The organism is Pararhizobium sp. P1_E7 (assembly GCF_056405855.1).
Map to the genome: position 1 here is coordinate 171469 of NZ_JBFUBH010000007.1, position 47592 is coordinate 219060.

Annotated in this window: 58 protein-coding genes and 1 pseudogene; 35 read left to right on the top strand and 24 right to left on the bottom strand. The window is 59.5% G+C overall.

Going from position 1 to position 47592, the window contains the following annotated elements; translation table 11 throughout:
• The first annotated feature begins 234 nt into the window (after positions 1-234).
• The gene (gene gndA, locus AC1D17_RS10820; protein ID WP_477565408.1) at positions 235-1665 is read left to right on the top strand and encodes an NADP-dependent phosphogluconate dehydrogenase; all 1431 of its coding nucleotides are present in this window, start codon (positions 235-237) and stop codon (positions 1663-1665) included.
• 76 nt (positions 1666-1741) lie between these two features.
• Here gndA and AC1D17_RS10825 read toward each other — a convergent pair whose 3' ends face one another.
• Positions 1742-2779 (bottom strand): LacI family transcriptional regulator, encoded by a 1038-nt coding sequence (locus tag AC1D17_RS10825; RefSeq protein WP_477565409.1) that lies wholly within the window; start codon positions 2777-2779, stop codon positions 1742-1744.
• A 489-nt stretch (positions 2780-3268) separates the two neighbouring features.
• Here AC1D17_RS10825 and AC1D17_RS10830 point away from each other — a divergent pair, with 489 nt between their 5' ends.
• The 10 genes from AC1D17_RS10830 (at position 3269) to AC1D17_RS10875 (ending at position 15081) form a co-directional block, all read left to right on the top strand.
• Entirely contained in the window at positions 3269-4501 is a 1233-nt protein-coding gene (locus AC1D17_RS10830; RefSeq protein ID WP_477565410.1) for an ABC transporter substrate-binding protein, read from the top strand.
• A 124-nt stretch (positions 4502-4625) separates the two neighbouring features.
• On the top strand, positions 4626-5528 hold the full coding sequence (locus tag AC1D17_RS10835) for a carbohydrate ABC transporter permease (RefSeq protein ID WP_477565411.1): 903 nt from the start codon (positions 4626-4628) through the stop codon (positions 5526-5528).
• An 82-nt stretch (positions 5529-5610) separates the two neighbouring features.
• Entirely contained in the window at positions 5611-6459 is an 849-nt protein-coding gene (locus AC1D17_RS10840) for a carbohydrate ABC transporter permease (RefSeq protein WP_264219034.1), read from the top strand.
• 4 nt (positions 6460-6463) lie between these two features.
• On the top strand, positions 6464-7549 hold the full coding sequence (locus tag AC1D17_RS10845; protein ID WP_264218498.1) for an ABC transporter ATP-binding protein: 1086 nt from the start codon (positions 6464-6466) through the stop codon (positions 7547-7549).
• 194 nt (positions 7550-7743) lie between these two features.
• Positions 7744-10212, top strand: coding sequence for a beta-mannosidase (locus tag AC1D17_RS10850; protein ID WP_477565412.1), 2469 nt, complete (start codon positions 7744-7746; stop codon positions 10210-10212).
• Between the two features lie 9 nt (positions 10213-10221).
• On the top strand, positions 10222-10401 hold the full coding sequence (locus AC1D17_RS10855) for a D-lyxose/D-mannose family sugar isomerase (RefSeq protein WP_477565413.1): 180 nt from the start codon (positions 10222-10224) through the stop codon (positions 10399-10401).
• 19 nt (positions 10402-10420) lie between these two features.
• Entirely contained in the window at positions 10421-11182 is a 762-nt protein-coding gene (locus AC1D17_RS10860) for a sugar phosphate isomerase/epimerase family protein (RefSeq protein WP_477565414.1), read from the top strand.
• Between the two features lie 30 nt (positions 11183-11212).
• A complete protein-coding gene (locus AC1D17_RS10865) occupies positions 11213-12346 on the top strand; it encodes a Gfo/Idh/MocA family protein (protein WP_477565470.1) in 1134 nt (377 codons plus the stop codon).
• A gap of 133 nt (positions 12347-12479) precedes the next feature.
• Positions 12480-13511: an L-glyceraldehyde 3-phosphate reductase gene (gene mgrA / locus AC1D17_RS10870; protein ID WP_477565415.1), complete on the top strand. Its 1032-nt coding sequence runs from the start codon at positions 12480-12482 to the stop codon at positions 13509-13511.
• 463 nt (positions 13512-13974) lie between these two features.
• Positions 13975-15081 carry a TRAP transporter substrate-binding protein gene (locus tag AC1D17_RS10875; RefSeq protein ID WP_477565416.1) on the top strand — a complete coding sequence of 369 codons (1107 nt, stop codon included), beginning with the start codon at positions 13975-13977 and terminating at the stop codon, positions 15079-15081.
• 140 nt (positions 15082-15221) lie between these two features.
• Here AC1D17_RS10875 and AC1D17_RS10880 read toward each other — a convergent pair whose 3' ends face one another.
• Together AC1D17_RS10880 and AC1D17_RS10885 are read right to left on the bottom strand one after the other, a co-directional pair.
• Positions 15222-17018, bottom strand: coding sequence for a TRAP transporter large permease (locus AC1D17_RS10880; protein ID WP_477565417.1), 1797 nt, complete (start codon positions 17016-17018; stop codon positions 15222-15224).
• Entirely contained in the window at positions 17015-17590 is a 576-nt protein-coding gene (locus tag AC1D17_RS10885; protein ID WP_477565418.1) for a TRAP transporter small permease subunit, read from the bottom strand. The genes AC1D17_RS10880 and AC1D17_RS10885 overlap by 4 nt, the downstream gene beginning before the upstream one ends.
• A gap of 355 nt (positions 17591-17945) precedes the next feature.
• Here AC1D17_RS10885 and AC1D17_RS10890 point away from each other — a divergent pair, with 355 nt between their 5' ends.
• Together AC1D17_RS10890 and AC1D17_RS10895 are read left to right on the top strand one after the other, a co-directional pair.
• Positions 17946-19556, top strand: coding sequence for a glycoside hydrolase family 43 protein (locus AC1D17_RS10890; RefSeq protein WP_477565471.1), 1611 nt, complete (start codon positions 17946-17948; stop codon positions 19554-19556).
• Positions 19557-19696: 140 nt separating this feature from the next.
• Positions 19697-20050: an RcnB family protein gene (locus AC1D17_RS10895; protein WP_477565419.1), complete on the top strand. Its 354-nt coding sequence runs from the start codon at positions 19697-19699 to the stop codon at positions 20048-20050.
• Positions 20051-20130: 80 nt separating this feature from the next.
• Here AC1D17_RS10895 and AC1D17_RS10900 read toward each other — a convergent pair whose 3' ends face one another.
• Positions 20131-21336 (bottom strand): GTP-binding protein, encoded by a 1206-nt coding sequence (locus AC1D17_RS10900; RefSeq protein ID WP_477565420.1) that lies wholly within the window; start codon positions 21334-21336, stop codon positions 20131-20133.
• Between the two features lie 91 nt (positions 21337-21427).
• Complete coding sequence (locus AC1D17_RS10905) at positions 21428-22423, bottom strand: zinc ABC transporter substrate-binding protein (protein WP_477565421.1); 996 nt, start codon at positions 22421-22423, stop codon at positions 21428-21430.
• 104 nt (positions 22424-22527) lie between these two features.
• Here AC1D17_RS10905 and AC1D17_RS10910 point away from each other — a divergent pair, with 104 nt between their 5' ends.
• Genes AC1D17_RS10910 through AC1D17_RS10920 form a run of 3 tightly spaced genes read left to right on the top strand, consistent with a single transcriptional unit; the run spans position 22528 to position 24699 of the window.
• Entirely contained in the window at positions 22528-23472 is a 945-nt protein-coding gene (locus AC1D17_RS10910) for an ATP-binding cassette domain-containing protein (protein WP_477565422.1), read from the top strand.
• Positions 23465-24298, top strand: a complete 834-nt coding sequence (gene znuB / locus AC1D17_RS10915; RefSeq protein WP_477565423.1) for a zinc ABC transporter permease subunit ZnuB — start codon at positions 23465-23467, stop codon at positions 24296-24298. The genes AC1D17_RS10910 and znuB overlap by 8 nt, the downstream gene beginning before the upstream one ends.
• Complete coding sequence (locus AC1D17_RS10920) at positions 24298-24699, top strand: Fur family transcriptional regulator (protein WP_477565424.1); 402 nt, start codon at positions 24298-24300, stop codon at positions 24697-24699. The genes znuB and AC1D17_RS10920 overlap by 1 nt, the downstream gene beginning before the upstream one ends.
• A gap of 67 nt (positions 24700-24766) precedes the next feature.
• On the opposite strand, the gene AC1D17_RS10925 is transcribed toward AC1D17_RS10920, so the two are convergent.
• The 3 genes from AC1D17_RS10925 to AC1D17_RS10935 form a co-directional block, all read right to left on the bottom strand.
• On the bottom strand, positions 24767-25297 hold the full coding sequence (locus AC1D17_RS10925) for a gamma carbonic anhydrase family protein (RefSeq protein WP_477565425.1): 531 nt from the start codon (positions 25295-25297) through the stop codon (positions 24767-24769).
• 16 nt (positions 25298-25313) lie between these two features.
• Positions 25314-25997, bottom strand: a complete 684-nt coding sequence (locus AC1D17_RS10930; protein WP_477565426.1) for a fumarylacetoacetate hydrolase family protein — start codon at positions 25995-25997, stop codon at positions 25314-25316.
• Positions 25998-26064: 67 nt separating this feature from the next.
• Positions 26065-26268 carry a hypothetical protein gene (locus AC1D17_RS10935; protein ID WP_477565427.1) on the bottom strand — a complete coding sequence of 68 codons (204 nt, stop codon included), beginning with the start codon at positions 26266-26268 and terminating at the stop codon, positions 26065-26067.
• Positions 26269-26553: 285 nt separating this feature from the next.
• Here AC1D17_RS10935 and AC1D17_RS10940 point away from each other — a divergent pair, with 285 nt between their 5' ends.
• Together AC1D17_RS10940 and AC1D17_RS10945 are read left to right on the top strand one after the other, a co-directional pair.
• Positions 26554-26802: a hypothetical protein gene (locus AC1D17_RS10940; RefSeq protein WP_477565428.1), complete on the top strand. Its 249-nt coding sequence runs from the start codon at positions 26554-26556 to the stop codon at positions 26800-26802.
• A 251-nt stretch (positions 26803-27053) separates the two neighbouring features.
• Complete coding sequence (locus tag AC1D17_RS10945) at positions 27054-27296, top strand: DUF982 domain-containing protein (RefSeq protein ID WP_477565429.1); 243 nt, start codon at positions 27054-27056, stop codon at positions 27294-27296.
• 561 nt (positions 27297-27857) lie between these two features.
• Here the strand turns inward: AC1D17_RS10945 and AC1D17_RS10950 are convergent.
• Genes AC1D17_RS10950 through AC1D17_RS10995 form a run of 10 tightly spaced genes read right to left on the bottom strand, consistent with a single transcriptional unit; the run spans position 27858 to position 32950 of the window.
• Entirely contained in the window at positions 27858-28151 is a 294-nt protein-coding gene (locus AC1D17_RS10950; RefSeq protein ID WP_477565430.1) for a pyocin activator PrtN family protein, read from the bottom strand.
• A gap of 1 nt (position 28152) precedes the next feature.
• The gene (locus AC1D17_RS10955) at positions 28153-29148 is read right to left on the bottom strand and encodes a hypothetical protein (RefSeq protein ID WP_477565431.1); all 996 of its coding nucleotides are present in this window, start codon (positions 29146-29148) and stop codon (positions 28153-28155) included.
• Complete coding sequence (locus tag AC1D17_RS10960; RefSeq protein WP_477565432.1) at positions 29145-29564, bottom strand: DUF968 domain-containing protein; 420 nt, start codon at positions 29562-29564, stop codon at positions 29145-29147. Before AC1D17_RS10960 ends, AC1D17_RS10955 begins: the two co-directional genes overlap by 4 nt.
• A 52-nt stretch (positions 29565-29616) precedes the next feature.
• On the bottom strand, positions 29617-30030 hold the full coding sequence (locus tag AC1D17_RS10965; RefSeq protein ID WP_477565433.1) for a recombination protein NinB: 414 nt from the start codon (positions 30028-30030) through the stop codon (positions 29617-29619).
• A 5-nt stretch (positions 30031-30035) separates the two neighbouring features.
• Complete coding sequence (locus AC1D17_RS10970) at positions 30036-30992, bottom strand: recombinase family protein (RefSeq protein WP_477565434.1); 957 nt, start codon at positions 30990-30992, stop codon at positions 30036-30038.
• A gap of 9 nt (positions 30993-31001) precedes the next feature.
• Positions 31002-31352 carry a primosomal protein N' family DNA-binding protein gene (locus AC1D17_RS10975; protein WP_477565435.1) on the bottom strand — a complete coding sequence of 117 codons (351 nt, stop codon included), beginning with the start codon at positions 31350-31352 and terminating at the stop codon, positions 31002-31004.
• The gene (locus tag AC1D17_RS10980; protein ID WP_477565436.1) at positions 31349-32368 is read right to left on the bottom strand and encodes a hypothetical protein; all 1020 of its coding nucleotides are present in this window, start codon (positions 32366-32368) and stop codon (positions 31349-31351) included. Before AC1D17_RS10980 ends, AC1D17_RS10975 begins: the two co-directional genes overlap by 4 nt.
• 18 nt (positions 32369-32386) lie before the next feature.
• On the bottom strand, positions 32387-32527 hold the full coding sequence (locus AC1D17_RS10985; RefSeq protein WP_477565437.1) for a hypothetical protein: 141 nt from the start codon (positions 32525-32527) through the stop codon (positions 32387-32389).
• A gap of 4 nt (positions 32528-32531) precedes the next feature.
• Positions 32532-32723 carry a hypothetical protein gene (locus AC1D17_RS10990; protein WP_477565438.1) on the bottom strand — a complete coding sequence of 64 codons (192 nt, stop codon included), beginning with the start codon at positions 32721-32723 and terminating at the stop codon, positions 32532-32534.
• Positions 32720-32950 (bottom strand): hypothetical protein, encoded by a 231-nt coding sequence (locus AC1D17_RS10995; protein WP_477565439.1) that lies wholly within the window; start codon positions 32948-32950, stop codon positions 32720-32722. Before AC1D17_RS10995 ends, AC1D17_RS10990 begins: the two co-directional genes overlap by 4 nt.
• 167 nt (positions 32951-33117) lie before the next feature.
• On the opposite strand from AC1D17_RS10995, the gene AC1D17_RS11000 reads away from it, so the two are divergent.
• The 3 genes from AC1D17_RS11000 (at position 33118) to AC1D17_RS11010 (ending at position 34236) form a co-directional block, all read left to right on the top strand.
• Positions 33118-33357: a hypothetical protein gene (locus tag AC1D17_RS11000; protein WP_477565440.1), complete on the top strand. Its 240-nt coding sequence runs from the start codon at positions 33118-33120 to the stop codon at positions 33355-33357.
• Complete coding sequence (locus tag AC1D17_RS11005) at positions 33347-33655, top strand: hypothetical protein (RefSeq protein ID WP_477565441.1); 309 nt, start codon at positions 33347-33349, stop codon at positions 33653-33655. The genes AC1D17_RS11000 and AC1D17_RS11005 overlap by 11 nt, the downstream gene beginning before the upstream one ends.
• 71 nt (positions 33656-33726) lie before the next feature.
• Positions 33727-34236, top strand: coding sequence for a thermonuclease family protein (locus AC1D17_RS11010; RefSeq protein ID WP_477565442.1), 510 nt, complete (start codon positions 33727-33729; stop codon positions 34234-34236).
• 64 nt (positions 34237-34300) lie between these two features.
• Here the strand turns inward: AC1D17_RS11010 and AC1D17_RS11015 are convergent, their stop codons facing one another.
• Positions 34301-35002 carry a LexA family protein gene (locus AC1D17_RS11015; protein ID WP_477565443.1) on the bottom strand — a complete coding sequence of 234 codons (702 nt, stop codon included), beginning with the start codon at positions 35000-35002 and terminating at the stop codon, positions 34301-34303.
• 92 nt (positions 35003-35094) lie between these two features.
• On the opposite strand from AC1D17_RS11015, the gene AC1D17_RS11020 reads away from it, so the two are divergent.
• The 5 genes and pseudogenes from AC1D17_RS11020 to AC1D17_RS11040 all read left to right on the top strand — a co-directional run bounded on the left by AC1D17_RS11020 (position 35095) and on the right by AC1D17_RS11040 (position 38519).
• Positions 35095-35352: a hypothetical protein gene (locus AC1D17_RS11020; protein ID WP_477565444.1), complete on the top strand. Its 258-nt coding sequence runs from the start codon at positions 35095-35097 to the stop codon at positions 35350-35352.
• A pseudogene (locus AC1D17_RS11025) lies at positions 35349-35600 on the top strand (DUF2312 domain-containing protein); the annotation flags it as partial. The gene AC1D17_RS11020 and the pseudogene AC1D17_RS11025, both read left to right, overlap by 4 nt.
• A 566-nt stretch (positions 35601-36166) precedes the next feature.
• The gene (locus AC1D17_RS11030) at positions 36167-36547 is read left to right on the top strand and encodes a hypothetical protein (RefSeq protein ID WP_477565445.1); all 381 of its coding nucleotides are present in this window, start codon (positions 36167-36169) and stop codon (positions 36545-36547) included.
• A 71-nt stretch (positions 36548-36618) separates the two neighbouring features.
• Positions 36619-38337: a DNA cytosine methyltransferase gene (locus AC1D17_RS11035; protein WP_477565446.1), complete on the top strand. Its 1719-nt coding sequence runs from the start codon at positions 36619-36621 to the stop codon at positions 38335-38337.
• Complete coding sequence (locus tag AC1D17_RS11040; RefSeq protein ID WP_477565447.1) at positions 38334-38519, top strand: hypothetical protein; 186 nt, start codon at positions 38334-38336, stop codon at positions 38517-38519. The genes AC1D17_RS11035 and AC1D17_RS11040 overlap by 4 nt, the downstream gene beginning before the upstream one ends.
• 5 nt (positions 38520-38524) lie before the next feature.
• Here the strand turns inward: AC1D17_RS11040 and AC1D17_RS11045 are convergent, their stop codons facing one another.
• Complete coding sequence (locus AC1D17_RS11045) at positions 38525-38692, bottom strand: hypothetical protein (protein WP_477565448.1); 168 nt, start codon at positions 38690-38692, stop codon at positions 38525-38527.
• 68 nt (positions 38693-38760) lie between these two features.
• On the opposite strand from AC1D17_RS11045, the gene AC1D17_RS11050 reads away from it, so the two are divergent.
• Positions 38761-39339: an MT-A70 family methyltransferase gene (locus AC1D17_RS11050; RefSeq protein WP_477565449.1), complete on the top strand. Its 579-nt coding sequence runs from the start codon at positions 38761-38763 to the stop codon at positions 39337-39339.
• A gap of 2 nt (positions 39340-39341) precedes the next feature.
• On the opposite strand, the gene AC1D17_RS11055 is transcribed toward AC1D17_RS11050, so the two are convergent.
• A complete protein-coding gene (locus tag AC1D17_RS11055; RefSeq protein WP_477565450.1) occupies positions 39342-39605 on the bottom strand; it encodes a DUF982 domain-containing protein in 264 nt (87 codons plus the stop codon).
• Positions 39606-39694: 89 nt separating this feature from the next.
• Between AC1D17_RS11055 and AC1D17_RS11060 the strand changes: the two genes are divergently transcribed.
• Genes AC1D17_RS11060 through nusG form a run of 3 tightly spaced genes read left to right on the top strand, consistent with a single transcriptional unit; the run spans position 39695 to position 41658 of the window.
• Positions 39695-40069 (top strand): DUF1064 domain-containing protein, encoded by a 375-nt coding sequence (locus tag AC1D17_RS11060; RefSeq protein ID WP_477565451.1) that lies wholly within the window; start codon positions 39695-39697, stop codon positions 40067-40069.
• Positions 40066-41001 (top strand): hypothetical protein, encoded by a 936-nt coding sequence (locus AC1D17_RS11065; RefSeq protein WP_477565452.1) that lies wholly within the window; start codon positions 40066-40068, stop codon positions 40999-41001. Before AC1D17_RS11060 ends, AC1D17_RS11065 begins: the two co-directional genes overlap by 4 nt.
• 42 nt (positions 41002-41043) lie before the next feature.
• Positions 41044-41658: a transcription termination/antitermination protein NusG gene (gene nusG / locus AC1D17_RS11070; protein WP_477565453.1), complete on the top strand. Its 615-nt coding sequence runs from the start codon at positions 41044-41046 to the stop codon at positions 41656-41658.
• A 501-nt stretch (positions 41659-42159) separates the two neighbouring features.
• On the opposite strand, the gene AC1D17_RS11075 is transcribed toward nusG, so the two are convergent.
• Positions 42160-42330, bottom strand: coding sequence for a hypothetical protein (locus tag AC1D17_RS11075; protein ID WP_477565454.1), 171 nt, complete (start codon positions 42328-42330; stop codon positions 42160-42162).
• 396 nt (positions 42331-42726) lie between these two features.
• Entirely contained in the window at positions 42727-42894 is a 168-nt protein-coding gene (locus AC1D17_RS11080; RefSeq protein ID WP_477565455.1) for a hypothetical protein, read from the bottom strand.
• 517 nt (positions 42895-43411) lie between these two features.
• Between AC1D17_RS11080 and AC1D17_RS11085 the strand changes: the two genes are divergently transcribed.
• Positions 43412-43708, top strand: coding sequence for a hypothetical protein (locus AC1D17_RS11085; protein ID WP_477565456.1), 297 nt, complete (start codon positions 43412-43414; stop codon positions 43706-43708).
• A 223-nt stretch (positions 43709-43931) separates the two neighbouring features.
• Here AC1D17_RS11085 and AC1D17_RS11090 read toward each other — a convergent pair whose 3' ends face one another.
• Positions 43932-44168, bottom strand: a complete 237-nt coding sequence (locus AC1D17_RS11090) for a hypothetical protein (protein WP_477565457.1) — start codon at positions 44166-44168, stop codon at positions 43932-43934.
• Positions 44169-44258: 90 nt separating this feature from the next.
• On the opposite strand from AC1D17_RS11090, the gene AC1D17_RS11095 reads away from it, so the two are divergent.
• The 4 genes from AC1D17_RS11095 to AC1D17_RS11110 form a co-directional block, all read left to right on the top strand.
• Positions 44259-44819 carry a hypothetical protein gene (locus tag AC1D17_RS11095; RefSeq protein ID WP_477565458.1) on the top strand — a complete coding sequence of 187 codons (561 nt, stop codon included), beginning with the start codon at positions 44259-44261 and terminating at the stop codon, positions 44817-44819.
• Complete coding sequence (locus AC1D17_RS11100) at positions 44791-45843, top strand: PBSX family phage terminase large subunit (RefSeq protein ID WP_477565459.1); 1053 nt, start codon at positions 44791-44793, stop codon at positions 45841-45843. Before AC1D17_RS11095 ends, AC1D17_RS11100 begins: the two co-directional genes overlap by 29 nt.
• On the top strand, positions 45806-46900 hold the full coding sequence (locus tag AC1D17_RS11105; RefSeq protein ID WP_477565472.1) for a DUF1073 domain-containing protein: 1095 nt from the start codon (positions 45806-45808) through the stop codon (positions 46898-46900). Before AC1D17_RS11100 ends, AC1D17_RS11105 begins: the two co-directional genes overlap by 38 nt.
• A gap of 222 nt (positions 46901-47122) precedes the next feature.
• Positions 47123-47592, top strand: a 470-nt coding sequence (locus tag AC1D17_RS11110) for a DUF2213 domain-containing protein (protein WP_477565460.1), incomplete at its 3' end; no start/stop codon positions are given.

A 47592-nucleotide genomic window follows, 5' to 3' on the forward strand; every position in this document is an offset into this window, starting at 1 on the left:
TTTCCGCATGCAACACTTGAGGTTCCAAAGCTTACCGCGCCGCGCCGGAAAAGTCTCACTTTTGACAACAATCACTTGTCCTTAATCGATTTGAATGCCAAAACTCCCACAGCATCCGCAAGGCGTGTTCGGGGATCCGAGGCTGCATAAAATCGCCCTGCAAGTTCAATCTGGTGGAATGTGCGCGCGCCCAGCCGGGCCTTGGCACCTTCACTGTCCAACGGAGGCACATACGTGGCACAGGCAGAAATCGGCCTTATCGGTCTTGGCGTTATGGGATCGAACCTGGCGCTCAATATTGCCGAAAAGGGCAATAAGATCGCCGTCTTCAACCGCACCGTTGAAGCGACGCGGAAGTTCTATGCCGAAGCCGGCGCATTGCAGAGCCAGATCGTGCCGTGTGAGACCATCGAGGAATTCGTCGCGGCGATCCGCCCGCCGCGGCCGATCATCATCATGATCAAGGCCGGTGAGCCAGTCGACCAGCAGATGGAGCTGCTCAAGCCCTATCTGGAGAAGAACGACATCATGATCGATGCCGGCAACGCCAATTTTCGCGACACGATGCGCCGCTTCGACAATCTCAAGGACAGCGGCCTGACCTTTATCGGCATGGGCGTTTCCGGTGGCGAGGAGGGTGCGCGCCACGGCCCGTCCATCATGGTCGGCGGCAAGGAAGAGTCCTGGAAGCGCGTCGAGAAAGTGCTGACCTCGATTGCAGCGAAATACAACGAAGACCCCTGCGTTGCCTGGCTCGGAGAGAACGGTGCTGGTCATTTCGTCAAGACCATCCACAATGGCATCGAATATGCCGATATGCAGATGATCGCTGAAATCTACGGCATCCTGCGTGACGGCCTGAAGATGAGCGCCACCGAAATCGGCGAGGTTTTCGGCGAATGGAACAAGGGACGGCTCAATTCCTACCTGATCGAAATCACCGAGAAGGTTTTGAAGGCGGCCGACCCGATCACCGGCAAGCCGATCGTCGATCTCATCCTCGACAAGGCCGGCCAGAAGGGCACCGGCAAATGGTCGGTGATCGAGGCGCAGAACATGGGCATCCCGGCAACCGCGATCGAAGCGGCTGTTGCTGCCCGCAGCATTTCGTCGGTCAAGGGCGAGCGCGAGGCCGCTGAAAAAGTGCTCGGCCTGCCCAATGTCGGCGAATTCAGGATTGCCGATAAGGCTGCCTTCATCAAGGATCTCGAAAGCGCGCTTCTGGCTGCCAAGATCGGCGCCTATGCGCAAGGGTTCGCCGTCATGGCGGAGGCCTCGCGCGAATTCGGCTGGAACCTGCCGATGCCGACGATTGCCCGCATCTGGCGCGCCGGCTGCATCATCCGCTCGGCGTTCCTTGATGAAATCACCACCGCCTTCACCAAGGACCCGAATGTTGCCAACCTGATTGTCACCCCGGCATTTTCCGGCATGGTCAAGGAAACCGACGGCGCCCTTCGGCGGGTCGTTTCGGCGGCTGTCCTCGGCGGCCTGCCGGTTCCAGCCCTTGCCTCGGCCCTTGGCTATTTCGACAGCTATCGCCGCGGCCGCGGCACGGCCAACGTCATCCAGGCGCAGCGCGACTTTTTTGGCGCCCATGGTTTCGACCGCGTCGATGGCGCGGATTCGCATCACGGCCCGTGGGGCAGTGGTCTCAACGCCTGATTAGCCGGCTGATTGCCGTAGAGACCTGGTATAAGAACGGCCGCTGATCGATCAGCGGCCGTTTCGTTTGTGCCATTCAGTTTTGAAGAACCGGAAAGCTCAATGTCTGCAGTTCGCTTGCTGGCCGGCCTTCGATGCGGGCGATCACCGCTTTTGCCAGTTCGCGCCCGGCAAGCCTGAAATCCTCCCTGAGGGTGATAACCTCTGGCCTCAGCCACTGCAGGAAGTCGTTCGACTGCTTTGAGACGATGTCGATGTCGTGTCCGAGCTTCAGTCCCGCGGCTTCAATGCCGGCAACCAGAGCTACCGCACCGCCACCGCTGCCGGAGATCGCGCCGTCGGGCGCGTCCGGCGCGCGCATCGTTGCCTCGCAGGCGGCGCGGATATCGGCCAGGCTGTTGTCGAGATCGACCGTGTTGAACGGAACGGATGTCGCTCCGAAATCCCGCAGTCCACGCTCGAAACCGGTCCGCATGTGGATATGATAGGTCAGCGAGCGGGGTGGGTGCAGCAGCATGATCCGGCGCCGGCCGCGTTCCACCAGCATGCGCACGGCATCGTAGGCAAAGCGCTCATTGTCGAAGTCATGGTAGGGATGGACGAGGCCCATTTCCGTGCGGCCATGTGTGCCGAAGGGAAAGTTGCGCTCCATCATCAGGGCGACGCGCGGATCCTTCGGCTCGGTTCGCGAAATGATGACCCCGTCTGCAGCGCCGGTATCCAGCACGTAACGCACCGGATCGAGCGGATCGCTGTGGCCGCTGTAGGGCGTGATGACCAGATGATACTGTGTCGTTGCCAGGATCTCCGAGACGCCGATGACCATCGGGCTCGTCAGGCCGATGAATTCCTCCTCCAGGTTGAGGATCAGGCTGATGACGTTCGTCTTGCCCGTGCGCAGACGCACGCCGGCACGATTGGGATGGTATCCGACCTGGGCGGCGATCAGCCGGACACGCTCCTTGGTCTCCGCGCCGATGTCGGGCGCATCCTTCAGGGCCCGCGACACCGTGGTGATGCCAAGGCCGGTCATGAAGGCAATTGTCTTCAAGGTCGGGCGTTCGTTCGGTGAGGGCGGTAGTGCTGCCTGCCGGCTCTTGTGTTTTTCGTCCATGCTCCGCCCACCACCTTCCCGTATGCAGGCTGCACGTCGCAAGGACAGCGTTTTCCTGCTTCAGCCCAGAGGGCCTGCCCGCTTTATATACGATTCATGACATAGCGGTAGCTGCGGCCCGCGCTCCCCCTAAAGTCAAAATCTGTAACGATACAGTTCACTTGTCGAGCGGTTTTTTCCGTTCCGCCGCGGCAACTCTTCGTAGAGTTGAATCTTGCGATGCATTATGGAAACTTTGCACCTGCGAAGTGTCGCTCGGGAGGTTGCCGATGAAAATGGCCGATTTAATGCCAAAACTGGTTCATTTATCTCAATTTCGGCTGATTTTGCATCGCAGCAAACCGGGGGCATAGGTCGGTAGTGGCGTCGATGATAGCACCTATAGGTTGTCTTTAACTTTTTCTGAGGAATTATGGGCTGCGGCGGTTGCGTCTGCTAATCGATTGAACTAAGTTTTTCCGGTAACGTTACAGTGAGGGAGGAAAACTCATGAAATTGCGTTTGTTGGCTGCTGCATTGGCGGCGACTGTAGTGCTTCCATTCGGCATCGCTAACGCGGCCGATCTGGAAGTGACGCATTGGTGGACGTCCGGCGGCGAAGCCGCGGCCGTTGCGGAGCTTGCCAAGGCATTCGATGCCACCGGCAATCATTGGGTCGATGGTGCGATCGCCGGATCCGGCGGCACCGCGCGGCCGATCATGGTCAGCCGCATCACCGGCGGTGACCCGATGGGCGCGACCCAGTTCAACCATGGCCGTCAGGCCGAAGAGCTGGTGCAGGCCGGCCTGATGCGCGATCTGACCGATGTCGCAACGAAGGAACACTGGAAGGATATCATCAAGCCTTCGAGCCTGCTCGACAGCTGCACGATCGACGGCAAGATTTATTGCGCCCCGGTCAACATCCATTCCTGGCAGTGGCTGTGGCTTTCGAATGCGGCCTTCAAGACGGCCGGCGTCGCTGTGCCGAAGAACTGGGATGAATTCGTCGCTGCCGCTCCGGCACTCGAAAAGGCCGGTATCGTTCCGCTTGCAGTCGGTGGCCAGCCCTGGCAGTCGGCCGGTGCGTTCGACGTGCTGATGGTGGCAATCGCCGGCAAGGACGTCTTCAACAAGGTGTTCGGCGACAAGGATGAGGAAGTCGCCGCAGGTCCCGAAATCGCCAAGGTCTTCAAGGCTGCCGACGATGCCCGTAAGATGTCGAAGGGCAGCAACGTGCAGGATTGGAACCAGGCGACCAACCTGGTCATCACCGGCAAGGCTGGCGGTCAGATCATGGGTGACTGGGCACAGGGCGAGTTCCAGCTGGCCGGCCAGAAGGCCGGTACAGACTACACCTKCCTGCCGGGTCTGGGCGTCAACGAGATCATCTCGACCGGTGGCGACGCGTTCTACTTCCCGCTTTTGAAGGATGAAGAGAAGTCCAAGGCGCAGGAAGTGCTCGCCTCGACGCTCCTCAATCCGGCGACCCAGGTTGCCTTCAATCTGAAGAAGGGCTCGTTGCCGGTTCGTGGTGACGTCGATCTGGCTGCTGCCAACGACTGCATGAAGAAGGGTCTCGAAATCCTTGCCAAGGGCAATGTGATCCAGGGTACCGACCAGCTTCTGTCTGCCGACAGCCAGAAACAGAAGGAAGATCTCTTTTCCGAGTTCTTCGCATCGTCGATGACGCCGGAAGATGCGCAGAAGCGCTTCGCCGAAATCATCGCTTCGGCCGACTGACGGGCCAGTCTCCGTGGAAGACCGGTTCCGCATTTGCGGGGTCGGTCTGAGGCTCCCGGTGGATATCATGCCGGGGCTTCAGCCACATCCTGAAGAAAACCACCATCCAGGGGAGGGTTGACCTATGACGGGCCACGTGAACGCCGGCCGGCCAAACCAGTTGCTGCGCAATCTGCATTCAAAGATTGCCTCAATTCCGATGATACTCACCGCCATCGTCATCTTTCTTGGCGGTACGCTTTGGACGGTGTTTTATTCCTTCACCAATTCCAAGCTGCTGCCGCGCCTTTCCTTCGTCGGGCTTGATCAGTACGAGCGCTTGTGGGCAGCTCCCCGCTGGCTCATTTCCATCCAGAACCTTGCGATTTATGGTGTGTTTTCGCTGATTTTCAGCCTCGTCATCGGCTTTCTTCTCGCCGCGCTGATGGATCAGAAGATCCGCTTCGAAAATACCTTCCGCACGATCTTCCTCTATCCTTTTGCGCTATCCTTCATCGTCACCGGCCTTGTCTGGCAATGGATACTCAATCCGGAGTTTGGTATCCAATCCGTCGTCCGCTCGCTGGGTTGGAGCAGCTTCACATTTGATCCGCTCTACAATTCCAGCATCGTCATCTACGGCATCCTGATCGCCGCGCTGTGGCAGGGCACCGGCCTTGTCATGTGCCTGATGCTGGCTGGCCTGCGCGGGATCGACGAGGATATCTGGAAGGCTGCGCGCGTCGATGGCATCCCGATGTGGAAGACCTATGTCCTGATCATCATCCCGATGATGCGGGCGGTGTTCATCACCACACTCGTGATCATCGCCAGCGGCATCGTCCGCGTCTACGACCTCGTCGTGGCGCAGACCAGCGGCGGCCCGGGTATCTCCTCGGAAGTGCCTGCAAAATATGTCTACGACTATATGTTTCAGGCGCAGAACCTTGGTCAGGGCTTTGCCGCCTCGACCATGATGCTGATCACGGTCGCCATCATCATCGTGCCCTGGGCCTATCTGGAATTCGGAGGACGCAAGCGTGGCTGATACCATAACCCTCAACAAGCAGGCCGCCCACGCCGCGACCTCCCGACTGGCCCCCGGGCCACAGGGCAAAAAGCCCCGCCCGATGTTTTCGCCGCGAAACATCATGGTCTATGGCGCGCTGATCTTCGCTGCGGCCTACTATCTGCTGCCGCTCTATGTGATGGTCGTCACCTCGCTCAAGGGCATGCCGGAAATCCGGCTCGGCAACATCTTCTCGCCACCGCTCGAAATCACGTTCGAACCCTGGGTCAAGGCCTGGTCCAGTGCCTGCACGGGTCTCAACTGCGACGGTCTTTCGCGCGGTTTCTGGAACTCGGTGCGCATCACCATTCCCTCAACAATCGTCTCGATCGCGATCGCCTCGGTCAACGGCTATGCGCTGGCGAACTGGCGTTTCAAGGGGGCAGACCTGTTCTTCACGATCCTGATCGTCGGCGCATTCATCCCGTATCAGGTGATGATCTATCCGATCGTCATCGTGCTGCGCGAAATGGGCCTCTACGGCTCGCTGACCGGCCTGATCATCGTCCACACGATCTTCGGCATGCCGATCCTGACGCTTCTGTTCCGCAACTACTTCACGTCGCTGCCGGAAGAACTGTTCAAGGCGGCCCGTGTCGATGGGGCGGGATTCTGGACGATCTATTTCAAGATCATGCTGCCGATGTCGCTGCCGATCTTCGTGGTCGCGATGATCCTGCAGGTCACCGGCATCTGGAACGACTTCCTGTTCGGCGTGGTGTTCACCCGGCCCGAATACTATCCGATGACCGTCCAGCTCAACAATATCGTCAATTCGGTTCAGGGCGTGAAGGAATACAACGTCAACATGGCGGCAACCATCCTGACCGGCGCCGTGCCGTTGATCGTCTACTTCGTCTCCGGACGGCTTTTTGTCCGTGGCATCGCCGCCGGCGCAGTGAAAGGGTAATTGCATGAACAACAACAGCGTATCGGTCAGGGATCTGTCGTTGAGCTTCGGTGCGGTCACCGTTCTCGAAACACTCAATCTCGACATCAAGGACGGCGAATTTCTGGTGCTTCTCGGCTCGTCCGGCTGCGGGAAATCGACCCTTCTCAATTGCATCGCAGGTCTTCTCGACGTCTCCGACGGCCAGATTTTTATCAAGGACAGGAACGTCACCTGGGAAGAGCCAAAGGATCGCGGCATCGGCATGGTGTTCCAGTCCTATGCGCTCTATCCGCAGATGACGGTGGAGGGCAACCTGTCCTTCGGGCTCAAGGTCGCCAAGCTGCCGCAGGCGGAAATCGACAAGCGGGTGGCGCGTGCCGCCGAAATCCTGCAGATTCAGCCGCTCCTGAAGCGGAAGCCATCGGAATTGTCCGGTGGCCAGCGCCAGCGCGTGGCGATCGGCCGTGCGCTTGTGCGCGACGTTGACGTCTTCCTGTTCGACGAGCCGTTGTCCAACCTCGACGCCAAGCTGCGTTCCGAGCTGCGCGTCGAAATCAAGCGGCTGCATCAGTCGCTGAAGAACACGATGATCTACGTCACGCACGACCAGATCGAGGCGCTGACGCTGGCTGACCGCATCGCCGTCATGAAGAGCGGCGTCATCCAGCAACTCGCCGATCCGATGACGATCTACAACATGCCGGAAAACCTGTTCGTCGCCGGCTTCATCGGCTCGCCGTCGATGAATTTCTTCCGCGGCGAGATCAAGGACAGGGGCGGGCGCAAGGTTGTCGAGATCAATGGAGTCGATTTCGCCATGGATGCCTATCCGGCCCGTGGGCCCCTGGAGGCTGGCCGCAAGGTCGTTCTTGGAGTTCGCCCCGAACACGTCAAGGTCGATGAGCCCGGCGCAGAAATTCATGACGCTGTTGTCGATATCGAGGAGCCGATGGGCGCCGACAATCTCCTGTGGCTGAAGCTCGCCGGACAGACCATATCGGTACGAATCGCCGGTTCGCGGCGCTATGCGCCGGGGAAGGCCCTGCAGCTCAGCTTCGACATGTCGATGGCTTCGGTCTTCGATGCTGTGACGGAAAACAGGATCTAGCCGCTTGATCGGTGGGGCGCAGGTTACCGCCCCTGTGACGCCGTGACATCTCCGCCTCAAGGGGAAGATCAATCGCCGGATGCTGGCGACCCTGATTTGGCGCCTGTGCGGAAAGAGCGATCTCCCCCTGAGGGGGAGATGTCCCGAAGGGACAGAGGGGGAAACCCCAACAGACAGATATTGGATATTCTCGAATGACCACCTTCAACCAAAACCCTGCCACACTCGACCTTTCCGGCGTCTGGCAGCTTGCCTCGTCCGACAACAGCCACGCGCTGACGATTGCCATTCCCGGCGATGTCCACAGTGCCCTGCAGGCGGCGGGCGTCATCGCCGATCCCTATGCCGGCCGCAACGAGGACGATGTGCAATGGGTGGCCCATAAGGACTGGGTGCTGGAGCGGACCTTCGACATCGGCGCGTCAGAGCTTTCGGGTAGCTGGTATCTCGACATCGAGAGCCTCGACACCGTAGCCGAGGTTTACCTCAACGACGAAGCCGTGCTCCATGCCGAGAACGCCTTCCGGCGATATCGCCCCGATGTCAGCGCTGTGCTGAAGGCCGGGCAGAACCGTTTGCGGATTGTCATTCGCTCCTCGATCGGCGCCGGCGAAAAAGCGCAGGCAGCCCAGCCGTTCTACATTCCCTATTCGACCGGCAATTCGCCGATTGCCAACGGCAACATGCTGCGCAAGCCGCAATGCCATTTCGGCTGGGACTGGAACATCGCCATCGCGCCGCTCGGCATTTACGGCACGATCGCGCTGAAGAGGCTCGCCGCTGCCCGCATCGAACATGTGACGACGCGGCAGGTGCTGCAGGTCGGCGGTGCGGTCGATCTCCAGGTCACGGTGACGCTGTTTGCGAAAGAGCCAGGCATCGTCGGGATTGATTTTGGGCTTGACGGCCAACGCGAGCACCTGGACTGCGCCGTCGATCCGGGCGAAACCCGGATTACGCATGTCTTTACGATAGACGATCCGGCGCTCTGGTGGCCGGCAGGCAGCGGTGAACAGGCATTGTCGCAGCTGACTGTGGCGTTGCCCGGCGAAACCGTGACGCGCCAGATCGGCTTTCGCACTGTCGAACTCCTGACCGACAAGGATGCGGCCGGCAGCCGTTTTGCGTTCCGCGTCAATGGCCGCGAAATCTTCTGCCGGGGCGCCAACTGGATTCCCGCCGATGCGCTTGCCTCCCGGGTCACGCCGGAGGCTGTCGAGGACCTTTTGCGCTCGGCGGTCGATGCCAATATGAACATGATCCGCGTCTGGGGCGGCGGCTTTTATGAACCGGATTGGTTCTACGATCTTTGTGACCGGCTCGGCATCATGGTCTGGCAGGACTTCATGTTTGCCTGCAACCTCTACCCCTCGACGCCGGACTTTCTCGAAAACGTCGCTGCCGAGGTCGAGTATCAGGTCAAGCGATTGTCCTCGCACCCCTCGATCGCGCTGTGGTGTGGCGACAATGAGCTGGTCGGTGCGCTCACCTGGTTCGAGGAGAGCCGTAGGGATCGTGACCGCTATCTCGTTTCCTATGACCGTCTTAACCGCACCATCGAGACCGGCATCAAGGCGGCAGCGCCGGAAGCGATCTGGTGGCCCTCGAGCCCGTCTGTCGGGCCGCTGAACTTTGGCGATGCCTGGCATGCCGATGGCTCCGGTGACATGCACTACTGGTCGGTCTGGCACGAGAACAAGTCGTTCGACAATTACCGCACCGTGCGGCCGCGCTTTTGCTCGGAGTTCGGCTTTCAGTCCTACACCTCGATGCCGGTCGTCCGGCAGTTTGCCGAACAGAAGGATCTGAACGTCGCTTCGCCAGTGATGGAAGCGCACCAGAAAAATGCCGGTGGCAACGAGCGCATCGCCGCCACCATGTTCCGCTACTTCCGTTTTCCGAAGGATTTTTCCAACTTCGTCTATCTCAGCCAGATCCAGCAGGGACTGGCGATCCGCACCGCCGTCGATTTCTGGCGCTCCTTGAAGCCGCATTGCATGGGAACGCTCTACTGGCAGCTCAACGACACCTGGCCTGTCGCTTCCTGGGCGAGCCTCGACTACGGCGGCAACTGGAAGGCCATGCACTACATGACGCGCCGGTTCTTCCAGCAGGTCGCGGTCGCTGCCATCCCGTCCGATGACGGCAAGACCATTGCATTTTCGATGGTCAACGACACCGCTGCGCCGGTCACGGTCGAACTGCAGACCTTCGTTGTTTCGTTGTCGGGTGAAAAGCAGCCTTTGATGGCCTCTGCCGGCACTTGCAGTCCGGATCGCGCCGATACGCTGATGACGATTGCCGCATCGGATATCCCCAAGGATGCATTGCTGTTCTGGTCCTTTGAGGCCTCGAACGGCATGCGGGGCGAGGGCCATCATGTGCAGGGCACCTACAAGGCGCTCGACCTCGAGCCGTCGGGGCTTTCCATTTCCGCCACACCGGTCGGCGATGGCTCCTACGGCGTCACCGTGTCGGCCACCGGCCTTGCCTTGCATGTGATGATCGAAGCCGACGTCGAAGGCCGTTATTCCGACAACGCCTTCGACCTGACGGCCGGTGAGAGCCGCGTCATCCGGTTCACACCGAAGCTGCCGCTGGCGGCAGGCGTTGCGCCGGTCTTTACCGGCTACGACCTGCAATCCTGCCAGGGCAATGGGTAGGGGGCGATCATGTTGCGATGCAAAGTCAATGCCATCACAGGGCGAAGCGACGCCTTCATGCGCCAGCATGGCTTCGTCCTGCCGCCGTTTGCCTACTTCCGCGAGCCCGTCGGCCGCTTATCCACCATCCAGGAAGATACCAAGCCGAGCCATCTGCCGGTGCCCAACTACGACACCTGGCTCTCATAAATCCCAAGGAGGAATACCCATGCAGACCGTCAGCTTCCAGCTTTACAGTGCCCGCAATTTCCCGCCGCTTGCCGATGTGCTGAAGACCGTCGGTGCAGCCGGCTATAAACAGGTCGAGGGGTATGGCGCTCTCTATGCCGCGCTCGATGATGCGGCCTTGGCTGAACTGAAAGCCGACATGGACAAGAACGGCTTGACCATGCCATCCGCCCATTTCAGCCTCGATCTGCTCGAATCCGATCCCACCCGTGCCGTGCACATCGCCAAGACGCTCGGCATCAAGTCGATCTATTGCCCGCATATCGCCGCCGACCAGCGCCCAACGGACGCGAGCGGCTGGAAGGCCTTCGGTGAACGCCTGGAAAAGGCCGGAAAACCGTTCCGCGATGCCGGTCTCGATTTCGGCTGGCACAATCACGATTTCGAATTCGTGGCGCTGCCCGACGGGTCGATCCCGCAGGACCACATCTTTGCCGGTGGTCCGAGCCTTTCCTGGGAAGCCGATATCGCCTGGGTCATCCGCGGCGGTGCCGACCCTTTTGCCTATATCGAGAAGTACGGCAAGCGCATCACCGCCGTCCACGTCAAGGACATCGCGCCAGCGGGTGAGAACGCGGATCAGGACGGCTGGGCCGATGTCGGCCACGGCACCGTCGAATGGGCCAAGCTGTTCAAGGCGCTTTCTGCGACGCCTGCCAGATACTACGTCGTCGAGCACGACAATCCCAAGGATTTCAAGGCGACGGCCGAGCGCTCGATCGCATCGATCAAGACCTATTGAGAGAAAGACAGCACCATGACCAAGGAACGCATGACGGGGGAACTTGGTGTCGGCATCATCGGATGCGGCAACATTTCCACCACCTATTTCAAGCTCGCACCGCTCTTTAAGGGCATCAAGGTCATCGCCTGCGCCGACATCAACCCGGCCGCCGCCGAAACGCGCGCGTCCGAATATGGTGTCAAGGCACAGACCATCGAGGAACTGCTTGCCAATCCGGAGATTGACATCGTCGTCAACCTGACCATCCCGGACGCGCATTTCCCGGTCTCCAAGATGATCCTGGAAGCCGGAAAACACGTCTATTCGGAAAAGCCGCTGGTGCTGTCGCTGGAACAGGGCGAGCAGCTGCGCGGCATCGCAACCGCCAATAATCTCAAGGTCGGCTGCGCCCCGGACACCTTCCTCGGCGGTGCCCACCAGCTGGCGCGTGACCATATCGACCAGGGCAGGATGGGCCGCGTCACGTCCGGCACCTGCCACGTGATGAGCCCCGGCATGGAGATGTGGCATCCGAACCCGGATTTCTTCTTCCTGCCCGGTGGCGGCCCGATCCTCGATCTCGGTCCCTACTACATCGCCAACCTTGTCAACCTGATCGGCCCGGTAAAACGCGTCGCAGCGCTGACCTCGATGGCCAATCACACCCGCACCATCTCCAGCGAGCCGCGCAAGGGCGAGGTCATTCCGGTCGAGACGCCGACCAACGTCCATGCGCTGCTGGAATTCCAGAACGGTGCGACGATCACGCTGTCGGCCAGCTGGGATGTCTGGTCGCACAACCATGCCAACATGGAGCTCTACGGCACCGAGGGCTCGCTGTTCGTGCCGGACCCGAACTTCTTCGGCGGCACGGTCTTGGCCAGCGGCCGTGACAACGACATCCAGCCTTTGGAAACCTGGGATCATCCGTTCTCCGTTGCCAACCAGGAGCACAAGCAGGGACCGATGGCCAACTACCGCACGGCGGGCCTCGCCGACATGGCGCTCGCCATCCTCGACGGCCGCGACGCGCGCTGCTCGCTGGAACGGGCTCTGCACGGCGTCGATGTCATGGTCTCGATCCTGAAGTCGGGCGAGGAGGGCCGCTTCATCGAGCTGACCACGACCTGCACGCAGCCGGCCGCACTCGGGATCGAGGAAGCCAGGGCTCTGTTGCGATAGGTCAAATCTGGGGGTGCAAGGCAGTATCGCTTTGCACCGTCATCACAATAAAATATACCGGATCTATCCCAATCATTCCCGGAGCATCGCTGCTTCGGGAATTCCGCTTTCAAGTACAAGGCAGGACGAAACAATGAGCTGGCAACCGGCGGACAATCGCTATGAGACGATGAAGTACAATCGCTGCGGCAAGACCGGGCTGAAGCTGCCGGCGATTTCGCTCGGTCTCTGGCACAATTTCGGCCATGACACGCCGCATGAGCGCAAGCTCGACATGTGCCGCACGGCCTTCGACCTCGGCATCACCCATTTTGACCTTGCCAACAATTATGGTCCGCCTGCGGGCTCTGCCGAAACCGCCTTCGGCGAGATCATGCGCACCGATTTTTCCGGTCTGCGCGACGAGCTGATCATCTCGTCCAAGGCCGGTTACGACATGTGGCCGGGTCCGTATGGCGAATGGGGCAGCCGCAAATACCTGATTGCATCCTGCGACCAGAGCCTTGCCCGCATGGGTCTCGACTATGTCGATATCTTCTACTCGCACCGCTTCGATCCGGACACGCCTCTCGAGGAAACCTGCGGCGCACTCGATCATATCGTCCGGTCGGGCAGGGCGCTTTATGTCGGCATCTCTTCCTATAATTCGCAGCGCACCCGGGAAGCCGCAGCGATCCTCAAGGATCTCGGCACGCCTTGCATCATCCACCAGCCAAGCTATTCAATGCTCAATCGCTGGGTCGAGGATGACGGTCTCGTCGATACGCTGGAAGAGCTCGGCATCGGTTCGATCGTGTTCTCGCCCTTGGCGCAGGGCATGCTGACGACCAAATATCTTGGCGGCATTCCGACCGACAGCCGTGCGGCGCAGAACCATTTCCTCAAGAAGGATTTCATCCGCCCGTCGATCATCGACAATATCAGGAAGCTCAACGAGATCGCCGAGAAGCGCGGCCAGACGCTGGCGCAGATGGCGATCGCCTGGGTGCTGCGTGGCGGTCACATCACGTCGGCGCTGATCGGAGCCAGCCGTTCGTCGCAGATCGTTGATTGCGTCGCAGCTTTGAAGAACGACACGTTCACCGCGGAAGAACTGGCCGAAATCGACGTCTATGCCAAGGAGGCCGACATCAATCTGTGGGCGTCGTCGGCCGAGCGCGACTAGGCGCCAGACATCTAGCTCGGCATAAAAAGAAATGGCACCGGGTCGCCAGAACCGGTGCCTTTCAACTGCTAACAGACCCAGAAATCGGCTAATTTTCCGAAGAGGGACCCCCTTTTCCGTCATCGTCGTGCACGCTGGTCGTCTGCGAGGCAACCGGCGGGCATGACAAGCCGCGCCGCTGAACCCGGATGTGGGCGAACCTTGCGTAAGCCGCTGCAAACATTGGACTTGCTGTTAGACAAAAGTCGAAGAACGTGTCTTGTCTGCGCGACTGGACATGAGAGGTTGAGCGTGTAATCTGCCGCCGGAGGCCTGTGATTTCATTGCAGATTGCAGGGCTGAAGGTGAGCAATCACGATCGTGCATGTCCGTTTGAACCGATCGATATCGGCCGGTGCGGAGTGCCCGCGGGGAGGAGCAGGTCCGGAATCGCCGGGCTGTCCGCGACAACAGAGGAGAGACTATGGATCGCCGTCTATTCATCAAGCGTGCGGCTCTCGGTGGCGTCGGTGCCGCCGCTGCCACGACGCTCGCAGCACCTGCCATCGCCCAGAGCAACCCGAAGATCAACTGGCGCCTGGCGTCGTCATTCCCGAAGTCGCTCGACACGATCTATGGCGGTGCCGAAGTGCTGTCGAAGTATCTGTCCGAAGCCACGGACGGCAATTTCCAGATCCAGGTCTTTGCTGCCGGTGAAATCGTTCCTGGCCTTCAAGCTGCCGACGCGGCTGCAGCCGGTACCGTCGAGGCCTGCCACACGGTTTCCTACTACTATTGGGGCAAGGACCCGGTCTGGGCGCTCGGCGCCGCCGTTCCGTTCGCGCTCAATGCACGCGGCATGAACGCCTGGCACTACCATGGGGGCGGTATCGACCTGTTCAACGAGTTCCTGGCGACCCAGGGCCTGGTCGGCTATCCCGGCGGTAACACCGGCGTGCAGATGGGCGGCTGGTTCCGCAAGGAAATCAAGACCGTTGCTGACATGCAGGGCCTGAAGATGCGCATCGGGGGCTTCGCCGGCAAGGTCGTCGAAAAGCTCGGCGTCGTGCCTCAGCAGATCGCCGGCGGTGACATCTATCCGGCACTGGAAAAGGGCACGATCGACGCGGCTGAATGGGTTGGTCCCTACGACGACGAGAAGCTCGGCTTCTACAAGGTCGCGCCGTATTACTACTATCCCGGCTGGTGGGAAGGTGGCCCGACGGTCCACGCCATGTTCAACAAGGCGGCCTTCGACGGCCTGCCGAAGAACTATCAGTCGCTGCTGCGCACCGCCTGCCATGCGACCGACGCCAACATGCTGCAAAAATACGATTACCTGAACCCGGCTGCGATCAAGCGTCTGGTTGCCGCCGGCGCCAAGCTCAGCCCGTTCAGCCCGGAAATCCTGTCGGCCTGCTTCGACAAGGCCAACGAGGTCTATGCCGAAATGGAAGCGGCCAACCCGACCTTCAAGAAGATCTGGGAATCGATCAAGGCCTTCCGCGGCGAGTACTATCTCAACGCCCAGATCGCTGAATACAACTACGACACGTTCATGATGATCCAGCAGCGCGGCGGCAAGCTCTAAGCCCTGCCCGGACACCATCACAAAGAAGAAAAACCCCGGAGCTGAAAGCTCCGGGGTTTTTCTTTGTCCGCCTATCAGCGGGAGACCTTCGTGCTAGAGGGCCGGCGAAAAAAGGCCGGTTCGAAAACCGGCCCTTGCTGTCAGTTGAAGGAAGGTGGAGCGCTCAGGTCGTTGGCCGGCTTCTGCTGGCCCGCGCCACCGTTCTGGTCGGCAGGCTTCTGGCTGCTGCCATCGAGCGGATTGCCGCCCGGCAGCTGCAGCCCGCCCGGCAAGCCGAGACCGCCGCCATTGTCGGGCAGGGTAAGCCCGCCGCCACCGGTTCCAAAACCGGGGACTTCGATCTTGATGGTGTTGGGATCGACCACGGCGGCGTCTCCCTTGTAGTGCATGACCATCTGCGGGAATGCGATGGTCAGGCCAACCATCAGGACCTGAATGCCCACGAACGGAACCGCACCCCAGTAGATCTGCCCCGTGGTGACCGGTTGCGTCACCTTTCCGGTCACCTTGTCCAGATACGGCACCTTGGCCGCGACTGAGCGCAGGTAGAAAAGCGCGAAGCCGAATGGCGGATGCATAAAACTCGTCTGCATGTTGATGCCGAGCAGAACGCCGAACCAGATGAGGTCGATACCGAGCTTGTCGGCAGCCGGCGCCAGAAGCGGCACGATGATAAAGGCGAGCTCGAAGAAGTCGAGGAAGAACGCCAGGACGAAGACGAGCAGGTTGACCGTGATCAGGAAGCCGGTTTCGCCACCGGGCGTCGCCGTCAGCAGATGTTCGACCCAGATATGCCCGTTGACCCCATAGAAGGTCAGGGAGAAGACGCGGGCGCCGATCAGGATGAACAGAACGAAGGCGGAGAGACGTGTCGTCGAGGCAAGCGCGTCCCTGATCACGTTCATGTTGAGACGGCCCTTGGCGGCCGCCATGATCAGCGCGCCGACGGCACCCATCGCGCCACCTTCGGTCGGCGTGGCAATGCCGAGGAAGATGGTGCCGAGAACCAGGAAGATCAGTGCCAGCGGCGGGATGAGGACGATGATCACCTGCTGGGCGAGCCGCGACATCGCGTTGATCTTCATGCCCTTGTCGAACAGGGCGACGAAGTAGATGAAGGCTACGCCGACCGTCGCACCTAGGATATCAGCATTCTCGCCATGGGTTGGCGACAGGTAGAGATGGGCGGCATAGGCGATCCCGGCCGCGACGGCGAGCGCGATGAACAACGAGGTCACACCCGATCCCAGTGTGCGGGCCTCCAGCGGCAAAGCCGGCATGGACTCACGCTTCAGGAAGCTCATCAGCAGGATGTAGCACATATAGAGTCCGGTCAGAACCAGACCTGGAATGAGCGCGCCGGCGTACATGTCGCCGACCGAACGGCCGAGCTGGTCGGCAAGGACAATCAGGACGAGCGATGGCGGGATGATCTGTGCGAGCGTGCCGGATGCCGCGATGACGCCGGATGCGACGCTCCGGTCGTAACCGTAGCGCAACATGATCGGCAGCGAGATCAGGCCCATGGCGATGACCGAGGCGGCAACCACGCCGGTGGTCGCAGCCAGCAGCGCACCCACGAAAATGACCGCATAGGCCAGACCGCCGCGGATCGGGCCGAACAGCTGGCCGATCGTGTCGAGCAGATCCTCGGCCATGCCCGATCGTTCGAGCACGATCCCCATGAAGGTAAAGAAGGGAATGGCAAGCAACGTGTCGTTCGACATCACCCCCCAGAAACGTTCCGGCATGGCATTCAGGAGCGGCCAGGAAAGGTTGATGGAACCGCCGGACAAAGGCGCGAGTTCCACGCCGACGATGAAGAACAGCAGACCGTTGGCCGCGAGCGAAAAGGCGACGGGGTAACCCAGCAGGAGAAAGATGATCAATGATACGAACATGATCGGCGCGAGATTGACGGCAATGAACTCCATCATGGGCGCGGCTCCGTTGTGGCGGCGTCATCCAGCGGCGCATGGGTGGGCACATAGGGTGATGGATCGTCCATCCGGCCGTTCATGATGGCAACCTTCTTGATGATTTCCGAGACGCCCTGGAACGCCAGCAAGACGAAGCCGAACAGCAGGATTGCCTTGGCAGGCCAGACGATCAGGCCGCCGGCGCTGGAAGAGCCTTCCTGCGAGCGAACCGACATCAGCACATAGGGAACGAGGTAATAGGTCATCAGCAGGACGAACGGCATCAGGAAGAAGGCGTGACCGAACAGGTCGATCCAGTGTTGCGTCCGCCGCGAAAACTTGCCGTAGACCACGTCGATGCGGATGTGTTCGTTCTGGCTCAGCGTATAGGCGGCCGCCAGCATGAAAGCGGCACCGAACAGGTACCACTGCGCCTCGAGCCAGGCGTTCGACGACACGTTGAATAGTTTTCGGATAATAGCATTGCCGGCACTGACCAGAACGGCCACCAGGATCAGCCATGAGACTGATTTTCCGATGATTTCCGTAATGCGGTCGATGAGCCTGCTGATACCGAGCAGTGCGGTCATTGTGTGTTCCTCCCCCGCCAAGCTGACTTTCATTTTTTTGCCAAGCACAGCCACAGTGCCGATTTCAAGTCCCGATTCAAGTCCGCTCCCGGATTTTCCGGCTCAGTTGGGCAACGTCATACCAAAGTCGCATATAGACGGTTTCGGCTTTGCCTAAAGCTTAGGCAGGAGCTGTGGGAAACCCGCGCTGCGATGGCTTCGAGGCGGGAGGCCGACCGCGCGGAGGCGAAACGGCTGAGTCGGGGGGAAGGCGAAAAAATGTCGCTCTGAAGGCGCGACAGGGGCTTGAAACCGCGCCGGGTTTAAGGCCGTATGGCGTTCCGAGAATCTATGAGGTACGTTCGTCATGGTCGCGATGATCCGCAATCCCATCCTGCCGGGTTTCAACCCGGACCCGTCGATCTGCCGCGTCGGCGAGGACTATTACATCGCCACGTCCACCTTCGAATGGTATCCGGGCGTGCAGATCCACCACTCCCGCGATCTGGTGAACTGGACGCTGGTGCGCCGGCCGCTGGGGCGCGCGAGCCAGCTCGATATGCGGGGCAATCCGGACAGTTGCGGCGTCTGGGCGCCGTGCCTTTCCCACGCGGACGGGCTGTTTTGGCTGGTCTATACCGACGTCAAGCGCTTCGACGGCAACTTCAAGGACGCCCATAACTACATCGTCACGTCGCCAACGATCGAGGGCGCATGGTCGGAGCCGGTCTATGTCAACTCCTCGGGCTTCGACCCGTCGCTGTTTCATGACGATGACGGCCGCAAATGGTTCGTCAACATGCAGTGGAACCATCGCACCGAGAGCTTTGGCGGCGCGCCGAAATCGCCGGCCTTCGACGGTATTCTCATGCAGGAATGGGATCCGGCCGAAAAAAAGCTGACAGGCCCGATCCGTAACATCTTTGCAGGCAGCGCGCAGGGGCTGGTGGAGGGGCCGCATCTCTTCAAACGCAACGGCTGGTATTATCTGACGACTGCCGAGGGTGGCACCGGTTACGATCATGTGGTGACCATGGCGCGCGCCAAACATATCGAAGGCCCCTACGAGATGCATCCGCAGACGCATCTGATCACCTCCAAGGATCATCCCGATGCCGTGCTGCAAAGGGCAGGGCACGGCCAGTATGTCGAGACGCCCGATGGTCAGGCCTACCATACCCACCTGACCGGCCGGCCGCTTTCGCCGCAAAGGCGCTGCACGCTCGGGCGCGAGACGGCGCTGCAGAAATGTGTCTGGGGCGACGATGGCTGGCTTTATCTCGCGCAGGGCGGCGTTGTGCCGGATGTCGATGTCCCGGCACCAGGCGACGCCGCCGTCATCGGGAAGCCGGCGCGCGTGGAAACCGGGTTCGACAGTCCACACTTGCCGATGGATTTCCAGTGGCTGCGCACGCCCGTTCCAGAGCGGATTTTCTCGCTGACGGAAAGGCCGGGCCATCTGCGTCTGTTCGGCCGCGAGAGCATTGGCAGCTGGTTCGAGCAGGCGCTGGTGGCAAGGCGGCAGGAGCACCATTCGTTTCGCGCGGAAACCGTCGTCGAATTCGAGCCGGACACCTACCAGCAGGCGGCGGGGTTGACGCATTATTACAATCGCCACAAATTCCACGCGCTGGCCGTCACGTTGCACGAACAACTCGGCCGGGTGGTGACGATCTTTTCCTGTGACGGCGACTTCCCCCATAGCCGCATGACATTTCCTGTCGAAAGCGGCGTTGCGGTGCCGTTCGGCCGGGTGCATCTGGCCATGGAAATCCGCGATAACGATCTGCAGTTTTTCTGGCACCCCGATGGCGACGGCTCCTGGCGGAAACTCGGGCCCTTGCTCGATGCGGGCGTCGTGTCCGATGAGGGCGGGCGCGGGGAACACGGCTCCTTTACCGGCGCCTTTGCCGGCGTCTTCGCCTTCGATACGTCGGGCCGGGGACAGACCGCAGATTTCGACCGGTTTTCTTACGAGGCCCTGTAATCGCCGGTTGCAAGTTTGTTAGCTGTATCAGCAAATCATTATAAATAGCTGATATCATTACAATTTTGTAATTTATAGTTTCAGTTTCCATTCATCTTTGCAGCCGTAGTTTCGGGGTGTTAAAACGAAAGGACACCCCGATGAAACGTTTGCTGATTGCGCTGGTCGCAAGCTCTTTCCTGACAGTGCCGATGGTCTTCGCGCAGCCGGTCAAGGCCTTCGAGGTTGCTCAGATGAAGGAGCGTCATGTCGAGAAACGCGTCTACGCGCACGGCAACAGGAAGGTCGTCGAAAAACATGTCGTCGTAAAGAAGCGCTGGGCACGGGGCCACCGCCTGTCGCCGTCCGAACGCCGCCGCATTGCTGCGGTCAACGACTACCGCCGCTACAAGCTGCGCGCACCACCGCGTGGCCAGCAATGGGTGCGGGTTGATAACGACTTCCTGCTGATCAGCGTCGCAACCGGCGTGATCGTCAATATGGCGACGCGCTGATCGAGTGAAGGTACGATATTGCGAAAGGCGGCTCCGGGCCGCCTTTCGTGTGAGATGGTGCGAAGGCGCTTACAGACTTTCTAGCTTGCGCTGGCCGACCACTCCGCAAAAGGGTCCGGCAAGGCCTTCCAGCGGTCCGGGGTGAACGCCTTGGCATCGACCAGGCATTCGTCCAGTTCCGCCTCCAGCGCTGCCTTGTCCATGGGATCGGCGCCGATGAAGACGATTTCCTGGCGCCGGTCGCCCCAGACGGGATCGAGATAGGGTTTCATCATGGCGATGAATCCCGGGTCATCCGGCCATTGGCTTTTGGGAACCGCCGACCACCAGAGCCCCATCTTCGATGTGCGCACCATCGGTCCGGCCTGGCTGAGTTCGCCGGCGTGATGCGGGCGCGTCGCCAGCCAGAAGAAGCCCTTGGCCCGCACGACGCCCGGCCATGGCCGATGGACGAAATTGTGAAAGCGGGCGGGATCGAACGGCCTTTTGGCCCGGTAGACGAAGGATCGGATACCGTATTCCTCGGTTTCCGGCACATGATCCTTGAAACCATGCAGTTCCTTGTACCAGAGCGGATGCTGTTCGGCCTTGAGCATGTCGAACAGGCCGGTGCCGAGAACGTCGCGCAGCGCCACCTTGCCGAACTCCGTCTCGATCAGCCGCGCATCGGCATTCAACCCGGCGATGATTTTTCGCGCGGCATCCCGTTGCTCCGGCGTTGCACTGCCCGTCTTGTTGAGAATGACGACATTGGCGAATTCGATCTGCTCGACCAAGAGATCGACGAGTGTACGGTTGTCATTTTCGCCAGCGGTATCGCCGCGATCGGCGAGGAAGTCGGCGGAAGAATAGTCAGCCAGAAGGCTGACAGCATCGACGACGGTCACCATCGTGTCGAGCCGTGCGACGTCCGCGAGGCTGCTGCCGTCCTCGCCGCGGAATTCGAAGGTGGTGGCGACGGGCAGGGGCTCGGCTATCCCGGTCGATTCGATCAACAGATAGTCGAACCGGTCCTGTTTAGCGAGCTTGCGCACTTCGCTCAGAAGATCGTCGCGCAGTGTGCAGCAGATGCAGCCATTGGTCATCTCGACCAGTTGCTCCTCTGTCCGCGACAGGTTGGCGCCACCATCGCGCACGAGTGCGGCGTCGATGTTCACCTCGCTCATGTCGTTGACGATGACGGCGACCCGCAGTCCGTTGCGATTGTTGAGAATATGGTTGAGCACCGTGGTCTTTCCGGCTCCGAGAAAGCCGGAGAGCACGGTGACCGGAAGTTTGCCGGACATGGCTTTATCCTTAATGTTATACTATTACAGTCGTTGCCCTGAAAAAAGCGGACTTGCGGCCCGCCTTTTTCAGTCGCTCGGGAGGAATGCGTCAGCTGCCTGAGGAAAGGCAGGTCTTCAGCGAGGTACCGATACCGTCCATCAGTTGGAAATAGAGATCGGGACCGGCTTCAAGCGTGGCTGCCTCCGGATCCAGTGTCCCGGATTTGGCCGGCGTGCCTTCCAGCACGACATTGACGAGCTTGGGCTCGAACTGCGGTTCGGCAAAGACGCAGGTTGCGCCCAGTTCGACGATCTTCTGATGAATCTGTTCCAGCCGTGCAGCACCGGGCAGGGTCTCGGGGCTGACGGTGATCGATCCCGCCACCTTCACATGATAGCGGTGCTCGAAATACTGGTAGGCGTCGTGAAAGACGATGAAGGGCTTGTCCTTGATCGGCGCAACGGTCTCGGCAAGCTTTTTGTCGAGTGTATCGAGCCGTGTGTTCAGCGCCTCGAGATTGGTCTTATAGGTTGCCGCATTGTCCGGATCGGCGGCTGCAAGCGTCTTTTCGATCTCGGCGGCCATCGCCCTGGCATTGGCCGGGTCGAGCCAGAGATGCATGTCGAACTCACCCTCATCGTGGTGATGCCCGGCTTCTTCTTGGGTGTGACCGTCGGCGCTCTCGGCGCTTGCTTCATGCTCGTCGCCGTCGTCATGCGGCTCGAAGGCACCGCCTTCGCGGAATTTCAGCTTCTCAAGTCCCGGCGCGTCGTCCAGTTCGACGATCTTTGCATTGCCGCCGAGCGATTCCAGCGGCTTTTCGAGAAAGGCTTCCAGCCCGTGGCCGACCCAGAAGACGATATTGGCCTTTTCCAGCGCCAGAGCGTTGGAGGGCTTCATGCTGTAGGTGTGCGGGGAGGCGGCACCCTCGACGATCAATGCGGGTTCGCCGGCGCCCTGCATGATCGAGGCGACCAGGGAGTGGATCGGCTTGATCGAGACGACGACATTGGGAACCTCGGCATGGGCGGCGCCCGCTGGCAGAAGCATGGTGGGGGGAAAAAGCAGCGCAGACGTCAAAAGGAGGGATTTTTTCAGGCTCATGCGGAAACTCCTATCTTGTAAATCAATGTAATGTTATTACATCAATTGCGTTATGCTATAACGTGTGGCATAGCGGCTGGCAACACCCCATCCGGATTTTCTTGATGCTCCGCAAAACCGATCAGGCACCGCTCGTCTCGCTCAACAATGCCGGCATCCGCCGCAACGGCCGCTGGCTGGTGCGCGGTGTCGAGTTCTCGATCAGCCGCGGCGAGATCGTCACGTTGATCGGACCGAACGGCTCCGGCAAGTCGACGACCGCAAAAGCCGCGATCGGCGTTCTGAAGCCGGATGAAGGCTGGGTCGAGAAAATACCGGGGTTGAAGGTCGGCTATGTGCCGCAGAAACTGGCGATCGACTGGACGCTGCCTTTGACGGTCGAGCGCCTGATGACGCTGACCGGACCGCTCAGGGGACGCGAGGTCGAGGAGGCATTGCATTCGACCGGCATTGCTCATCTCGCCCGCGCCGAGGTGCAACACCTGTCGGGCGGCGAGTTCCAGCGCGCCTTGCTTGCGCGCGCCATTGCCCGCAAGCCGGATCTGCTGGTGCTTGACGAGCCGGTGCAGGGCGTCGATTTCTCCGGCGAGATCGCGCTGTACGACCTGATCAAATCCATCCGCAACAAGACCGGCTGCGGCATCCTGCTGATCTCTCACGACCTGCATGTGGTGATGGCCGAGACCGATACGGTGATCTGCCTGAACGGTCATGTCTGCTGCCGCGGCACGCCGCAGGTGGTCAGCCAGAGCCCGGAATATCTCAAGCTGTTCGGCAGCCGCGCCGCCAAGACGCTCGCCGTCTATAGTCACGATCACGATCATACCCATTTGCCGGATGGCCGCGTGTTGCATACCGATGGCAGCATTACCGAACATTGCCATCCCGATGACGGTCACCATCATGGCGATCATGCGCATGGCGACCACGATCATGGCGCCCATGACCACGATCACGGCGCCCGTGAGCATGTGCACGGGCCCGATTGCGGCTGTGGCTACAAAAGCCGCCTGCAGGGCTTCGACACCAAGGAGAGCGACCGTGTTTGACGACTTCTTCACCCGCGCCCTCGTCGCCGGCATCGGCCTTGCGATCACGGTCGGCCCGCTCGGTTGTTTCGTCATCTGGCGGCGCATGGCCTATTTCGGCGATACCATGGCGCATTCCGCGCTTCTCGGCGTGGCGCTGTCGCTGCTCTTCGATCTCAACCTGATGCTCAGCGTCTTCATCGTTGCCGCCGCCGTGTCGCTGCTTCTGCTCTTGCTGCAGAAGCGCGGCGCGCTGTCGACCGATGCGCTGCTCGGCATTCTCTCGCATTCGGCGCTGTCGATCGGCCTCGTCATGGTCGCCTTCATGACCTGGGTGCGGATCGATCTCGTTGGCTTCCTGTTCGGCGATATTCTCGCTGTCTCGCAGGCCGATATCGACCTGGTCTGGGGCGGCGGCATCCTCGTGCTGGCTGCGATCGTCTATCTGTGGCGGCCGCTGCTTGCCTCCACCGTCAATCCGGAGCTGGCGGAGGCCGAAGGCCTGCAGCCGGAACGGGCGCGGCTCTACTTCATGCTGCTGATGGCGCTGGTGATTGCCATCGCCATGAAGATCGTCGGCATTCTCTTGATTACCTCGCTGTTGATCATCCCGGCAGCCACCGCCCGGCGCTTGGCTACATCGCCCGAGATCATGGCGGTGCTTGCCTCGGTTATCGGCGTGCTTGCTGTGACAGGCGGGCTGTTCGGGTCCCTGCATTTCGATACGCCATCCGGGCCGTCGATCGTCGTTGCGGCGATGGCGCTTTTCGTGCTCAGTCTCCTGCCGTTCGGGCGCAACAGGAACGCCGAGACGGCGATACATTCGACGCATGGAGGACATCACTGATGGCGGCACAGCAGCTCACCAAGAACCAGTCGCTGGTCCTCGACGCGCTCAATCACGCCGACGGGCCGCTCAGCGCCTATACCATCCTCGACAAGCTACGCGATCATGGTTTTCGGGCACCCTTGCAGGTCTACCGGGCGCTCGACAAGCTCCTGGAATTCGGCCTGATCCACCGGCTCGAAAGCATGAATTCCTTCGTCGCCTGCGCTCATCCGGATCATCATCACCATGATCATGGTGTGACCGCCTTTGCCATCTGCGAGGATTGCGGCCACGTGACGGAGATGCACGATGAGGCCATGGAGGAGCGTCTGTCGGTCCTGGCCGGCAAGCAGCATTTCAAGACCGAGAAGACCACCATCGAAATCCGTGGCCACTGCCAGAACTGCACCGCCGAATAGGCTGGCCGGTTCCATAGCTGCACATACCGAGGCGCCCCAGCTGCATATGGTACAGCTTCGGCGCCGCCTATTCGATGATTGCAAGGCTGGTCGCGAACAGCTGCCATTTCTTGACGTAGCCGTCCGCCGATTTCCTCAAGCCGGCGACGGCCGCTTCATCCAGCAGCCGGATGGCCTTTGCCGGTGCGCCGACGATCAGCGAGTTGTCGGGAAAGACCTTGCCCTCCGTCACCAGCGCATTGGCGCCTATGAGGCAATTGTTGCCGATGACAGCGCCGTTCAGCACTGTCGCCCCCATGCCAACAAGCGAATTGTCGCCGATCGTGCAGCCATGCACAATGGCGCGGTGGCCGATGGTGCAGCCTGCTCCAATTGTCACTGGAAGGCCGGGATCGACATGAATGACCGCCCCTTCCTGGATATTGGTTCGGGCGCCGATGCGGATTGGCTCGTTGTCGCCGCGCAGCACCGCGCCGAACCATATGCCGACATCCTCGCCCAATTCAACCTTTCCGATGACATGCGCATCCGGGGCTACCCAATAACGGCCTTCCGATGGCACAGCCGGCCGCGCAGGGCCAAGGGCATAAAGCGGCATGATCGGTCCTTTCTTCTCAGACGACCGTGACGGTCAGCGCTGCAACACCGTCGATGCCGCAGGATACCACGTCGCCGCGCGAAACCGGGCCAACTCCCGAAGGCGTCCCGGTCATGATGACGTCGCCGGCGGCCAGCGTGAACAGTTTCGACAGTTCGGCAATGATCTCGGGCACTTTCCAGATCATCTGGTTGAGATCACCTTGCTGTTTGGTCTCACCGTTGACCTTCAGCCAGATATTGCCGTTTACCGGATGACCGATAGCCTGTGCCGGAACGATCTGCGACACGGGTGCGGAATGTTCGAAAGCTTTTGCCGCCGCCCACGGTTTACCGGAAGCCTTCGCCTGTGCCTGCAGGTCGCGGCGGGTGAAGTCGATGCCGACGGCGTAGCCGTAGATGCAGTCGGGCGCGTCCGCAGCGCTAATGGCATCGCCACCCTGTTTCAGCGCGATAACCAGTTCGACCTCGTGATGCACGTCGGTTGAAAGCTGCGGGTAGGGGAACTCCGCACCTTGCGCAAGATTGTCCGGATTTTTCTGGAAGAAGAAGGGCGGTTCCCGGACGGGATCATGGCCCATCTCGATGGCATGGGCAGCATAGTTGCGCCCGACACAATAGACGCGGCGGACGGGAAAGGTCTGCTCGGAATTCGTGACCGCTAGAAGGACCGGCGCGGGAAGGGGGATTACAGTTGTCATCGATATCCAGACATTCGATTGCGAATACCGGACGATAGCACCCCTTTTGGGGGCGGGGAAAGCGGCTTCAGCTGCAGACGTAGGCCTCAAGCTGGTCGCGGGTCAGGAACCGGCTGCCAGCGCGGGAATTGCGTTCCGGATGTGTATATTCCAGGCTCGGGACGTCGGGAAGTTCGAGTGCCTGACGGACGGTCATGATACCGACATCGCGGCGGTCACTGCCGCGCTTGAGGCTGACTTCGACGATACGATACAGATTTTCCTCTATCATGTGTTCTCTCCCGTCTCTTAATTTTTTTGATTCTGGGTTGTAGTAGCTACTCCGAAGTTGGTTTTTATGAGGCACCTCATCTATTAGCATGACACAGGTGAACAAATCGCAACAGTAATTTTTTAGCAGGCGCTTGGATTTGTGCCGGAATGAGACGCCGGGTTATCCGAGATCGTCGGGCGCAGTTTGCGCCTCTTCGGCCGGCATAGGCGGCCATCGTCAGCGTCCATCTGGAACAATCCTGCGGCTCGGGTGTTTTTCCATCGAACAGAAAAGGAGCCCGAGATGGCGAATATCAAGAACTTGCGAACCGGCTTTACCGGCGAACTGGACGACACGGGCGCAGTGGCGGCCAGAACCAAACAGGCGGCAGCATACGTCAAGAGTGAGGCAGGAGCCCTGGCGCGCAACGCGCAGGATCATCCCTCCGCCACCAGCACCGCCTTGCTGATCTTCGGCGCGGCGGCCTTCGTTGCAGGCTATCTGGTCGGCAGTGCATCCGCCCCGCAGCCTACACGAAGAAGTTACTGGTGATGTTTGCGGTGCGTCAGGTTTTAATTGATTTTTGTGCATTGCAGCATTAAAGTCATCCTTATCGCAGTGATTCACCTCCTCCCGGAAAGCTGCGATCGATCAGCGGCCACCTCCTCCCGGCCGGGGGTCATTTTCAGAAGCCTGCCGCACCTCCTCCCGCGGCAGGCTTTTTTCGTTTTGCGCACTGCCCATGCCGAACCAAATCGGCTATTCTGCGTTATGGTCTGGCAAGACATTCGGAGGAGACGCTCATGCCACATACCAAATGGTCCAATCCAGTCGAGGTGGGTTTCGCCCACAATGGGTCTCAAGTGGTACAGGGACCGTTCGACGCTCTTATCTGCCTGATGGACACCTGGCCGGATCTTCGCGGCCCGCGCTATGTTGCAGCCAGAAGCCTCTGCCGCGCAGCCCTTGACGGCCGCAGGTCGCCGGAAGAGGCAAGGGAGGTCTTTATTGCGGCAGCGCAAGAGGCCAAGCTTCAGACGCATTGACGCGCCCAGCAGATGTAAGATGAAACCAGCTGCGCATCCGGCGCGGTGATGGTTGCTATATATTGCAGCTCGCTCTACGGTATTTGCGCCTCGTCGCCATTCGGTGGGCGTTGTCGATTTGTTTTTGGACTTCCAGGCTCGCATGCAGTGCCGTGCGCTGTTCATGATGCGTCCCCTCTCTCTGCCCAAGGCCGCCGCAGCAGACATCTCGCCATCCTTTTCCTGAAAGCTCCGTACACCACCCTTCAAAAGTTCCATCTCGCTTTCAGAACCGCTCCGCTGTATAAGGCCGCGATTGGTTAGGCCGTTTAAGCCGCGGGATACACGTCTCCGCTTGCGCGCCTGTTTCTCCACCACAGTGTACCGCCTGCGTGGCGGGCGGGGATGAAAGTATTTTTTTTAATGGATTACACAGCGATTTCGGCATCGGGCAGGACCGCGTCGGGCTATTTCGAAGCGCCGGTCTTCGCCGTGGCGCCGATGATCGACTGGACTGAAAGTTAAATTTTATAAAGCAAATTCAATAGTGGTTGTTCGTTTGTAGCAAAATTGTAGCAATCGCTATCGGTGCAACTGTTGAAATTCTTTCAGTGCGGCGGTTCTGCGCGTGTCGATGTAATCGGCTAGATCCTGCAGGTAAACGCCCTTCTGGCATTTTTGCGAAGTCTCTGCGCGCACGACGGGCAGGGGTATTTCGCCCAAGCCGACCTTGCGCAAGAATTTGTCCGGCGTCAGGTGGCTGAAATAGTCACGGCAGACATCTTCCACCGGGATCACCGCTCTTCCTCCATACTGAGCGAACAGGAGGAATGGGGTTGAGAACGCGGCAGACGCGGTTGTTTCAGGATTTCTCATATTATCTCTCCTCGCGTCCCACTTGCTGTCCACCGTTCTGTCTAGTCGGGGAAGCGGGGCATTCGCAGCTGAGATAGCCACCTTGCCCGCGCTCTTCGTTACCGCAAACCGGGCAAGGCTCGACATGATCTGCAGGAGGCTGTACGGCCGCAGCGATCATGTCGCGGATGGCCTCATCGACCGGCATAAAGTCGCTGTATTTAACGAGCGCACGCTTCGCGGCCTCTACCTGGGCGTCGGTCACCCGCATTTTCTGTGCGGGGGATGGGCTCGGGGCGTGCCATCTTCTTGCGAGATGCAGCTTCTGTGTTAGCCTCTGCGCATGTCTGAAGAAGAGTTCTGCAAGCGGTTTGAAGATCGGGTGCGCCTTTGGTATCGCGCGGGGCGCAAAGTCTTTGGCATGCAACCTGAAGAGTATTCGAGATCGGTGGCCAAGGTTTGGTGGCGCGAATCGAAGGGCGACGCTTTGTCCCCAGAGCGCTGTGCCGACGAAGACTCTTACTACTGGTGAAGCAGCCGTCACTTCCGGTGACGGGGTTCGCGCCGGACGGCGGAGGCGCACGAAATCTGTATCAATCCTTCCTATGAAGGCATAAAATGACACGTCGCCGGCCATTCTACGGGCAACCGACGTTTGGAAGATAATCGTGCTTTCGCCCCAACGGGAGGGAAAGCCATGTCCCCCTTTGATGAACCAATTCGCGAGCCCTCGATCTCCATGATGAGGCAGATTCTTGACAACGAATGCGCTCGCCGATCGATTAAGCGCGATGGCATCGAGGGAGAGGAACTCGCCCGTGTCATCATGTATGCGTTTCTTTCCGGAATGATCGATGAAAGTGAGCTCGTTGTGCTGGCCAGCAATCTGAAAGGCTGAGCGCGATCGTTGACTTGGATGAACGTGCGCGACGCGGCATGAGGGCTTCAGCTGCGAATGATCTTGGGGTGATGGGGTATCGGTCATCGCCACCATGCCGGCCTGTTCAATTCCAGTCATACTTCATCCCTCGATTTCGGAAGGCGGCCGGTCGCGGCAAGCCCAGACATGATCCGGGCGGCGCATAGCTCGGCAGCGTTATCGCTCTGGTCGCAGTAGATGCCCCAAAGCGCGTTCGCGAGTTCGTGCGGGTTGATGCCGCGGGCATCCCACCAGGCGCGCTCGTTGGCGCCGTGCTGATCGCGATGGGCGTCGGGATGAAGGGGCAGGGCGAAGCGGTCAGGTGCCTTGGTCTGCTTCCCTCGGCCATAGTGGCCATGCCACGGGCTGGCGAATGAGACGTGAGCCGCTTCGACACCATACCGGCCGGTTACTGCGCAAGGCAGTTCATGGATGAAGGCGAGATAGCCTGCTTCCTTCTTGGCGCGCTTGGTCGGAACGGGGTCGCGCTGGATATAGGCAATACGCGAAGCCATCACGCACCCCCAATCTGGTCAATGTACTGGATTGCCATGAGGACGAGCTGGTTCATGACGCTCTCCGCACATCTGCGCGGTCAGTCGGCTCTTTGAATTCAACGCCGTTTTCGGCACCCCAGGCGAACATGAACTCGATCAGATCCGTCATCTCGCGAACCGACAGGTCCGACGATGAATGGCCAAGCGGAATGAACGTCCTTTGGTCTAGCGACGGGAGAAATTGAACCTCGTGCCCATAGGCGGCCATGAAGATAACTTTCCACTGGTCAGGGGTGTGATCCCGGCCCATCTTTTTCATGTGCGCCGCGACATCGGTCAGCATTGCCCAAAACCGGTCGTTCTGGGGAAGCGTTCTTTTCGTCTCCTTGAACTCGATACGGCTGCCGAGCGGAACGCCTTGCGCCCAGCGGGCGGCGCGGTCGCGGTCGGTCTGGTTCTGGATGATGATGAGGTGGCGGCTCATGGCGATCAACCCGCGCTGATGGCTGAAAGAGCTGAGAGGCGGCGGTCACGGATCGCATAGGCCGCATCGATCATATCTGCGTGGCCCTCGGTTTCGAGAACGGCCGGAGCGTCGAAGTCGGTCCAGATTTCCTCGACGTCGGCTTCATCCTTGGCGCCTGCAAGCGAAGTTTCGATCTCATTGAGGAAATCCCCGAGATTAAACTCGGGTTCGGCGGTGTGATCGGGTTCGGCCTCAATGACCTTCGAGGAGGGCGGCGCAGGCGGGGCAGGAGGCTTCGGCGGCTGAGGTTTCGTCACCACCGCCGCTGCTGGCGTCACGTCGCGCAATTCTTCCATGTCGGCGATCTCGCGAACCTCGAACTCGTCGCGGATGCCGCCCAAGACGTCGCCGAACAGTTCGCGGAGGCAATAGCCTGCCGCGCGCCACGCCAGCATGCGCTGCGGAAAGCGGTACCAGGGGCTATCGTTCGGCTTCTCCTCGTTCTTCTTGTCCCACTTGTTCCATTTCATGACGAGGGCCTTGGTCTGCCACAGACCGGCGCGCTCGGCGTCGGCCTGGGAGAACTCGACACGCTTGTCTTCGCCAGTGTCGAGGCGCTTTGCTTCGCAGAAGCCGACCATCTTGCCGTCGCGCTCTTCGCATCCGGTTCGGAGATAGGCGACCTTGCCGGACATGCGGACGACATTGATCAGGCCATCGCCATAGAGCGCTGGCTTGCCGTTGATGACCGTGAAACTCCGAAGGCTGACCATGGGCTTAAGACCAAGCTCGGCGCCGGACATGATAGCCACAGCGACGGCAGCCGCAGCGTCATCGCCTGCAAGCCTCCCAATCAGCGCCGCCGGGGCGAGGCCGGACGCACACACGGCGCGCGAAATGCGCATGGTTTCCTCGAAGGTCTGCGGCACGATGGCGAGGACATTGCCGCCGCCGCTGAGGGCTGGAACGTGAGCGTTCATCGTTATCTCCTATCGGTCTACGTCGTCGAAGATTGAACGGTTGCCCTTGTCGTCGAGCATCGTCCGGTCTTCCGAGAACATGCGTTGTCCGTTGGGGTGGATGGCCTTTCGTTCCTCGTCGGTGCGCAGGTCTTCCACCAAGCGGAGGATTTTCTTCTGCGCCATCTCGGAGGCAGGCTTGATCGTCATAACCTCGACGGTGGTTTCGCCGCGCGCGGTTTCGACGACGACTTTGTCGCCGACTTTGACGGTCAGGCCTTCCGGGATGAAATAGTCATAGGTTTTTTCATCCTTCTGCCATTTGAACTTGATGGCGGCGACGGCGAGCGAAGCCGTGGTATTGAGCAATTCGGTCATCATGCGGCCCTCTGTTCGGAACGGATCGCCATACCGGCCAGCTCGACGCCGGACTTGGCGGCGCGGTTGGCAAGGGTCTCGACGACTTCGCGGATTTCCTGCCGGTCCTTCAGCGCCATCAGGAGCGCATCGAAATCGGTGATCTCGGCAAAGGTGAAGGTGCGAAGCGAAACCTTGGCGCCGGTGCGGCCTGCGGAGGCGTTGCGTGCCTGCGCTTCGCGGTTGGCTTGCGCAGCCTGTTCTTCCAGCCGTTCCGCCTCGGCGATCCGGTTGTTATGCTCGGCGATGGAAACGAGATCGCTGGTGGGCTTAGCCGCAGCTTTCTCGGCTTCAGCTCGGGCGGCGTCGGCTACCCGCTGGATGCGATCGGCTTCGGCGCGAGCTGCGGCCTGGCGGTCACGTTCCTTGCGGGCTTCCTCCTGCAGGAAGGCGTCCAGATGCCGCTTGAGCTTCTTGCTGAGCGCGTCCGGCTCTTCCTTGAGGTCACGCCATTTGTTGTCGACGTTGCGGCCTGCATCGAGGTGCGGCTGCTTTTCGACCTTGTGCAGATCGGTCGCCTTCTTGGCGATGGTCGCCAACCGCTTCGACCAGATCGCGGACTTGTCGGCTTCGGCCTGCGTTTTGATAGGCGTCGTCATAAACGCCTCGGCCTGTTCCTTTTCGGCCGCGTACTCAACCTGGAGGGCTTCGAACGGATCGGTCGGCAGATTGTGGCCGATGGCAGGGGCAGGCGGCTCGTCATCCCAGCCAGCACCATCGATTGCCTTCTGATAGGCCTCGTAGCTGATCGGGTGCGTCCGGCAGAAATTCCATGCATCGCCCGGTTCAACCATGCGCTCGCCGCGCATCGCCTTCCACTCTCCACCCTCGAACCAGAGAGCAACCGGCTCCCACGGGCCGTCCTTGAAACGGGTCCGGTAGTAGCCCTGTTCGGGCTGACCTTCGTGCATCGGGCCGATACGACCCACACAGGCTTCCTGCCACCAATGCCAGATGTTCACTGCTGCGACTGCGTTCATTGCGATGGTCCTTTCGGGTTAAAGCTGAACTGCGACGGCCAAGCCGAGCGCAAAGAAGATCGTGGCGGCGATGGCCAGCCAGTTGTTCGGATCGCGCGGGCTGATTGCCGACGGCGTGAGCGGGATGAAGGTGCGGATGATTGGGTCGGGGCGGGTCATCGCCTTACTCCGCCGCCATCTGGAACTGGCGCGGACGCTCAGCCTGAGAAATGAAAGAGCCGCGACCGAAACCTGCTTCCCGAAGGATCGACAGAGCGGCATCAACTGCTTGCTGGTGAGCGCGATCCTCGGCGCTGTTCACTGCACCGCCGAGAGCTTCGATCTTGTCGTAAAGGGTGTGGAGAGCCGCGCTCATGCCGCCACCTGCAGGTCATGACGTTCAGTCTGTGCTGAGATCAGCATCTGGATGAGTTCGGTGTGCTTCCCGAGCGTCCAGCCAGCGGGCTTCACCCGAGCTGCGACGATCTTCCGGCACTTGTCCTGATGGAAGCGGATGTTCTCGGAGAGGTAGATCGACGCCGCGCCGGAGCTGCGAGTGTTCGCCTCGTCGATGATCTTCTGCGCTGATGCTTGGATGTCCATTGCTCAACTCCGGTGAAGCGGTTTGTTGAGGTAGCTATGCGATAATCGCACAGATAAAGTCAAGCGTTAATATGCGATAATCGCACAAACCAAAAAGGCAATGGCGCGGAAGATTCGATTCGACTCTCCGGCGGCGTTCTGCTTTCATAGAACAAAAGGAGAACAAAATGGGCTATGCAGTTCTGAAATCAGCCGCGCCGTTCACGCTCCACATTCGGTGCGAGAACTGCCTGAGAGATAGTTTCAAGGTGGTCGAGATGCCCGTCGGGGACGACGTGCCACGCGATGCAGACGAACTGATCGAGAGTGTATTTCTGGAAAAAATCCCGTTCCGCTGCCGACCCTGCGATAGCGTCATTGGCCGTCTAGTCGGGATCAGCGGAGGAGGAGACGCCTATGGATACTGAGAGAGACGTAATCCAATACATCATCGTCGCGCCGTTCGAGCAGCGGGATAAGGTCATCGTGGCCAAAGAGCGACTTGAACACTATCTGGGCGGCCGGTTTCCCGGCAACTCGTTCACGGTCGCGCGGTTCGCTCCAATCGGAGATAATGAGGAGTTTTGCGTGCTGCCGATCATGAATTTCGTCGGCGATGACGGTAACTCCTACATGTGCAAGGAACCGAAGCGATGGTTTATGCAGGAGATTGCGCAGGCATGCCGAGAGTTCGACCTGAAGGGGCTGCGCCACGTTGCTGCATGACTGCTCGCCTGGCCAGCTTTCAGTATTTTGAAAGCATAAGATGATAGAGCTTCCAGACGTAGGAGCACTAGATGGGTGATATCATTCATTTCAAAACGCGGAAGCGTGGCGTGTCAGGGCTTGCGTTCGCGGCGATCGTAGCGGCCGCATCTGTGGTTGTGTTTGGAGCGGTTGTTTCTTCCAGGATCGTTGGGCCATCTGCTCTTCAGGCCATTTCATCACTGGCACAAAACGCAGCGTCATTCTCGATCTGCAGCGGCCCTGTTCGAGTGACCTGCGTTGTCGATGGCGACACCTTTTGGCTGAATAGCTCGAAGATCCGGATAGCCGATATCGACACACCCGAGATCAGCGAGCCGAAATGCGCTTCGGAGAAAGCTCTGGGCGAGCGCGCGAAACTGCGGCTGCGCGAGTTGCTAAATGCTGGAAAGTTTGAACTGGCCGCGTGGCAAGGCCGGGATGAGGATCAATATGGCCGCAAGCTGCGGGTCGTCATGCGTGACGGGCGCTCACTCGGCGATCAACTGGTCTCTGAAGGTTTGGCACGAACGTGGAGCGGCCGGCGGGAGCCGTGGTGCTGACAAAGAGGCTCTACTTCGCTTGCCGCTCTTATCAGCTCCGCGATGAAGTCCGTGGTGGTGCTCATCAGAACCCCGGCATTTCATTCATCACGCGTCGAACAAGCGCAATAATTTCCACCGACACCCCATCATCAGCCTCGCTGTCGTGATGCACGATAATCGGCTTGTGCTTCGGATTGGATGATCGGGGGTGAAACTCCGCCCGATCGTTATAAAGCTCGATCTGCTTCACCGACCATTCGCGGAAATGCCCACTATCGCGGGTCCGCTGCACCACGACCACCATAAGGTCGCGCAGCTGCACCTCATGGGCCACGTCTTCGTAAGCTAAGCAAACCAGCCGGTCGCCGGCGAGTATCGGGCGAGGGCGCAGCTCGTTCAGTGAATCCCCGGCGACGTCAAAGAGGAGTTGCCTGGCGTTCGGAAATTTCTCGTCGCGCGGTAGCAGGATCTCGACCGCTTCGGATTGGTCGAACTCATCGACCTCACGGAAAGTGCCAGCTTCAACGACGCCGGCAACTCGACCGGCCACCAGTCCGGAGTTGTTCAGCGTCAGTTCTGGTGCCGGTCCATCACCGCCTGGCGGGTTCGTTCCAAAGTAATCCGCAGCACCGGCCACCTCATGCGACTTAAGCTGCCGCTTCCCATTCACGACCTTGTTGATGGCAGACGGGTGCAGCCCAAGCGCGTTCGCAAGGCCTGTCTGAGACATTCCAGGCTTCGCCAGGTTTTCCAAAACCCATTTTTTATAAGGATCTTCAAGCATATGGCATTTTCGCATAACGAAAATGTACGGTCTCGTGCGATTTCGGCACAAAATGCTTGACGTTGCCTGTGCGATTATCGCATAATAAGCGCATGGAAACGAGCGCACCCACCGAAACACTTGAGCCCGCCGCCACGATTATCGATCGGTTTGGTGGTCCCGATGTTGTCCAAGAAATCACCGGCGCCAGTCGGACGCGAGTGTATCGGTGGACCCAGCCAAAAGCCAAGGGCGGAACTGATGGGATCATCCCGTTCCCGCAGGCTGTGAAACTCATTTCCCACGCCAAAAAACACGGCCTTGCCATCAATGCCGATAGCTTTCTGCCAGCCACGGAGCCAGCACAATGAGTGACGCACACGGCGTAGCCCGCGACCAACTGCGCTCTTTCATAGAGCGGATCGAACGTCTCGAAGAGGAGAAGAAGACCATCGCCGACGACATCAAGGATGTTTACGGCGAGGCCAAGGGTATGGGCTTCGATGCCAAAATCCTGAAAGAGGTCATCAAGATCAGGAAGATGGATCGCGATGAGCGCATGGAGCGCGAAGCTATCCTCGACACCTATCTCGCTGCTCTCGGCATGATCGAGCAGCCAGACTTTTCCGAGCCCTATGACCGGGCCACCGGCGAACTGAGCCCGAAGCTCGCCCACACTATCGTCACCGGCATGCAGACCGGAACCGGTCGCGCCGCTCTGGTCGCCGCGGTCGATATCATGATCGATCGCGAAGAAAGAAACACCCCATCCGGCGCCGCCCCCGCGTCGGCTGCTGCTGTCATCTCCTCCTCCAATGACACAGCAACCGGGGAGGCTGGTAGGCACAGTCTCCCCGAGAATTCGCCGGAAACGGCAAAGGAATCCCCGCGTAAGGCGGCGGAGGCGGTAGGCGAGAGCCCCGCGATGGTCGGAAGTGAAAACCCGGCTGAGGATGCGAGAGAGGGGCAACCTTCGGTGACCGCATCTACCGGCGCCGAAAGCGCAGCGGACGAACGGCATGTTGAAGCCACGGTGGAACAGCGTTCGTCCGCACCTGAATTCACAACAAAGCCGCATCGCTTCCGCCCCAACTGCTTGCATCGCGAAAACTGCGCGTCCGGGACGGTTGATCACTGCCATGGCTGCAAGATCGCAATGCGCGAACGGGAAAGGGAAGAGGCGTGATGTCCTTGAAGTTCACACCCTCCGACCGCCGGCCGATCAGAAAGATCGACACTACGGCTCTCGTCGCTGAGTTCGAGGCAAAGGGCGGCACGGTTCGCCGGTTCGAAGCTGGGGAAACCGCGTCCTACGACAGCGTGAAAATCTATCTGCTTGAGCAAGGCTATCAGCTTTCGATGGTTCGCAACATGAACTGCGTCAAGCGGGTCGGCGCCAAGGGCAGGGGCAAAGCCATGCACTGGTCGAAGATCATCGCGCTCGTCGACGAGCTGCGCGCAGCTGAAGGCATCTGTTTCGCACGTTCTTTGCTGCGGTCCTCAAGGTCGTTGGCTTTCAAGATCGCCCCTGAGCTTCGCGACGATCTGGCTCCCCCAGGCGGCTGACCAGCCCAGCCGCCCGACTGCCGCGCAAATGCGGATTTTCTTTTCAGCAATAGACCGACAAGGACTTTTGAATGGCGCGGAAATTTCTTGTTGCAGACCTACTGTGTGGCGCCGGCGGTTCCTCCACCGGTGCCCAGCGCGCGATGAACGAACTCGGGCTAGATATGGAGCTGGTCTGCGTCAACCATTGGCCGGTCGCGATCGACACTCACCAACGCAACCATCGAGAGGCCCGGCACTACGTCCAGGACATTGCGACGGTGCGTCCGCATCTCCTGGTGCCGGAGGGCTACCTTGATCTCCTGATGGCTTCGCCGACCTGCACCTATCACTCGGTGGCCAGAGGCGGAAAGCCTACCAGTGACCAGCAGCGCAGCGATCCATGGCACATCATCACCTGGTTGACCGAGCTTCGCGTCAAACGGCTGATCATCGAGAACGTCTGGGAGTTCATCGGCTGGGGTCCGGTCAATCCGAAGACGGGCAAGCCCATCGCTTCCAGGAAGGGCGAATACTTCCACGCATGGATTGAGACGATTAAGCGCCTCGGCTTCGATCCTGAATGGCGGAAGCTCAATGCTGCCGACTACGGCGATGCGACCACGCGCCAGCGCTTTATCCTCATGGCGCGATCCGACGGCCGGCGGGTGCATTGGCCCATGCCGACGCATAAGAAGCGCGACGATACCAATGTTGATCTATTCGCGACTTCCCAGCCATGGCGGCCGGCGCGAGAAATCATTGACTGGAAGATCAAGGGCCGATCGATCTTCAACCGCAAAAAGGCATTGGCGCCGAAAACACTGGCCCGCATCTATGCAGGCGCCCAGAAGTTCGGATGGCCAGAACCATATCTCGTCATCCTGCGAAACCACATGTCGGCCCAGGGCATGGATCAGCCACTCCCAACGATTGCGGCGGGCGGAATGCACATAGGCATTGCGGAACCTGTGCCTGCTAGCATGCCCGCGCGCAATTTAGCGCATGCGGCCAAGCTGATCGCTGACGACATCAATGCAAGATTCGCTGCTGAACCTGTCATCGTCAATATGAAGAAAGCGACGTCCACGGGTAGCCCGTCCGTACCGTTGGCGACCCAGACTTCGGCTGCAAGTCATATCGCTATCGCCGAACCAATCATCATGAATGGACGGAAGGGCAACAAGGCCGAAGGCGTTCTTGAAGGGCTGATTCCGACACTCGACACGAAAGGCGGCGTCTGGCTTGCCGAACCGACGGTGATTGAACCCTTCGTGCTTTCACAGGCATCCGGCGGATCGCCGCGAGGTGTGAGCGAGCCAATCCCCACACAGACCACAGGCGGCAATGGCGCTGCCCATGCATTGATCTCTCCCTACTACGGCTCGGGATCTGGGGAGACCTGCAATTCGGTTGATGAAGCTCTGCCGACGATAACGACCTTGGCCCGCTTTGGAATGGTAGTGCCTGTCACAAACTCCAACGGCGGTGCCCTGGCCCGCGACATCGATGTCGATCCCATAGCCACGATGACGACCGCCAAAGGTGGCGAGTTCGCCATGGTCGAGACGGCACCCGAATACGACATTCTCTTCCGCATGCTTGAGCCGCATGAATTGGCGGCTGCCATGGGTTTCAATACCGACGACGAAACCTATGAGTTTGCAGGAACCAAGACGCAGAAGATCAAGCAGATCGGCAATGCGGTATCGGTCAGAAAGATGAAAGCTTGTGTCGGCGCCCTGATGGCTGACGCAGCTCCGAAGTCGAAGGTCTTAGCGCCGCTTGATTATTTGGAGGCTGCCGAGTGACAGACGCCGAACACCTCCGCGAAGAGATATCCGAACTCGACGCCCAAATATTCCGCCTTAAGGGCTCCATGAACAAGGCTGACAACGCCGTTAAGCTGAAGAAGCTTGAGGTTATCACCCGTCTTCGTGACCGGTGCAATCGGTCTCTGGCCACGCTGACAAGGCGGGGAGAGGCTGCGTGATCAGCTCAATCGTTCATCTTCGCCGGAATTTCCTCACCCGGTACTGGTGTGATGTCGGGGGCTTCTTCCGGGACATCATCCGGTCCCGGCTCCTCGATAGGGCGCTCGGGATCGGGCAGTTCCTCTGGTGGAACTTCCACGGGCTTTTTGGGATCGTTGGGGTTTATGGCCATGTCGGTCTCCTTTCTGCCCGACGAACCGATTCCGCGCTGTTTTTGTTCCGCGTGCGAGGAGGCGAAGCATGAGGCTGTTTCAAGACACATGGCCATTCGGCGACCTGCAGCCGCATAGCTTCGATTTCATCATGGCAGATCCACCGTGGCGTTTCGCCGTGCGCTCGGAAAAGGGTGAGGGGAAGTCTGCCCAAGCCCACTACAAAACCATGCCGCTCGACGAGATCAACGCCATGCCGGTGTTGGACCTCGCCGCGCCGAACTGCACGCTCTGGCTTTGGTGCACGGCGCCAATGCTTCCGCAGCAACTGACCACAGTCGCCGCATGGGGGTTCACTTACTGCACCGAAGGCGTCTGGGTGAAGATGACCAAGCACGGGAAGGTTTCGTTCGGGACCGGCTACGGACTGCGGGGCTCCCATGAGCCCTTTATCATCGCCAAGCGCGGCGAACCGATCCTGACACGATCCACTAGGTCGGTCATTCACGGCAAAGTTCGCGAGCATTCAGAAAAGCCTGAGGAAGCCTACCACGAGGCCGAACGACTGATGCCTCGCGCCAATCGTCTTGACCTGTTTAGCCGTACCGACCGGAAGGGCTGGACGGCCTGGGGCGATGAAGCCGGCAAGTTTGGAGCTGCGGCATGACCTCAAACAGCCTTGAGCGCCTGCCCCATAGCAGCGGCGATGAACGCCAGCCTAGCTTCGTTCGCAGACATCTTGCGTTCCAGCGCCAGCTGGCAGCAGCGTTTCGCGATCAAATGAACGTCATCGTTCCTAGTAGCCGGATCTCGGTCGAGCAACTCGAAAGCGTCAAGCGGTCTCGAAATCCTAAATACGCGGCCATCCGGCAATTCTACGGTAACAACTTGCCATTCAATATCTGTGGGTTTGGGGATTTCGTTCGGATGCATTGGTTTCCTCCCAATCAATCCCTCTCATCCCCGCAACGCTCTGGCAGGTCATTTGTTCCTGCGTGTCAACTAATGTTTTGGAGGGCGGCATGAACGTCCACCTGACCAAAGAGCAGGGCGCCGCACTCCTTGCCACGAAAAAGAAGCGCACAAACAAGTACAACGCCAAGCGCTTTCTGCTCGATGGCATTTGCTTCGATAGCAAGGCAGAGGCGAACTATTACGCCGCTCTCAAGCTTCGCGAGCGGGCAGGCGAGGTCGCCGACATCCAACTGCAGCGCTGGTACGACCTGATCGTCAACGGCGTGCTCGTTGCCCGGTACCGGGCTGATTTTGTGTTCTTCGACCGGGTCTGCTGCGGCCGGCGCATCATCGATACCAAAGGTATTGTCACGCGTGATTTCCGCATGAAGCAGAAGCTCATGAAGGCCTGCCATGGGCTGGAAATCGAGGTGGTAAAATGAACGACTGGTTTCGATCATGGCACGGCGCCCCAACAGACCCTAAGTGGCTTGGCATCGCTCGACGTGCTGGCGTCGCTCCCGGCATCGCTGTGGCGGTTGCTTGGGCGCTGATGGATCGAGCGTCCCAATCCGACGACCGCGGCTCTATCGCCGGCTATGATGCCGAAGGACTGGCATACTTCTACGGATGCGAACCGGATCAGGTTGCCGCGATTGTTCTGGCAATGACCGACAAGGGGATGATCACTGACGGCCGTTTTTCGAGCTGGGAGAAGCGCCAGCCCAAGCGCGAGGACGGCGCGGCCGAACGCGCGCGCGAGTGGCGCGAACGCAAACGAACGCAAGCGAACGCACAAGAACACGTCCGAACGCCAGATACAGATGCAGAGGCAGATAGTTCTTCACTTCGTTCAGAACCAATTCAAAAAAAACGCGAGGCTGAAATCAATCTGGACGAAAAGGCTTTTCAGAGCTGGTTCTCCTCCTGGCCGACGTTCACCACCGACGACGAGGACAAGGCCCGTTCGGCATGGCAGGCGCTTTCGCCGGCTGATCGCAAGACTGTCACGGCCAACACTCCCGGCTACATCACCACCGTCAAGCCAAACCCGGAGCATGTGTACTGGGTGGCGCATCTGCCTTTGAAGCACTCCGATGAGAACCGCGTTTACGCCCATGCTGATCTGGACGGCAACATTCCTTTCGAGGAGCAGCGCGAAGCCGTTCTGCTCTGGTCTCGAAAGCCAGAGTTTTACTCAGGCACCTATTGGGGGAAGCACTTTGTGCACGGGCACACGCCTTCCCACCTTAACCCGATCACAGTTGGCAACCGGACCAATCTCGACAGCGGAGCTGTCTTTGGCGGCAAGCTATCCTGTGCAGTGTTTCACGACGAGACGGCTGGCGGGCCACTCGAATTTATTCAGGCATGAATTGAGCGCGGCGGCGGCTCAACATACAACGAGGATAGCACAATGGTGGCACAGATTTGGTATGCGGTGAAGGCTCGGCCAGGAACGCAGCGACCAGCGGCAGCGCGGGTAGGGGCGCCGGCGGATCGTAAGGGCGAGACTATCATTGAGCGCAATCTCAGGGATCAGGGGTTTGACGTGTTCATGCCCACGACGGTGCCCGAGGTTCGTCACCACCGGACAGACGAGTTCATCATCAAGCGATTTCCCCTGATGGTCGGATACGCCTTCGTTCGGCAGCCTCGCGACTTCTACACCCTGTCCGACTGCGACGGCGTGTCGGCAATCCTTGGTGTGGCGGGCTGCCCGCTGCGGATCCCGGCAACAGATATTGAGAACATCCGTGCGGCTGAGACTGCCGAAAGGGAGGCTATGGAGCGACGACGTGCCCGGCGAATTGAGAAGGAAAACCAGGCGGGCCGGAAACTTACGAGAAAAGAAGCCCGGGACGTCTTTCCGAAGAACCATCGTGTGGTCGTCAATGGCGGTTTCCTCAAGGGGATGGCCGGATATGTTGTGGATGCGACCGGCCGCAACACCATAAAAGCGATGATCGAGACGTTAAATGGGCTGGTGCCTGTAGAGCTTGATATTGCGGAATTTTCCGAAGCAGTGTAATACTTCCAGCCATAAGGTGATTTTATGGCTGTTCTGTTGCGGTATCGCCGGGCCAAGGAGGGTTTCACCACCTCCGCTCAAAAAGAAYGCTGCCGATTTTTCAGTTCGTCGACGTAGAGCCGATGACCGCCGTCGATGCGGTAGGCTGGTCGCCTTCAATTTGCCTTCACTGAGCTGGTGTCGTAGTCGACGGCTGCGTTGTTGTCTGTTCAGTTGTTGAYGGAGTCGTAGTTGACGGCTCGGCAGTCGAAGGCTGCGAAGTCATCGGATCGGTCGTCGTCGGCGCCGGTGTAGTTGTTTCTGTCGCAGTGTCACTGGTCCCTGGCATCAGGAAAACAAACGCAAGGACAATAGCCACGATGGCAACTGCAACGCCAATAAGGGTATTCCGGTTCATGCTGGCTCCTCCTAAGTAACTTCCACTTAGTGAAATGGAGCGCGGCGTGGAATTTTCAATCCACATGTCGGAGCCGACCGGTAGCTCTCCAGGCTCATATGTCGTCAGTAGCCGGAACTGCCGCCACCGCTATTGCCGCCCCTGCTATTGCCGCCCCCATAGTCATTACTGCCGTAAGCGGCACGATTATCGTAACTTGGGCCACTCTGGCATGCCGAGATCGTCAAGGTCGAGAGCTCTATTGCTACCGCTGTCACCAGATATTTGAGTTTCATGGTTTTCTCCATAGATGGAGAGGGCATGGCCAATGCGGTGTGGCCATTCAAAGATTGTCCTCGTGTCAATTAAAGGCAAGCAGCGAGGGCGCGAAGCCGAAAATCGACCCTGCCCACGCTCAGCGCCGGGTAATCGATCACCGGGAAGTCCGGGTGCGGTGAAATTAGGCCGATCGTGTAAGAAAGAAGCCGCCCGATCAAGGCGGCTTTTCATATCCGCTCAACGATAGCCGGAAGCCCGATGCCACTTGCCGATACTGGCTGGTAGAAAGCATTATAGATAAGAAGCATCGACGTGAGGCAAAACGCCGTCACCATCCATAACAGCACGTAGCGCGCGGTCACTCTCCTGCACCGGTGCTCCTGATCGAGCCGAGCTGGAGAACCCTAGGCTGTCTAATCACGGAGCACTTCCTTCTGCCAGGTCAACTCATCTATCCGGTCCTGCCGGGTGAGTTTCATTTCGCAATTGCATCTGCGGTTGCTGAAGATGCCGTATGCGATCGCAGAACCGATGATGGTGATGCCAATGAGCAGTGCAAACATCCAAGTAGCGTAGTCCATGTCACACCTCCTCTCACGTACAACTGTTCATGGCAGCAAAGGTTCCATGCTACGCCGGATCGACAACACTCTCCTTTGGATCGATCAAGCCGTGGCGCTCAGTGACTGGCAGTTGTTGCCTGAGTAGGCCGGGGGATGCCCAGCCGCTGCTCCTGAGCCGAGAGCCTGATATCTATGGCGCCCCTGTTACGACAGGGCTCGGCAACCTTCTTCGCCTGCCTTGGCCGAAGCCTTGCGTTCCACGCGGGGTATTCATGTAGGCCTTGGTGAGCGCGCGCATAAAGCCACGCATATTTTGAGCCCCGTCCTGTAAGTCTGCAGGGCGGGGCTCCGTCATTTAGAGCAGTGACTGAACTTGTCCGGCGAGCCACTGGATCGTTTCCAGCGGCATCCAGATAACGATTGGCATGCTGCGAATTGTGAACTTCAGAATCATTGGGACCTCCTTTCTCCATATAGGGGAACGAAACATCCGAATGGTTGTCGGCACCACTTCACCAGCCCGAAAGGAAACAGCATGCGCTTTCTTCGAAGTTTCGCCTGCCTCGCTATCGCCATGTGTGCCAGCGTTATCATGACCATGCCCAGTATCGCCGCCGTGCCGATTGATCCAGGCACCAGTGTCATGGCCCAGAGCCACGAAGCATATCCGGCCCCGACCATCGCGACTTTCGATCACGCCGCGCTCACCTGCGAAGCGCCGGCCGGCACCTTTCGCGTCTTTACCCGAAGTATCCAGCGCGCCAACAGCCTGCACCTTGCATCCGCCGACGGCAGCCGTTCTTCCTTCCTCGAGCTCCGAAGACGCTGCTAACCCCGCAGTCCTGAAATGGAGAGCCGGGCTTAACCGCCCGGTTCCCGATGTTCATTTTTGCTTCCTCCATCGAGGACGGAAAAATCAACATCCATGCGGAGCGGGCACCTCCGGCTTCGGTCCCGGCACGAGGAACAAGGCCTACAGTACGCGGCCGTAGAAGCCATCGCCGCCGCTCCGGCCCCATTGGGCTTCCTTTACGGCGTGAAGTGGGTCAGCCGGACTAAAGCATAGAGCTGTCGATCGTCGGTATTTCCCCTTCCTTTGCGTTCGTCTTCGCTTGGGCAAGGGCGGACTCTCTGGTGTCTGGGTCTTTGTGGAGGATCATCGCCAAAGCGGTTCCCGTGATCCGAAATCGGCCGCAGACGGGACAGATGAATTCGACAACGTCTTGTATCCCCGATAGCTCCTCTTGGGCTGGCTCAAAGGATATAGGGCACCTGTCGTTGGTCCAGTTCATTCATTCCTCCAAAGGTCAGCCCATGCCAGTCGTGAAAAACGCCCGGCACGAGAAGTTCGCTCAGGCGGCAGCCAAAGGCAATAGACTTACATGACCAGCAAAGACGATAAGCCCCGCGCTGACTGGGAAGCCATAGAGCGAGAGTATCGCGCCGGCCAGCTGTCGCTTCGCGCAATCGCTTCTGCCCATGGGATAACCGAAGGCGCCATCCGCAAGAAGGCAAAGGCCGAAAGCTGGCAGCGCGCCCTTGCCGATAAGGTGCGCCAGGCAGTCCGCGAGAAGCTGGTACGCACTGACGGCGAAACAGGTACGCAACACGGTACGCAGCCCCAACGCGCGTCAGATAGCGAGATTATCGAAGGCGCGGCACTTCGCGGCCTGACGGTCATCACCACCCATAGGAAAGACCTTCAGCAGCTTCACGGCTTGAAGCGGATACTGGCTGAACGCCTTTCCACATTCCTTCAGGGTGTCACGCCTGACGGCCCATGCCTTGGCGACAAGGAAAGCCCGGGCGACCTACTCGAAAAGCTGTCGCGCATCACGGCTCGTTTGATCCCGCTCGAAAGGCAGGCGCACAATCTCGATGCCGACCCAGATGAACCAATCGGCGGCCGGTCGCTTGCAGACTTCTACGGCGGCGAAGGCTAAGCCCACCCTCAACCCGGCGCTCAAATCCTTCTGGCTGACGCCGGCACGAAACCGGGTGTTGTACGGCGGGCGTTCAAGCTCGAAGTCCTGGGACGCGGCGGGCTTCGCCATCTTCCTGGCGACACAGTGCAAGATCCGCGTGCTGTGTGCCCGTCAGTTTCAGAACAAGATCGCGGAATCGGTCTACACGCTTCTCAAGATCCAGATCGAACGGTTTGGGCTCCAAGCCGATTTCATCATTACCGAGAACTCCATCAAGCACCGCAAGACGGGCGCGGAGTTCATGTTCTACGGCTTGTGGCGTCACATCGACGAGATCAAGTCGCTGGAAAGCATCGATATCTGCTGGATCGAGGAGGCCCACAACCTCAGTCAGGAACAGTGGGATATCCTCGAGCCGACGCTCCGCAAGGACGGCTCGCAGTTCTGGATCATCTTCAACCCGCGACTGGTAACGGACTTCGTCTATCGCCGGTTCGTGACCCGCACGCCGCCGGACACGATTAAGCGGCAGATCAACTACGACGAAAACCCGTTTCTGTCGGAAACCATCCTCAAGGTTATCGCTGCCAAGCGAGCTGAAGACGAGGATGAGTTCCGGCACATCTATCTTGGCCAGCCGCTTGAGGACGATGACGCGGTCATCATCAAGCGGTCGTGGATCCTCGCTGCGGTCGATGCGCACAAGAAGCTCAAGATCGAACCGACAGGGCAGAGGCGTATCGGCTTCGACGTTGCCGACAGCGGCGCCGACAAGTGCGCGACTGTCGAGGCATACGGCTTCGTCGCAACGCATGTCGACGAGTGGAAGGCGAGAGAAGACGAGCTTCTGAAGTCCGCCGGCAGGGTCCACGCTCAGGCGCGAGAACGTGGCGCTTCGATCGACTACGATAGTATTGGCATTGGTGCCTTCTCTGGCGCGCATTTCCAAGCTCTCAACGAGGAGTTCAAGGTTGATATCCGATATCATCGCTTCAACGCCGGGGATGTTCGGTGGCGCAGCGGTCTACATCGGGACTGGTGACAAAGACAGTTCCGCTCCGCTTGAGGTCGAACGGGTGGGAAAGGGCGGTCTGAAGTATCTCACGGTGATGACGCGCCGGCAGCTCAAGGCTGGTGACATCGAGCGCAACCCGGCATCGGAATGGTATGGCCGCCCGAAGGACTACACCCTCGACAGTGTGACCGGCGAGCACATCGTCATTCACCCCTCGCGCCTGGTCCTTCTGTCCGGAGCGATGGCGCCAGACGAAGACATGAACACCGCTCTCAATCAAGGCTGGGGCGAAAGCGTTCTGACGGCCACACTCGACGCGATCAAGAATGCCGACAGCACCGCGGGCAATATTGCCTCGCTGGTGTTCGAGGCGAAGATCGACATTATCCGCATCCCTGATTTCATGGCTTCGTTGAACAACGAGGTCTATCGCTCTAAAATCATTGAGCGTTACAGCCTTGCGAACATGTCTAAGGGCATCAACGGAACGCTGCTTCTCGACAAGGAAGAGGAATACGAAAGCAAAAGCGCGTCGCTCGCCGGACTGACCGACATCCTCATGGCGTTCATGCAAATCGTCTCGGGTGCCGCTGACATCCCGGTTACGCGCCTACTTGGCCAGTCGCCTGCCGGCATGAACGCCACCGGCGCCAGCGACATGAAGAACTACCACGATCGCATCCAGTCAATTCAGGAGCTTGAGATACAGCCGGCAATGGTTCGGCTCGACGAATGCCTTGAGCGATCGGCCGACGTGAAGGATCCCGACGTCTACTATCAGTGGGCGCCGCTCGAACAGATGAGCGAGAAGGAACGAGCCGACATCTTCAAGACCAATGCCGACGCGGCTCGCACAATCGTGGGCACAGCCACGGGGCAGGAGATCATCACGCGTGAGGCTATATCGAAGGGCCTGACAAACCGTCTGGTTGAGGACGGTGTTCTACCAGGCCTTGACGCTGCGGTAGAGGAATACGGCCCGATTGAAGAGCAAGAGCCCTCGGAAGAAGAACTCGTCGCAGCTGCGGCCGCGAACGCGGTCACAAAGGCTGCAGCGCAAACAGCAGTTCGTGGCACTGAATGATGCCGATTCGCTGATAATTTAGCTTACCAGCATAAACACCCCAGCCCAGAATAAGGCTGATAATTCACCTGCAACCAAAAAGCCGAAGACGGTATCGCTCATGAGCCTCTCCTTGGGCAACCTCCATTGCCGTGAGGTGAATGTAAGGCAATGCTGAAATATTAGCTAGCCGAAATTCAACCCGGAACTAAACCGGCCACCCAAAAGGCAGGGAGATAATCCATGCAATTTACCGATGCTGTAACCGTCGCGGGAACGCGCCGGACTGCCGACGGCTACCTAATTGCAGAGGCAAAGGCGGTTCGCACGGGTATCCAGATCTATCTGGGTGACGAGGTAGGCAAGCCCGATCTGCGCACGGTGCGCGTCTATCGCCCGGCAGAAGAAGTCTTTTCCGACAAGAGCTTGCAGTCGTTCACTCATGCGCCGGTGACGGTCAATCACCCGGACGAGGCGGTCAACGCTGGCAACTGGAAAGACCTTGCCGTTGGTGAGGTCAGCACGGCGGCCAAGAAGGACGGCGACTGGGTATGGCTGCCTCTGATCCTAAAAGACAAGGATGCCATTGCATCGGTCGAGAGCGGCAAGCGCGAGCTGTCTGCCGGCTATGAATGCCAGCTCGACTGGACGCCTGGCACTACGGCAGACGGCCACCAGTTCGATGCCGTCCAGCGCAACATCAAGATCAACCA

Excerpts from the sequence above, each read along its gene's own strand:
- AC1D17_RS10925 (WP_477565425.1), bottom strand. The coding sequence starts at position 25,297 with ATGCCGCTTTATGCCCTTGGCCCTGCGCGGCCGGCTGTGCCATCGGAA.
- AC1D17_RS10895 (WP_477565419.1), top strand. The coding sequence starts at position 19,697 with ATGAAACGTTTGCTGATTGCGCTGGTCGCAAGCTCTTTCCTGACAGTG.
- AC1D17_RS10990 (WP_477565438.1), bottom strand. The coding sequence starts at position 32,723 with ATGAGCGCGGCTCTCCACACCCTTTACGACAAGATCGAAGCTCTCGGC.
- AC1D17_RS10920 (WP_477565424.1), top strand. The coding sequence starts at position 24,298 with ATGGCGGCACAGCAGCTCACCAAGAACCAGTCGCTGGTCCTCGACGCG.
- AC1D17_RS11005 (WP_477565441.1), top strand. The coding sequence starts at position 33,347 with ATGGATACTGAGAGAGACGTAATCCAATACATCATCGTCGCGCCGTTC.
- AC1D17_RS10885 (WP_477565418.1), bottom strand. The coding sequence starts at position 17,590 with ATGACCGCACTGCTCGGTATCAGCAGGCTCATCGACCGCATTACGGAA.
- AC1D17_RS10875 (WP_477565416.1), top strand. The coding sequence starts at position 13,975 with ATGGATCGCCGTCTATTCATCAAGCGTGCGGCTCTCGGTGGCGTCGGT.
- AC1D17_RS11080 (WP_477565455.1), bottom strand. The coding sequence starts at position 42,894 with ATGGACTACGCTACTTGGATGTTTGCACTGCTCATTGGCATCACCATC.
- AC1D17_RS11015 (WP_477565443.1), bottom strand. The coding sequence starts at position 35,002 with ATGCTTGAAGATCCTTATAAAAAATGGGTTTTGGAAAACCTGGCGAAG.
- AC1D17_RS10950 (WP_477565430.1), bottom strand. The coding sequence starts at position 28,151 with ATGAGAAATCCTGAAACAACCGCGTCTGCCGCGTTCTCAACCCCATTC.
- AC1D17_RS10975 (WP_477565435.1), bottom strand. The coding sequence starts at position 31,352 with ATGATGACCGAATTGCTCAATACCACGGCTTCGCTCGCCGTCGCCGCC.
- AC1D17_RS10845 (WP_264218498.1), top strand. The coding sequence starts at position 6,464 with ATGAACAACAACAGCGTATCGGTCAGGGATCTGTCGTTGAGCTTCGGT.
- AC1D17_RS10825 (WP_477565409.1), bottom strand. The coding sequence starts at position 2,779 with ATGGACGAAAAACACAAGAGCCGGCAGGCAGCACTACCGCCCTCACCG.
- mgrA (WP_477565415.1), top strand. The coding sequence starts at position 12,480 with ATGAGCTGGCAACCGGCGGACAATCGCTATGAGACGATGAAGTACAAT.
- AC1D17_RS10985 (WP_477565437.1), bottom strand. The coding sequence starts at position 32,527 with ATGACCCGCCCCGACCCAATCATCCGCACCTTCATCCCGCTCACGCCG.
- AC1D17_RS10835 (WP_477565411.1), top strand. The coding sequence starts at position 4,626 with ATGACGGGCCACGTGAACGCCGGCCGGCCAAACCAGTTGCTGCGCAAT.
- AC1D17_RS10960 (WP_477565432.1), bottom strand. The coding sequence starts at position 29,564 with ATGGCTTCGCGTATTGCCTATATCCAGCGCGACCCCGTTCCGACCAAG.
- AC1D17_RS11095 (WP_477565458.1), top strand. The coding sequence starts at position 44,259 with ATGACCAGCAAAGACGATAAGCCCCGCGCTGACTGGGAAGCCATAGAG.
- AC1D17_RS11035 (WP_477565446.1), top strand. The coding sequence starts at position 36,619 with ATGGCGCGGAAATTTCTTGTTGCAGACCTACTGTGTGGCGCCGGCGGT.
- AC1D17_RS10880 (WP_477565417.1), bottom strand. The coding sequence starts at position 17,018 with ATGATGGAGTTCATTGCCGTCAATCTCGCGCCGATCATGTTCGTATCA.
- AC1D17_RS11055 (WP_477565450.1), bottom strand. The coding sequence starts at position 39,605 with ATGCATCCGAACGAAATCCCCAAACCCACAGATATTGAATGGCAAGTT.
- AC1D17_RS10910 (WP_477565422.1), top strand. The coding sequence starts at position 22,528 with ATGCTCCGCAAAACCGATCAGGCACCGCTCGTCTCGCTCAACAATGCC.
- AC1D17_RS10995 (WP_477565439.1), bottom strand. The coding sequence starts at position 32,950 with ATGGACATCCAAGCATCAGCGCAGAAGATCATCGACGAGGCGAACACT.
- AC1D17_RS11075 (WP_477565454.1), bottom strand. The coding sequence starts at position 42,330 with ATGAAACTCAAATATCTGGTGACAGCGGTAGCAATAGAGCTCTCGACC.
- AC1D17_RS10905 (WP_477565421.1), bottom strand. The coding sequence starts at position 22,423 with ATGAGCCTGAAAAAATCCCTCCTTTTGACGTCTGCGCTGCTTTTTCCC.
- AC1D17_RS10900 (WP_477565420.1), bottom strand. The coding sequence starts at position 21,336 with ATGTCCGGCAAACTTCCGGTCACCGTGCTCTCCGGCTTTCTCGGAGCC.
- AC1D17_RS10980 (WP_477565436.1), bottom strand. The coding sequence starts at position 32,368 with ATGAACGCAGTCGCAGCAGTGAACATCTGGCATTGGTGGCAGGAAGCC.
- AC1D17_RS10890 (WP_477565471.1), top strand. The coding sequence starts at position 17,946 with ATGATCCGCAATCCCATCCTGCCGGGTTTCAACCCGGACCCGTCGATC.
- AC1D17_RS11030 (WP_477565445.1), top strand. The coding sequence starts at position 36,167 with ATGTCCTTGAAGTTCACACCCTCCGACCGCCGGCCGATCAGAAAGATC.
- AC1D17_RS11020 (WP_477565444.1), top strand. The coding sequence starts at position 35,095 with ATGGAAACGAGCGCACCCACCGAAACACTTGAGCCCGCCGCCACGATT.
- AC1D17_RS10865 (WP_477565470.1), top strand. The coding sequence starts at position 11,213 with ATGACGGGGGAACTTGGTGTCGGCATCATCGGATGCGGCAACATTTCC.
- AC1D17_RS10945 (WP_477565429.1), top strand. The coding sequence starts at position 27,054 with ATGCCACATACCAAATGGTCCAATCCAGTCGAGGTGGGTTTCGCCCAC.
- nusG (WP_477565453.1), top strand. The coding sequence starts at position 41,044 with ATGGTGGCACAGATTTGGTATGCGGTGAAGGCTCGGCCAGGAACGCAG.
- AC1D17_RS11085 (WP_477565456.1), top strand. The coding sequence starts at position 43,412 with ATGCGCTTTCTTCGAAGTTTCGCCTGCCTCGCTATCGCCATGTGTGCC.
- AC1D17_RS11000 (WP_477565440.1), top strand. The coding sequence starts at position 33,118 with ATGGGCTATGCAGTTCTGAAATCAGCCGCGCCGTTCACGCTCCACATT.
- AC1D17_RS10940 (WP_477565428.1), top strand. The coding sequence starts at position 26,554 with ATGGCGAATATCAAGAACTTGCGAACCGGCTTTACCGGCGAACTGGAC.
- AC1D17_RS10965 (WP_477565433.1), bottom strand. The coding sequence starts at position 30,030 with ATGAGCCGCCACCTCATCATCATCCAGAACCAGACCGACCGCGACCGC.
- AC1D17_RS11045 (WP_477565448.1), bottom strand. The coding sequence starts at position 38,692 with ATGGCCATAAACCCCAACGATCCCAAAAAGCCCGTGGAAGTTCCACCA.
- AC1D17_RS10860 (WP_477565414.1), top strand. The coding sequence starts at position 10,421 with ATGCAGACCGTCAGCTTCCAGCTTTACAGTGCCCGCAATTTCCCGCCG.
- AC1D17_RS11010 (WP_477565442.1), top strand. The coding sequence starts at position 33,727 with ATGGGTGATATCATTCATTTCAAAACGCGGAAGCGTGGCGTGTCAGGG.
- AC1D17_RS10930 (WP_477565426.1), bottom strand. The coding sequence starts at position 25,997 with ATGACAACTGTAATCCCCCTTCCCGCGCCGGTCCTTCTAGCGGTCACG.
- AC1D17_RS11090 (WP_477565457.1), bottom strand. The coding sequence starts at position 44,168 with ATGAACTGGACCAACGACAGGTGCCCTATATCCTTTGAGCCAGCCCAA.
- AC1D17_RS10850 (WP_477565412.1), top strand. The coding sequence starts at position 7,744 with ATGACCACCTTCAACCAAAACCCTGCCACACTCGACCTTTCCGGCGTC.
- AC1D17_RS10970 (WP_477565434.1), bottom strand. The coding sequence starts at position 30,992 with ATGAACGCTCACGTTCCAGCCCTCAGCGGCGGCGGCAATGTCCTCGCC.
- AC1D17_RS10935 (WP_477565427.1), bottom strand. The coding sequence starts at position 26,268 with ATGATAGAGGAAAATCTGTATCGTATCGTCGAAGTCAGCCTCAAGCGC.
- AC1D17_RS11050 (WP_477565449.1), top strand. The coding sequence starts at position 38,761 with ATGAGGCTGTTTCAAGACACATGGCCATTCGGCGACCTGCAGCCGCAT.
- AC1D17_RS10955 (WP_477565431.1), bottom strand. The coding sequence starts at position 29,148 with ATGACTGGAATTGAACAGGCCGGCATGGTGGCGATGACCGATACCCCA.
- AC1D17_RS10855 (WP_477565413.1), top strand. The coding sequence starts at position 10,222 with ATGTTGCGATGCAAAGTCAATGCCATCACAGGGCGAAGCGACGCCTTC.
- AC1D17_RS11065 (WP_477565452.1), top strand. The coding sequence starts at position 40,066 with ATGAACGACTGGTTTCGATCATGGCACGGCGCCCCAACAGACCCTAAG.
- AC1D17_RS11105 (WP_477565472.1), top strand. The coding sequence starts at position 45,806 with ATGTTCGGTGGCGCAGCGGTCTACATCGGGACTGGTGACAAAGACAGT.
- AC1D17_RS10840 (WP_264219034.1), top strand. The coding sequence starts at position 5,611 with ATGTTTTCGCCGCGAAACATCATGGTCTATGGCGCGCTGATCTTCGCT.
- AC1D17_RS11060 (WP_477565451.1), top strand. The coding sequence starts at position 39,695 with ATGAACGTCCACCTGACCAAAGAGCAGGGCGCCGCACTCCTTGCCACG.